The following is a 57039-nucleotide window of genomic DNA, read 5'->3' on the forward strand; positions in this document are numbered from 1 at the left end:
ATCGCTCAGGCGCAGGCGGCCTACTACCCGGTTGTGTCGGCCAGCAGCTCGGCCACACGGTCGAAGTCGCCCGGCTCCAGTAACAACGTGGCGGTACCCGGCCGTATCCTGAACAGCTTGAGCGCCTCGCTCAGCGCAAGTTGGGAGCTTGATCTATGGGGCAGGGTACGTTTGCAGGTACAAGCGGGCATGGCCAGCGCCGCGGCCAGCGCCGCGACACTGCAGTCCGTACTGCTTAGCCTGCAGGGCCAGCTCGCTGCCGCGTATCTGCAACTGCGCACCGTAGACGCGCAGACCCGCTTGGCGCAGGCTACCGTGGTCGCTTATCAGCGCGCCCTGCAACTCACCGAAAACCGTTACAAGGCGGGCGTGGATACCGCCGCCGACGTGGCGCTGGCGCGCACACAACTGCTGCAGGCGCAGGTCAGCCGCACGGACTTGGGCGTCACCCGTGTGCAACTCCAAGACGCTATCGCCGCGTTGGTGGGCAAGGCGCCCGCCGATTTTTCGCTGCTGGCCGTCGACGCGCTGCCCACGATGCCTGTTATCCCCCCTGGCATTCCGGCGCAACTGCTGCAGCGCCGGCCCGACCTAGCCGCGGCACAGTCCCAGGTGGAGGCGGCCAATGCGCAGATCGGCGTGGCGCAGAAGGCTTGGTTTCCCAACCTCACGCTTTCAGGCCAGGCGGGCAGGCAAGCGACCCGTTTGGCTGACCTGGTCTCGGCACCGGCGCTGTTCTGGTCAATCGGGCCGAGCCTTGCGGCTACGTTGTTCGACGGCGGCCTGCGCCGCGCGCAACTCGCATCCAGCGAGGCCGCTTACCGGCAAACGGTGGCCAACTATCGGCAGGTCGCGCTCAGCGCATTGCAGCAGGTGGAGGACAACCTCGCCGCCCAGCGCATCCTCACCGATGAGGCGCAGCAGCAGGCCGACGTGGTGCAGGCGGCCGAGGTATCGCTGCGCTTGGCCGAAAATCAATACAAGGCCGGTACCACGTCGTATCTCAACGTCGTGACTGCTCAGACCACGGCCAGTAATGCGCGCAATGCGGAACTGACCCTGCGCAACCGCCGCTACACCGCGGTGGTTGCGCTGATCCAGGCCCTGGGTGGTGGATGGGGGGAGACCCGGCGTCCGGCGCTCGGGGTCATGCCGGGGCGAAGGTCGACGTTGGCCGAACCCGCCCGGTAGTGCTCTGGAGTTGGCCGTCTAGCCCGCATGATTCGTGCGGGGTTGCGGCCGGGCCACTACCGTTCTCCGCGGGAATCCGCTACAAGGTAGCTATGTGGCGTGATCGACAACGGGTCGCGGCGTTTGCTGCCGGCCCCCTGTTCTGGCTTTTGCTGCTGGCGTGGGGCGCGCGGGTGGACGACCTGTCGTGGCCGTTGCGGTCGCCCGTGGCCTTCGCGTTGCCGGTGTTCGTGTTTCCGGCGCTGGAGGAGTTCGTGTTCCGCGGCGGCCTGCAGGAGTGGCTTCGCAGCCGTCTGGGCGGCGCCGGACTGGGGGGGCTCAGCGCGGCGAATCTGCTCACCAGTGTGGTGTTCGCCGCGCTGCACGGTTTCGCCCACCCGCCCCTGTGGGCGGCGCTGATCTTCTTTCCGTCCCTGGTGTTCGGCTATTTCATGGATCGCGACCGGCGTTTGGCGGTACCCATCGCCCTGCACGTGTTCTATAACCTGGGATACTACTGGTTGTTCGTAGGCCGCTGACCACAGACAAAAAAAATGCCGGCGAGAGGGTCGCCGGCAGAAATTTTTGGACTGGGTCCAAGAGGAGATTCTCGGTCCGAGCACATGGGGACCGAGAAGGTCTTTAGTATGATGGGCCCGTGACGGGTTTTTCTGTGGACCAGTCCACACTCAAAGTGTGACGCACGTCACAATTCGGGCCCATGGCCCCGGAGCAACGCGAAATGAGCGAACCCATTCTGCGCCTGTACCCGGGAGCGCCGGAGCCGGTGGCACTGGAAGGGGCGTATCTGGCCCACGGCTTGCACCGCGCCAGCGCCGCCGCGCCGATGGTGTACACCAACTTCATCGCCAGTCTGGACGGGCGCATCGCGCTGGTGGATCCCGGCACGCGCCGCCACCGGGTACCGGCCGCCATTGCCAACCCCAGGGATTGGCGCTTGTTCCAGGAACTCGCCGCCCAAGCCCATGTGCTGGTGACCACTGCCCGCTATTTTCGGGACCTGACCCAGGGCCAAGCCCAGGATTCCCTGCCGGTGAGTACCCGTTCACCCTACGCGGATCTGTTGACATGGCGCCGGAAAGAAGGCCTGGAACCCCAACCGGCGGTGGCGGTGGTGAGTGCCAGCCTGGATCTGCCTATCCCCCCGGAGCTGGATCTCCAGCAGCGCGCCTTCTACGTGTTGACCGGGGAGGATGCCGACCCAGATCGGGTGACGGCCCTGGAACAGTTGGGGTTGCGGGTCTTGTTCGCGGGTAACGGGCACCGCGTGGATGGTCGGCGCCTGGTTCAGGTGTTGGCGGAGCGCGGCTACCACAGCCTGTATGCCATCGCCGGTCCCCAACTTCTGCACACCCTGGTGAGCGCCGGCGTCCTTGACCGTTTGTACCTGACCCATGCCCATCGCCTGCTGGGCGGCGTCGGCTACGACACGATCCTGGAAGGCTCCACCCTGGATCCGGCAGTCGACCTGCGTCTGGAGGCCCTCTACTACGATTCCCACGCGCCCGCCGGCGCCGGCCAATCGTTCGGCGCCTACGCGTGTTGTCCGCGTCGTGGCCACCGGCCCGGCGCCGACTGAGGTCGGTTCACGGGCAGTGGGTTCGACTTGCCATGGATACGCCGGCTGACGGACCACGGGGCCCTATTAGCTTCGACGGTGATGCGGTGCGGCGATCGGGGTTGGCGAGCCCGGCATCCTCGGCTCAGGGTCCGTCCGACCGCGCCGTCAGGTGGCGCTTCGCCTCTTCCCAAAGGGAATCGAGTTCCTCGGGGGTGGTGTCCTCCGGGCGCCTGCTCCGTTCCCGGAGCCGGTCCTCGACATAGCGGAAGCGGGCCTCGAAACGACCATTGGCAGCGCGCAGCGCGGCTTCCGGGTCCGCACCGGTGTGGCGCGCCAGATTGACTCCGGTAAACAGCAGGTCACCGACTTCCTCGAACACCCGGGCCGCGGTGTCGGGAGCGCTGGCGGCTTCCCGCAGTTCGTCCAGTTCCTCTTCCATCTTCTCCAGCACCGGGTCCAGGCCGGGCCAGTCGAAGCCGGTTCGGGCCGCGCGATTCTGCAGCTTGAGGGCCCGCATCAAGGCTGGCAAGGCCCGTGCGATATCCGCCAGGGCACTGGGGTCCGTACCCGCCCCCGCCTTTCGTTCCTGGAGCTTGTGATCTTCCCAGGAACGTCTCTCGGCAGGCGCCACCGCGCCTGCGGCGGCGCCAAATATCTCGGGATGCCGGTGAGTCAGCTTGTCGCTGATCGACTGGGCGACATCCGCGAACGTGAATGCACCCGCCTCTTCCGCCATGCGCGCGTGGTAGACCACCTGATACAGCAGGTCGCCCAACTCGCTGCGCAAGGCGCCCAGGTCGCCACGCTCGACGGCGTCCGCTACCTCGTATGCCTCTTCGAGGGTATACGGGGCGATGGTGGCGAAGGTCTGGCGCCGATCCCAGGGACAGCCCGCGTCGGGATCCCGCAGCCGCGCCATGATGTGCAGCAGCCGCGCGAGCGGGTCGACCGGTTCGTGAGTGTCCATCGGATCCCCGTGGCGGGTCGCGGCCGGTTCAGCTGCGGCGCAGGTCCATACGCCGCACGAACTCCTCCAGCAGCGTACGGTAGAGCCGGTCTTTCAAAACGCCATCCTCTACTCCGGCATCGATGTTGGGGTTGTCGTTCACCTCGATGACACATACCCCCTTGTCGTCCTCCTTCAGGTCCACACCATACAACCCATCGCCGATGAGGTTGGCCGCGCGCAGCGCGGTTTCCACCACCGAGGACGGGGTGCCATCGACGCTCAGCGTGTTGGCGTCGCCGGGCACCGGGCGGCCGTTTTCCCGATGTTTGACGATCTGCCAGTGCTTACGCGACATGAAGTACTGACAGGCGTACACCGGCCGGCGGTTGAAGATGCCGATGCGCCAGTCGAAGGGCGTGTAGCGGAATTCCTGCGCCAAGAGCAGATCCGACTCTTTGAACAAACGGGTGGTAATCTCCTCGAGCTCCTTGCGGTTGGTCGCTTTGAACACGCCCCGGGAGAAGGAGCCGTCCGGGATCTTGAGAATCACGGGGTAGGGGATCTCGGCTTCCACGGTCTGCAGGGTGTCCTTCTTGTCGCGCTGCAGGATGATGGTCTTCGGGGTGGGGATACGGTTCGCCTTGAGCAATTCCGCGAGGTAGACCTTATTGGTGCATTTCAGTATCGAGTCCGGATCGTCCACAACCACCATGCCCTCGCTCTCCGCCTTCTTGGAGAAGCGGTAGGTGTAGTGGTCGATGGCGGTGGTCTCACGGATGAACAGGGCGTCGAATTCCGCGAGCCGCGTGTAGTCTTTTTTCTCGATCAATTCCACGTCCACGCCCAGACCCTTCCCCTCCTTGATGAAGGATTGCAGCGCGCGCTTGTTGGACGGGCAGAACTGTTCCTGAGGGTTGTGGAGGATCGCCAAGTCGTATTTCGACGTTTGGCGGGTTCTCGGCCCCTGCCAGCGGCGCGCCACGTAGCGGTTCAGGGCGTTAGTGAACAGCGCCTGTTGGTCGTCGCGCAGGTTGTGTATATAGGCTGGGCGGATGGTATCGATTTCCCACTTGCCCTGACGCTTGAATTCCACTTTCAGCAGCGGGCAGGGGAACAATTCGAAGATCTCCCGCGCCAGATCCTGAAGTTCATCGCTTTCGCACTGACCGAAGAAGACGTGGAATTCGAATTCGGTCCCATGTTCAGGCGGACGGTTGCGGAGGCTCTTCTGCACCAAGTCGTCGAGATCGCCGATCTCCAGGTTGTAGATCGACTTACGGCTCAGGTCGGAGATCGTCTTGACCGTCGGGATCACCTTGTGCCGGCGCGCCTCCGCCAGCAGCGAACAATAGTAGCCCGTGCTTAGGTAGCGGTAGCTGCGGCACAGATTGATGATGCGTACCCGGCCGGAGCCTGGAAATTGCTGGCGGCCAATATAGTCGGTGTCCGTGATCACAACGGCGTCCGGGTACTGCGCCTGCCAATCCTTGGAATTTTCCAGGACGATAATATCGGTCGTCATGAAACGGTTGAGCTCCTCTGTGCCGTCATGCTGCCGGACTGCCTGGGCGCGGCCGTAACAGCAGGACCGCCTTCTGGCCGGCCTTGCCGTAACGTGCCATGCGCTCGAAGTCCTTTTTCAGTATCGGCATATTGATGCAATCGGTGAGGGTCTTGTTGGCTTCGTAGTCGATGAACGGGTCGTGCACATAGATGAACCGTTCGTCGAAACCGGTGACCACGACCCAGTGGGGGAATTTTTCGCGGTAGATCCGGTAGGAGCTGATCAGGACAATGGGAATGGCACCCTCCCCGAATTTCTCCTCCAGCTGACCGACGGGAAGGGAGCCGTGGGTGAGTCGGATCGACGAGTGCTTGATTTCGTCCAGGAAGTCTTCCTGGACCAGGGCGATCACTTCCTTTTTCTCCGGGTTGCGCACCGAATCGATGAACAGGGCCCCGGTATCGTTGACGTGGAGTTCCACGTCGAAACCGCGGTGGTAGGCGGACAGGGCCAAGCCGTAGGGCCCGCACCCGCCATGCCCGGAGGTCATGAAGATGGTCGTGGATTCGCGCCACAGCCGCAGTTCCAGTTTGCGGTCCATCTCGATGCCCGGATCCAGCACCTTCATGGCCATGATAAGTGCGGCCGGGCCACAGGTGAAATCCAGCGTCTGTGCGTAGAACGGAACCCGGGCAAGTTCCGGGCGGAGGTGGGCCACCAGGGATTTTTCGTAGCGCAGCGCCCCCATGTGGTCCTGGTAATAGTCCTCATAGGCGCCGAAGCGCCGGTAACCGGCGCGTTCGAACAGCGCGATGGCCACCGCGTTGTCCTTGCGCACTTCCAGACGGAGCGCGACGCAATCGCCCTGCCGGGCTACCTCATCGCTGGCTTGGAGCATGCCAACGGCCACGCCGCGGCCCCGGAAGTCGGGGTCGACCGCGAAGGAGTACAGCCGCGCCAAAGATGTGCCGGCGTTGAACAGGACCGTGGTGTATCCGCGCACGACCTCGTCCTGCTCGTCCACCAGGGTGACCGCGTTGGCTTTGCACAGGATGTAGCGGAAGCTGCGCTTGGAGATGCGGTCGGTCTGGAAGCAGCGGTTCTCGATCCGCACCAGCGCGTCCAGATCCTGCAGGGTCGCTTTGCGGATCATGGGCGGGTGCTGTTCGGCCAGTGGCGCACGCTGCATTGGGCGGATGGAATCCCGGTTGCTGGGGAATGCCGGTGGGGGCCGGATCGGTGACTGACGCCTATGATACCCTCCACGCCCGGGTTTGGGCACGCGCCGTGGTCTGCCTTGACCGGGTTCGCGGCCCGCGGGTAAGCTGGCCCGATTCGTTTCGCGGGGCGTCCCGCGCCGGATGACAGGTGGCGGTTCGGTGGTACGCACGCCGGTGTACCAGGGCAAGGTGGTGGACCTGGGGATCGAGACCGCCCATCTTCCCGATGGTCGTTCCTTCCCGCTGGAGATCGTCCGACACCCTGGAGGTGCGGCAACGGTGGCCGTGGACCGGGACGGACGCGTCTGGCTCCTGCGCCAATATCGTCACGCGGCCGGCGGGTGGCTCTGGGAGATTCCCGCCGGCAAGATCGATCCTGGCGAGGCACCCGAGGCCACTGCCCGGCGCGAACTGGCCGAGGAGGCCGGGGTGGCGGCGGACCGGTGGATTTCCCTGGGCAGTATCCATACCACCCCGGGCTTTTGCGACGAGGTCATTCATCTGTACCTGGCGCGCGAGCTGCACGCGGTCGCGCCCCGCCCTGAGCCCCACGAATCGATCGAAGCCCACCGTATCCCCCTCGCGGAGGCCATGGAGTGGGCCCGCAGTGGGCACATCAGCGACGCGAAGACCTTGGTGGCGTTGTTCCGCGCTGCGCCGTGGGTGGGCCATGATGGGTGACGTGTGGCGCCCGCGCCGGAGTATGTCTTCTCAATCCTCGCCGTCGTGGTGATCCGTGTGCTCGGCTGGCCCCCCGCGCCGGAGATCCGCGCATGGCTCCGGCCGGTGCGCGACGGGGCCGGTTGACCCAGGGGTTGCCTCGGGCGCGGCGTGGATGATGCGTCTACGCAGCGTCTCCAGGGCGTCGTCGACCCCGAGCCGGAGCCGTTCGTTGCCGTACTCCAGCAAGGGCAGCAGCAGGCGAAGCAGGCGCGGCAGGTGCGGGTCGAGCCGCCGACCCTGGCCTTCGTGCAGGAGATGTGCGGCGGCCGCCAGGTCCGGGGCTGGTTCCGGTTCCGGGTGCCCGCCCGCCACGGGGGCGGGCACCCCACCGGGAGTAGGGGCGCCGACGGGATCCGCGGGGCGATGGGCGGCACGGCCCAGGTCCAGCCGGTTGCCGCCCGCGGCCCGGATCGCCAGAAGCTGCTCCAGCACCCGCCGCAACAGCTCGGGGAAGTTGGTGGCGTCATCCCGCCCCACGCTCACCTGAACCAGACTGATAGTGACCGCCAATTGCCCAGTGGGGCCCTGGAATGGGTCGTTGACGAGTCCGGCCTGGAGCCGTTTACAGAGTACGACGGCCTGCAGTCGGTTGGTGGATGGCGCCAGGATCACGAACTGCGCCCCCGTCAGCCGCGCCACGGTGTCTTCGGTGCGTACCCGGCCGCGCAGGATCCTGGCCGCCCAGTTCAGCAGGTCCTGCGCCACCTCCGCACCGTGTTGATCCTGAACATCCTCGTAGTTATCCAGTGCGAAGGCCACTAGGGAAACCGGCCGGTCATGGCGCCGGGCGAAGGACAGATCCTGGGTACCGCGCTGGACGAAGTAGCGGCGACTGCCCAGCCCGGTAACCGGATCCACGGCACCCTGGTCCTCCAGGGCCTCGGTGGTAGCGGCCAGGGCGCGGCGGGTGCGATCGAGCCGGGCGTGAGTGCGCACCCGTGCCAGCAGCTGGGTGGGGTCCAGGGGCTTGGTGATGAAATCCGTGGCGCCCACGTCCAGGGCGCGGGTGCGGGTGGCCGCGTCCTCCGCCCCGGTGACCATGATCACCGGCAGGTCGCGTATTCGCGGGTCGGTGGCCGCACGGATGCGGTGGATCAGCCCGTAGCCGTCGAGACGGGGCATATCCGCGTCGCTGATGACTGCTTGGATACCTTCCTCTTCGGTGAGCCGCTCCCAGCCTGCCTCCCCGTCGCGGGCCGTCACGAGGTCGAACTCCCCACCGAGGATCTTGTTGAAGGCGGCGTGCATAAGCCGGGAGTCATCCACCACCAGGACCCGGACCCGGGGGGTGTCATCGGTTGTGCTGGACATGGTGGACCCTGTGGTGGTGGGAGACCGCCCGCCGACCGGCGGGGCACTGCCTCCCCGTTGTATCGGTTGCCGCCGGTGGACTTTTAGCCCGGATTTCCCACTCGCCTCCGGCGGTGGCCACCGCGGCGCTCGTCAGGATGGGGTGTACGCTCTGCGCCCGCCTTGATCTGGTGTCGGCCCCATGTCAGCGCGCTGCGGCCCCAACCCACCGGTCGCGGCACCTGCGCGACGAACACGGGTGAGACATCCGGGCTAAGTCGGGCCGGGTTCCAGGGGGCTTTAACCAGCGTCCGGTTCCTTGAATAGGGCCAGGGCCGCGTCGATCCGCGCTACCGGAACGATCGGGCCGTGCCCGATGCCCTCGCAGCGGCGACGTTCCTTCTCCCAGGCAGTGGCGCCGCGGAGCAATTCCGGCCAGAACGGGTAGGTTTGACACTGCGTCGGCCGTGCATCATAGACTCGGCATCGGCCATCATCCTCCAGGAAAGTGCAGCGGCCATCGGAATGGGAGGCCAAAACCCGCTCACCGGACGCAGTCCTGGCAAGGTAGCGGCGCCGGAACCAGCTTTGTGACAGTCCCAGGTGGCGGTGGATCTGTTCCGCTTCGGCATCGTTCACAAAGACGTAATAGTCGCCGCCGCCCGTGCAGCAGCGTCCGCACTGGGTGCACTCGAAGCGCAGCGGTTGACGTCGATGGAGCATCCGGGGCCTCCTCTGGGGTGGGTCATGGGGGTCCGCGATCGCCCGCGGGCGATGCATAGACATTGTACCCGGGTACCCGGCCGTGGCGGCCTTGCCAGGGAGCGAATTCCAGACTAGACTACGTGGGATTTGACCGGGCTCGCCAATCGGGCGGTCGACGGCTCCCGCGGCAGATATCCTCCAACCCTTTGGATTGATAGGCTGGATACAGCGAGCGCTCCCGCTGTGTCAGCGGCGCCGCGCCTCCGCACCCGAGAAGATGTTGACGATATTACTCAAGTACTGCATACTGATCTCCTACTAAATCACTCAAGAATTCACGGCCGGACAATGCCGGCCACCTCCATAACAACGGGCGGTGCGCACGATGAAACTCTCAACCAAGGGACGCTACGCCGTGACGGCTATGCTGGATCTGGCGCTCCATGACCAGGCGGGCCCGGTGACCCTGACCGAAATCGCAAACGGGCAGGGGATCTCCCTGTCCTACCTCGAGCAGTTGTTCGCCCGGTTGCGCCGCGACGGTTTGGTGGAAGGGATGCGCGGACCCGGTGGTGGCTACCGCTTGGCCCGGCCCGCCTCCGTCATTTCGGTGGCGGACATCATCACCGCCGTGGACGAGAACGTGGATGTGACCCGCTGCGCGGGCCGCGAGAACTGCCAGGACGGCGAACGCTGCCTGACCCATGACCTGTGGAGCGAACTGAGCCAGCAGCTCTACCAGTTCCTTGACGGGATCACGCTGGCGCAGCTGGTGGACCGGCCCGCGGTGCGGGAGGTTGCCGGGCGCCAGGAAGTCCGTTCGCTGCAGGGCAGCGGCGCGGGCGCGAAGAAGACTGTGGCCTGAGCCCGCGGGACGAATGCGCCGCGGAACCACCCTGCAACCGACATCCGAGAGCGGATAATCATGGGTAGCACAAAACAGACCATCGACGAGCTGATCCGGAAGGACTACGAGCACGGCTTCGTTACCGACCTGGATACGGATACGGTAGCGCCGGGACTGAACGAAGACGTTATCCGGATGATCTCCGCCAAGAAGAACGAACCGGAATTCATGCTGGAGTGGCGCCTGCGTGCCTACCAGCATTGGACCGCCATGCAGGAGCCGGCGTGGGCCCACGTGCACTATCCGCCCATCGACTTCCAGGCGATCAGCTACTACTCCGCGCCCAAGGCGAAGGGGGAAGGCCCCAAGAGCCTGGACGAAGTGGATCCCAAGTTGCTGGAGACCTACAACAAGCTCGGTATTCCGCTCAAAGAGCAGGAGATGCTGGCCGGTGTGGCGGTGGACGCGGTATTCGACAGCGTCTCGGTGGCCACCACCTTCAAGGACAAGCTCGCCGAGGTGGGAATCATCTTCTGCTCGTTCTCGGAGGCGGTCCAGCATCACCCGGAGTTGATCCGGAAGTATCTCGGGTCAGTAGTTCCCTACACCGATAATTTCTACGCGACCTTGAACGCCGCGGCATTCACCGATGGGTCCTTTGTCTATGTCCCCAAGGGCGTGCGCTGTCCGATGGAATTGTCCACGTACTTCCGCATCAACGCCAAGAACACCGGGCAATTCGAGCGCACCCTGATCATTGCCGATGAAGGCGCCTACGTAAGCTATCTGGAAGGCTGCACGGCGCCGCAGCGCGACGAGAACCAGCTGCATGCGGCCGTGGTCGAGTTGGTGGCCCTGAAGGACGCCCAGATCAAATATTCCACCGTGCAGAACTGGTACCCAGGCGACGCGGAAGGGCGCGGCGGCATCTACAACTTCGTCACCAAGCGCGGCGCCTGCCGGGGACATAACGCGAAGATCTCCTGGACTCAGGTGGAGACCGGTTCGGCGATCACCTGGAAATATCCGAGCGTACTCCTGGAGGGCGACAATTCGGTTGGTGAATTCTATTCCGTCGCGCTGACCAACAATCGGCAGCAGGCAGATACCGGAACCAAGATGATCCACATCGGCAAGAATACCCGCAGCACCATCATCTCCAAGGGTATCTCCGCCGGGCGCGGGCAGAACGCCTACCGCGGGTTGGTAAAAATCCTCAAGGGCGCCGGCGACGCCCGCAATTACACACAATGTGACTCGTTGCTGATCGGCGACAAGTGCGGCGCGCATACCTTCCCGTATGTCGAAGTGAAGAACGCCAGCGCCCAGGTGGAGCATGAGGCCACCACCTCGAAGATTAGCGATGACCAGCTCTACTACTGTATGCAGCGCGGCATCTCCGCCGAAGATGCGGTATCCATGATCGTGAACGGCTTCTGCAAGGCGGTGTTCAAGGAACTACCCATGGAGTTCGCGGTGGAGGCGCAGAAGCTGCTCGGCGTCAGTCTTGAGGGCAGCGTGGGCTGAATTTTCACCTAACTTATCACCGGCCGCGCGTACCGGCGCCGCGGCCCCCACGGAATTCGAGTGCAAGAGGAACGGGGTAATGCTGAGCATCAAGAACCTGCAAGCCACGGTAAACGACAAGCCGATCCTTCGGGGTATAAACCTGGAGGTGAAGAAGGGCGAAGTGCACGCCATCATGGGCCCCAACGGCTCGGGTAAGAGCACGCTAGCCCATATTCTGGCCGGACGCGACGGTTATCAGGTAACCGGGGGCGAGGTAATTTATCAGGGCCGCAACTTGTTGGAGTTGCCCGCCGAGGAGCGGGCCCGCGACGGGGTGTTCCTGGCGTTTCAGTATCCGGTGGAGATCCCCGGCGTGAGCAACATCTACCTGCTGAAGGCGGCGCTGAACGCAGGGCGCAAGCACCGTGGCCTCGGCGAGCTGGACGCCATCGATTTTCTCAAGCTGGTGAGGGATAAGCTGAAGCTTGTGGAGATGGATGAGCAGCTCCTGTACCGTTCTGTTAACGAAGGATTCTCCGGCGGCGAGAAGAAACGCAACGAGATACTCCAGATGGCGGTCCTGGAGCCGAAACTCGGGATCCTGGACGAGACCGATTCGGGGTTGGACATCGACGCGCTGCGGATCGTGTCCAACGGCGTCAATGCCCTGCGTGGACCAGAACGTTCACTCATCCTGGTGACTCACTATCAGCGCTTGCTCAACTATATCGTCCCCGATCATGTCCATGTGCTCGCGGGCGGTCGTATCGTCAAATCCGGCGACCGCAGCCTGGCCCTGGACCTGGAACAGCGTGGCTACGGGTGGATCGAGGAAGAACAGCGCGCGGTGGGGGCCTGACTCCGATGAACGCAGTGGTGGAACCGAAAAGCCGCTATCTGTCGGATTTCGTGGAACGGCAACAGGAATTCCCCGGTAACCGGTCTGAGTGGGTTCGTGCGGCGCGCGCAGCGGCCCTGGCGCGATTTGAGCGGCTCGGCTTTCCCGGCGTCCGGGACGAGGAGTGGAAATACACCAACGTCGGTGTGATCGAACGCCATGCCTACACGCCGGCGCCGCGAGCGGCGGGCGGTATCGACGTCGCGGCGCTGCGTCCGCTGCTCTTCGATGGGCTGGAATGCGATCGCCTGGTGTTCGTGGACGGGCATTTTGCGCCGACGCTCTCGGCGGTGGGAAAGCTGCCGGCCGGTGTCACGGTGGGCAGCTTGGCCGCCGCGCTGGAGCAGGATCCGGACGCGGTTCGGGAGTTCCTGGGCGCGCAGACGCGCGTCGACAACAACGGGTTCGCTGCGCTCAACGCGGCCTTTATGAGCGACGGCGCGTACCTATATCTGCCTCCCGGCGCGGTCCTGGGTCGTCCCGTGCACGTTATCCACGTTTCCACCGCGGCGCAGGACGACGTCGTAACCCATGTGCGCAACCTGCTGGTCGCCCAGGCAGATAGCCAGGCAACCGTGTTGGAGACCTATGCTGGCCTGCACGACGCGGCCTATCTGTCCAACGTCCAAACGGAGGTTGTTCTGGGCGCGAACGCCGCGTTGGAGCACTACAAGCTGCAGCAGGAGAGCGACAAGGCGCGCCACGTGGCGGCGACCTGCATCCATCAGCACCGCGGTAGCCGCTATGCCAACTATTTCATATCGGCGGGCGGTCGCCTGGTTCGCAATGAAATCCGCCCCACTCTGGACGGGGAAGGCAGCGAGTGCACCCTCTACGGCCTGTGCGTTCTGGGTGGCCGCCAACACGTTGACAACCACACAGTGGTGGATCACGCCCGTCCCCAGACTACCAGCCGCGAGTACTACAAGAGCGTGCTGGAGGGCCATGCCCGTTCGGTGTTCAGTGGGAAGGTGATCGTGCATCCGGATGCACAGCACACAGACGCGCAGCAGACCAACCATAACCTGCTGCTCTCGGATGACGCGGAAGCGGACACGCGGCCGCAATTGGAAATCTACGCGGACGATGTGAAGTGCGCGCACGGTGCGACCGTAGGGCAGCTCGACGAGGAGGCTCTGTACTATCTGAAGGCGCGTGGCATCGACGACGCAGCCGCCCGCAACCTGCTGGTCTATGCCTTCGCCAACGATATCCTGAACCGCCTGAAGATTCAGCCGGTGCGGGAGCGGCTCGAACAGGTCCTGACCACGCGCCTGCTGCATGGCCGCCGGATCGAGGACTTCCTGTGAGCACGGTCAAGGAATCCGCGGCTGTGCATTCTGGTCGCGCGGCGCGGACCGCGCTGGACGTGGAACGGCTGCGGCAGGACTTCCCGATCCTGCACCAGCAGGTCTATGGCCACCCGCTGGTGTACCTGGATAATGCAGCCACCACCCAGAAGCCGCGGGCGGTGATCGACGCGGTGCGCCGTTACTATGAGCGGGACAACTCCAACGTGCACCGTGGGGTGCATGCCCTCAGCCAACGCGCCACGGAGGAGTACGAAGGCGCACGGGAAAAGGTGCGCGCCTTCCTGAACGCCGGGTCAGTGCGGGAACTGGTGTTCGTGCGCGGCACAACGGAGGCCATCAATTTGGTGGCGTCCACCTTTGGCCGCAGCCGGATCCGGGAAGGGGATGAGATCGTCCTGACCGAGATGGAACACCACTCGAACATCGTGCCCTGGCAGTTGTTGGCGGAACAGACGGGAGCGGTGTTGCGCGTGGTTCCGATCAACGAAGACGGCGAGTTGGTGATGGGGGAGTTCGAGAAGTTCCTCGGCCCCCGTACCCGGCTGGTCACCGTGGCCCATTTATCCAATGCGCTCGGGACCATCAACCCGGTGCGCCGAATCATCGAACTGGCCCACGCCCATGACGTGCCGGTGTTGTTGGATGGCGCCCAGGCGGCGCCCCACATCAAGGTTGATGTGCAGGAACTCGACTGTGATTTCTATGCGTTTTCTGGGCACAAGCTCTACGGTCCCACGGGCATTGGGGTCCTTTACGGCAAGGCAAAATGGCTGGAGTCCATGCCGCCCTATCAAGGCGGTGGAGAGATGATCCGGCAGGTGAGCTTCAAGGGCAGCACCTATGGCGATATTCCGTGCAAGTTCGAGGCGGGCACGCCAAACATCGCCGGCGCAGTGGGCCTGGGTGCCGCAATTGATTACGTGCGTGGGGTCGGCCTGGATGCCATCGCCGCCCATGAGCAGGACTTACTGGACTACGCGCTGACGGCGGCCGGCGAAGTTCCCGGGATGCGAGTCGTGGGGCGTGCGCGCGAGAAGGCCAGCATCCTGTCGTTTGTGCTCGAAAGCATCCATCCCCACGACATCGGAACCATACTGGACCGGTATGGACTTGCGGTACGAGCCGGCCACCACTGCGCCATGCCGGTGATGGAGCACTACTGTCTGCCGGCCACCGCCCGGGCTTCGTTCGCGCTCTATAACACCCGCGCGGAGGTGGATGCCCTGATCGCCGGAATCCGCAAGGTGCAGGAGGTATTCGGGCAATGAGTGACTTACGGGATCTCTACCAGGAAGTCATCTTCGATCACAATCGCAACCCCCGCAATTTTTACAAAATGGAGGGCGCCAACCGTACGGCGGATGGATTCAACCCTTTGTGCGGGGATCGGCTGACCTTATATCTGAAGGTTGATAACGGCGTGATTGCAGAGGCGAGCTTCCAGGGATCCGGCTGCGCCATCTCCACGGCGTCGGCCTCGCTCATGACCGAGACGCTCAAGGGCAAGTCCGTGGAGGAGGCCGAGCGGCTGTTCCACGGTTTTCACGGCCTGATTACCAAGGAGGGGGCCGGTGGCGCTGACGCGCCGGATCTGGGCAAGCTCGAGGTGCTGTCCGGTGTAAAGGAATTTCCCACCCGGGTGAAGTGCGCGACCCTGGCGTGGCATACCTTGAACGCGGCCCTCGACGAGAAGGATCAGCCGGTGACCACCGAGTGACCGGTGCCCGTGCCAGGTCCTGCGGATTTCATGAGCCGGTGGTGTCCACACGGCAGCAGGTGCTTGAGTGATGGATAACACAGCGGATGACGAAAAGAGCCTCCCCCAGCGGCTGCTGGAAGGGCAGGTAATCGAGGCCCTGCGCCAAGTCTACGATCCTGAGATCCCGGTTAATATCTATGACCTCGGCCTGATCTACCGGGTCGACACGGACCCCGATGCCGGCCGCGTGCATATCGAAATGACGCTGACCGCTCCGGGTTGCCCGGTCGCGCAGACCTTTCCGTGCACAGTAGAGTGCGCGGTCCGGGAGGTCCCCGGGGTGCAGGATGCCAAGGTGGAGCTGGTATGGGACCCCCCGTGGTCCCAGGACCGGATGTCGGAGGCCGCCCGTCTCCAACTCGGCCTGTTGTGAAGCATCGGCGTGCCCAGCCGGTGGCGCGGGCGCACGTTACCCGAACGAGGAGTGTGACCGGATGTCGGAGTGGGTGGATGTGGCGCCGGTGAGCGATTTTCCAGCTGGTAGCTGCAAGGTGGTGGACGTCGATGGAGTGATGGTCGCGGTCTTCAACGTCGCGGGCGAATTCTTCGCCATCGAGGATATCTGCACCCACGATGGCGGCGTGCTTACCGGCGGACGCTTCGAGGGGGAGGTCATCGAATGTCCCCGCCACGGCGCGCAGTTCAACGTCAAGACCGGTGAAGTCCTTGCCCCCCCCGCCTACGAACCGGTACCCACCCTGCCGGCGCGGGTGCAGGGTGGCGTGGTCCAGGTCCGGGACGAACGCTGGGACTGAGCCCGGCGCCGCGTTCTTTGCACGGCCCGGGCTTTGCTGCATAGTATGCCGAGCCCCCGCGGCGACGCCGCGGCCTGCGTCCGAAGGGCCCGGTATAACATGAGCAGACAGACGGACCGCCGTGTCCCGGTGATCGAGGACTTCAATTTCCAGCCAGGCCGCGTGCTGGCGCGCAAATACGAAGTGCTATCGCGTCTTGGCGCCGGCTGGGAGGGCGAGGTCTACATCCTGCGCGAGGTCAGCACCGGCATCGAACGCGCCGGAAAATTCTTCTTTCCGCACCGCAATCCCCGCAATCGCGCGGCGACCTTCTACGCCAAGAAGCTCCACAAGCTGCGCCAGTGTCCGATCGTCATTCAATACCATACGCAGGAGACCATCGTTTATCGCGGTGTCCCCATCAGTTTCCTGATATCCGACTACGTGGAAGGAGAACTGCTGAGCGAGTTCCTGAGCCGCCAGCGTAACCACCGGTTGAGCATGTTCCAGGGGTTGCATCTATTGCATGCCTTGGCCTCCGGCATCGAGTGCATACACCATATGCGGGAATACCACGGTGATCTGCATAGCGAGAACATCATTGTGCGGCGTTACGGTATCGGTTTCGATATAAAGCTGCTGGATATGTTCCACTGGGGCGCCCCGCGCCCGGAGAACATACACGACGACGTCTGCGATTTGATCCGTATCTTCTACGATGCCATCGGTGGCAGGAAACGCTATGCGGCCCAGTTGCCCGAAGTCAAGGGAATCATCCGTGGGCTCAAGCGTACCCTCATCCTCAAGCGGTTCCGCACCGCGGGGCAGCTGCGCGAGTACCTGGAGACTCTGCAGTGGGACGAGGGCCCGGTTCCGTAAATGCGGCAGGAACGCGGCGGTGGGATTGGGATAACGGGAAATAAGCACTGATGGAAATGCAGGAATGGCGAACTCGCGCATCGACGAAGCGGTAATCTACGTGGACCAGGATATGGGTAGGGGGCAGATCCATTCGATCGCCCACGGCGTGGCCGGGGTGTTTTCTGTGCGCGCTCCCGACAAGGATACTTCCAATGAAGACTCCGCGGGCCTGATTCCCTACGACGACGGCGCCGCGGTTCTAGTGGTGGCCGACGGTGTGGGCGGAATGCCCGCCGGTGAGCAGGCCTCGCGTCTGGCGGTGGAGGCTATTCGAGACGCCGTCCATCGTGCGCGCGCTCAGGGTGGCGAGCTGCGTGATGCGGTCATGAACGGGATTGAGGATGCCAACCAGGCGGTGTGCGCCATGGGAATCGGTGCGGCGACTACCCTGGCAGTAGTGGAGATCCAGGGATGCACTGTGCGGACGTACCATGTAGGGGACTCGATGATCCTGGTGGTGGGCCAGCGTGGCAGGATCAAGCTCCAGACGGTATCCCATTCCCCCGTGGGCTATGGAATTGAGGCAGGTTTGCTAAACGAAAGCGAGGCGATGCATCACGAAGAGCGGCATTTGGTGCTGAATACCATTGGCAGTCCGGATATGCGCATCGAGGTGGGTTCCACGGCCATCCTGGCGCCCCGCGATACCCTGCTGGTGGCCACCGACGGTGCCTTTGACAATTTGCAGACCGAGGAGATCGTGGAGTGCATCCGGATCGGTTCTATGCGCAAGGCCATCGGCCGGCTCGCTTCCGGGTGCCGCGCGCGCATGATGAATCCTGGCGCAGGGCGGCCATCCAAACCCGACGACCTGACGTTTATCGCGTTCCGATGTGGGCCGCTGGCCCGTTGACTTGGGTTTGAGGCCGTTACGCTGCGGGGCCTGCTTAGCCTGCGTTATCCATAAACGCCGGTTGACCGCTCCACGGACGTGGAATCCGTCCGGTCCACATGGCTGCGAACTCTGACCATCGCCCGTGACGCTGCATGAATAACGTGGACCCTAGACGGCCGGCCGGCGGTTCTTGGTCAGCGCCTGGATCAGGCGGTCTTCCAGTTCGATGCGTTCCGCCAACGCCTCCCCCAGGAGCGACAGGTCCGCGGTGAGTCGCTCCGGGTCATTGAGAGGTTGTGTGGGGTCGTAGCGGTCGTTGAAGTCCACGATGACCTCGGTGGTCCCTAGGACCCGTGGATAGATCTCGCCGGCGAGACGCAGAACCGGGGTTCGACGCTCGGTGTTCTCCTCGATCCGCCGGTAGAGTTGAAAGTGGGTGCTTGCTGTGTAGTCCATCAGGGCCTGGCAGAAATGGTCCAGTGTGGTCTTGACTGAGCCGCTGGACCGGAACGGACGCATCGAGGCCAAGTCGTTGTACAGGGAGAGGGTTTCAGTGCGGGACCGCACCAGATCCCGGATGATGTCGTGGGACTGAGCCCTGCGCTCCACGTGTTCCGCGCTGGTCGCCATGGAGGATTTCCTTATGACCTACACCGTTAATTTCCCAGGATTGTAGCACGGGATCCCCCGTTCCAGAACCTCGACACGGGCACGGGCAGACCCTGGTGCGATGATCCGCGGCGGGTATGCAAACGCCCTTGGTTCCCCTCGATGCGCCTGATCACGATCTGAGCCACCGGGTCGCGCCAGTCGTATCGGGCCGGACAACCCGTGCAGTTGACCGGCCTGGGTAACGGTGCGTTCGACTTGGCGGTCAGAATCAGGATCGGGATGTAGCCGGACCGGGCGCGCAATCTGCCGGCAAAGTTCCAGACCGTCCATGCCCGGCAGCATGAGATCGAGCACAATCAGGTCGAAATTGTTGCGGGTTGCCTGAGCCGATATTTCCAGGGATTGTAACAGGGGATCCGGCTGGGAGCCGCGGTGCGGACCGCGGCGGTCTGATGCCGGTCAGTCCCGCCGCAGGCGGGCGGAATTGGCGATGGGCGTGGGATAGCGCATTCCCACCCAATAGGAAGATACGAGGAAGGTGAGCAGAACGGTGAGTTGGATCAAATAGGACACCTCCGGGCGGACCACCCGGTAGGCCATGGCCATGTAGGCGATAAGCAGGGAGAACTCGCTGGTTTGGCCGAGCCGTGTGCCGACCTCCGCGGCCAGTGCCGGCTTCTCCCCCTCCCAGATCAGCAAAATCTTGAATATCAGCGGTTTCAGCAGCACCACGAGCAGGGCGAGCACGGTCGCCGGGATCGCCACGGAGCCCAGGGCCGGCAACTGGAAACCGGCGCCCACGGCGAAGAAGAAGATGACCAGGAAGAAGTCCCTGAGCGGCTTGAGACTCTCGGCGATGTAGCGGGCGATCGGGCTGGTGGCGAGGGCTACCCCCGCTACGAAGGCGCCGATTTCCTGGGACAGGCCCATGGCCGCAGCCAGTTCCGCGAGGCCCAGGCACCAGCCGATGGCCACCAGAAAGACGTATTCCTGTATCTCGTCGTAACGCCGTACCAGCCGGATCAGTAGATAGCGCTCTGCGAGGAAGGCGAACAACACCAAGCCCGGGAGAGACAACACCAGCAGCCCAATTTCAGTTGCCGGCAAGTTACCTTTGCCCAGGACCCGGAGCAGCAGCAGGATCAAGATCGCGATCAGGTCCTGGAGCAGCAGCACGCTGATGATGATCTCGCCCGTGTGCTGATGGTGCAGTGCGGTGCTGGGGAGCAGTTTCAGGCCGATGATGGTGCTGGAAAACATGGAAGCGGCGCCAACCACCAGGCTTTCCAATGGGGTGTAACCGAACGCGAATGCGACGCCGAACCCGATTGTCGCGAACAATGCCGAGCTGATTACTGTCACCAGCGTCGCTTCGCGCAGCATCAGCAACAGCTTCTGGGGATGCAGGTTGAGCCCCAGCAGGAAGAGCAGAAAAATGATGCCCACGTGGGCGATGTCCTGGATCAGCGCCGGCTCCGAGATCAGCCTCAAACCCCAGGGCCCGATCAGGATGCCGAGGACGATATAGGCCACCAGCAGGGATTGGCGTGCGTAGAGGGCCAGAGTGGCGAGTAGCGCGGCGCCTGCGAAGATCAGGAAGATGGAAAACACCAGGACGTCGCTAGTCTGCATTTCTCACCGTTCTCCCGCGGTGCGTGCCGTCGTGTGCGTCCGGGTGACGCGCACCCCCCGCACGCGCTTCGACGTGGTGCCGGCACCTCATTCGCCGGACACCGTGACGGTGACGTGCCTGCCGTGGGGCACGGTGCGATGTTCCCAACAGATCCCCGTGCGCACCCCTGAGTTCACCACGATCCGCTGCACGGCTCCGGTGCGTTCGTAGGTGCCGCGACCGCGGGTCATCTACGTTGACGGTTTCTTGCGCGATCATCGTGGGGTGGCCAGAGGTCCTCGGGGCACGCCGGGCAACGGCACCAGGGATAGATCGCGGATTAGCGATATGTGAGGATCCTGACCCGTTACAGGATATCACGGATGAACCGCGTCGCTGCGCCCGCGTTTTTTCCGGGAACCGGGCGACATCTGTCACAACGGACGTGGCGGTCGTAACGGCTCAACCATCCGGCGCCGGTGCGACGCCGGAGTCGCTTTTCCCCAGCATCCGAAGCCCACCGAGCATGCCCTCGATGCGCCGGCGTAGTTCGTCCCGCTCTGCGCGCATCCGATCCAGGACCACAGCCTCGTTCGCACCGGCGCGGGCACGCGGATCTTCCACCGGCCAGTGCTTTCGTCTGGGGTGCGAGGCCAACGCCGGGTCGTGCGCCGCCGCGGCTGGTCCCAGGGTTACGACCAGATCGGCCCAGTCCAACAGGTCCGGGTCCAGCACCATGACCGCCTGGGCGCGCAGATCCAACCGCGCCTCAGCCATGACCGCGATCGCTCGGGTGTCCTCGCCCGTAGCCCCCGGGGACGCACAGCGCGATTCCAGCCAGTCACTACCGAGGGCGTTCGCGTAGGCCGCTGCCATCGGCGCTGCCCACGGCAGCTCGGCTGCCACGAACAGGACACGGGCCTTACGTTTGTACATGGGCCTCGCACTCCTTGCCGGACCCGGCCACTGAGGCTTCCAAGGGATGCCGGATGTGCGCCGGGTCCGGATTCACGCGCCACCCTCCGTGGGCTTGGTTTCCAGCAGCAGCTCCGCGGCCTCGCGGGCGGCGTCGCGGAATGGGAGCAGTACGCGGTCGGCACCGGCGTGCCGCAGCTCCTCGGCCTGCCAGGCATGGTGGGCAGTCATGGCTACGCGCCCGGGGTAGCCGTGCTGACGCAGTCCGTGCAGCAGACTCAGATTGATGTGGGGGTCTGGGATGCTGCTCACGACCCAGCGTGCCTCCTGCAGGGGGAGCGCTGCCGGAAACTCCGGATCTTCCGCGTCGCCGTAGTGGGCTGGCATGCCCCGCGCGCGCCAGGCGCTGACCGTCTGGGGGTCGAAATCAACACCGTATACAGTCAGCCCGCGGGCACGCAACTCCTCCGCCAGATGGTTGCCATAGCGGCCCAGTCCGAACAGGATGACATCGATTCCCTGCGGTGCATTCCACCCGTCTCCCAGGTCCTGCTCGCGGTGAGGTATGCGGCGCTCAAACATTCGGAGTGCCGGCGCCAGCCACTTGTAGAGCGGGTGCGAATACGCAATCAGATAACTGGAAAGGCCGATGGTGATGAGGCCCACCAGGGTGATCAGTGCACGGCTCGCCGTGTCGATCTGCCCGAGTCCCACGCCCATGGCCGCCAGGATCAGCGAGAACTCGCTGACCTGTGCCAGGGATAGGCCGGTGAGGAAGAAGGTGCGTTTGCGGTAGCCCGACGCGCCCATGATCGCCATGACGATTACCGGTTTGCCCACCAGCACGAACAGCGCGAGCACCAGCGCCGGCGCGATCTGGTCTGCGAGCTGGTGCAGATGTAGCCCGGAACCGAGTTCGATGAAGAAGAACAGCAACAGGAAATCCCGCAGGCTGACCAGCCGCGCGCCGATGGCGGCACGGTAGTGGGTGGATGCCAGGGACACGCCAGCCAGGAACGCGCCCACCTCCAGGGTAAGCCCGAGGTAATCGCCGACGGAGGCGAGGGACACTGCCCAGGCAATGGCGAACAGCACCAGCAGTTCCCGTGAGCCCGCCAGCCGGTGCAACAAGGCCGGGAGCACGTAGCGCATCAGCAGGCCCAGCAGCCCCAGGAACGAAAGGCCTTTGGCCGCTGTCACCAGCATGGCGGCCCCGAATCCCCCGTGCCGGGAGGAGGCCGCGTAGGATGAGAGCAGGATCATCATCAGGATTACCACGATGTCCTGTACGATCAGCACGCCGACCGCGATGCGCCCGTGGAGTGCGTCGATCTCGCGGGTATCGGACAGGAGTTTGATCACGATGATGGTGCTGGAGAAGGTCATCGCACTGGCCGCGTACATGGCCGTGACCGGTGCGAACCCCAGGGCCGACGCGAGCCAATAACCCGCCAGCATGGTAAGCGCCACCTGTCCCAGCCCGGTGGTCAGCGCCACCGCGCCCATGTTGCGCACCACGCCCAAGTCCAGGCGCAGGCCCACGACGAACAACAATAACGCGACTCCGAGTTTGCCGAGCAGGGCCACCGGGTCCGCGGGCTGGACCCATCCCAGCGCGGCCGGGCCCACGAGTATCCCTACCGCGATGAACGTGATCACCAATGGTTGACGCAGGCGCAGGCCGATCGCGCCGAGCGCCGCCGCCAACAGCAGCAGCGCCGCCATCTCGTAGAACACGTTGCCGAAGACGACGGTACCCACCACGCAATGCCCCGCTCACCGATCGGTGTCCGTCCCCAGCATGGGGGACGCACCATCCTCCAGCCATGATATCGGTCAATGCGGTATCTGTCGCGGGGCGAGCTCCGGGTTGACGGATGTCATCCTGTGCTAGAGTGGGGTGCGGTCCGCGATCGTGCCGGTTCCCGAGTGCCGCTGGTCCGCGGTCCGCCCCGCGTTCACCGGGGCCGGTGCGGTGGTGCAAAGGGGGCCCGGTTTCGATGCAGGTGTCGAGCGATCTCCTGTTAGGCATGTGGCCCTATCTGGCCGCGGCATTTTCCGTTTTGGCCGCGGTGCTGGCCTCGGGCCACGCGATCCTGCACAAGCGCGATCCGCGCGCAGCGGTGCTCTGGGTGGGTTTCATCTGGCTCACCCCACTGCTGGGGCCAGCCACGTATTTGATCTTTGGCGTGAACCGAATCCGGCGCCGCGCCCGGTCGCTGCGCGGTGCCCGCGCCCGGTATCGTGGGCCTGGCGTGGCGGCAGTCTGCGGGCCCGAACAAGTGGCCGACACCCTCCCCGCCGAGGCACGGCACCTTGCCACCCTGGCGCGCTTCGTGGAGCGGGTGGTGGCGCGCCCGCTCGTGTCCGGCAACCGTATCGTGCCCTACGTGGATGGCGACCAGGCTTATCCAGCCATGGTGGAGGCCATCGACGGCGCTCAGCGTTCCCTCACGCTGGCCACCTACATTTTTGACAACGACCGCGTCGGGATCTGGTTCGCCGATGCCCTGGCCCGGGCGGTGGCACGTGGCGTCGCCGTGCGGGTCCTGATCGACGACGCCGGCGCACGTTATTCCTGGCCCACCGTCAATCACCGGCTGCGGCGTGCCGGGGTTCCGGCGGCGCGGTTTCTGCCCAGTCTGGTTCCGTGGCGTTTGAAGGCCATGAACCTGCGCAATCACCGCAAGATCCTGGTGGCGGATGGCCGCGTGGGGTTCACTGGCGGCATGAATCTGCGCGCCGGGCATCTACTGGGGGGGATGCCGCGTCACCCGGTCCGGGACCTGCACTTTGGCGTCGAGGGGCCGGTGGTGGCCCAGCTTCAGGAGGTGTTTGCCGACGATTGGATGTTCACCACCGGTGAGGAGTTGCGTGGCGAGGCATGGTTCCCGCGCCTGGAGGCGGCGGGTGACACACTGGTGCGCGGCATTGCCGAGGGGCCGGACGAGGATTTCGAGAAGCTGCGCTGGACCATCCTGGGTGCGTTGGCCACGGCGCGCCATTCGGTGCAGATCCTCACACCCTATTTCGTGCCCGACCTCCCGATCATCACCGCCTTGAATGTGGCCACCCTTCGGGGCGTGGAGGTGGACATCGTGCTCCCGGAGCGCAGCAATCTGCCGTTCGTGAACTGGGCGTCCATGGCCCTGTTGCCATTGCTGCTGGAGCACGGATGCCGTGCGTGGCTGACGCCGCCGCCCTTCGATCATTCCAAGCTGATGCTGGTGGATGGCCACTGGGCGATGCTGGGGTCGGCCAACTGGGATGCGCGCAGCCTGCGGCTGAATTTTGAGTTCAACCTGGAGTGTTATGGGGACGCGTTGACCGAATCGCTGACCGGTTTGGTGCGGGAACGCATGGCGCGGGCGCGACCGGTGCGCTTGGACGAACTCATGCGCCGCCCCCTAGCGGTAAGACTGCGGGACGGCATTGCGCGGCTGTGGTCGCCGTACCTTTAGTACGGGCGTAGGTTCTGCGCGGCGACCGTTTGACGCATGTCCACTGGCTTCTTGAGGGTGTAGAGGGTGGGTGTAGTGCCCTCTACGGCGCCACGGTATAATGCCGCCTGAGTGCGCGCCCCCGGGGGGCGCACCCAGCGGGGACTACAGAAGCGCCGCGGGCGTTTGCCTGGCGGGACGAGCACCCAATTGGTTTGATTCCGGCCGGAGCCAGGTGGGCTCCGGGTTTGCTAACGAAGTACAGTTAACTCTAGAGAGGAGTAGTGTCCATGAATACTGCTAGGAAACTGACCGGTATTGCCATCGCCGGCGCGGCTGCCGCCCTGTTTGCCGCAGCGCCGATCTCCAGTGCCTATGCCGCCAGCGCGGGCAAGGTGCAGTGCTTCGGTGTGAATTCGTGCAAAGGCAAGGGCGCCTGCAAGACGGCCCACAATGCCTGCAAGCACCTGAACAGCTGCAAAGGTCAGGGCTTCCTGATGATGAGCAAGAAGGCCTGCGAGAAGGATCATGGCAAGATGGGCGCCGCTGGATGGCCGGCAAAAGGTCATTGAAGCAAGAAGGCCGGTGGCAAAATCGCCGCAAGTAAGGCGATGTAGTATTCGGTAGTGTTACAGGTGCCCCCGCCGTGCGGGGGCACCTTCTCCCTCAACAGTTGCACTTCGGTTGTTGTCCCCATGGCTGCTGATTGTCCCTACCTGGGGTTTGGGCTGGGTTTGCGCCCCGACCACTACGAGGCGGTACTCGCCGAGTCGCCCCCGGTCGACTGGTTCGAAATCCTGAGCGAGAACTATCTCGTCCCGGGCGGCAAACCCCTGCATTACCTGGACCGTATCCGCGCACGCTATCCGGTGGTGATGCACGGCGTATCCCTGTCCATTGGGAGTACGGATGCGTTGGATCGTGAGTACCTGCATCAACTCAAGGCCCTTGCGGCGCGCATCGAGCCGGAGTGGATCTCCGACCATCTGTGCTGGACCGGCATAAAAGGCACGAATCTGCACGACCTGATGCCGCTGCCCTATACCGAAGAGGCGGCCCGTCATGTGGCGGACCGGGTTGTTCAGGTGCAGGAGTTCCTGGGGCGCCGCATCCTGCTGGAGAACGTCTCCAGCTACGTGACGTACCAGGATTCGGAACTCACCGAATGGGAGTTCCTGTGCGAGGTGGCGCAGCGCGCCGATTGCCGGATCCTGCTGGACATCAACAACATCTATGTGAGCGCCTTCAACCACGACTTCGATCCCCTCGCCTACCTGGACGCGGTTCCCAAGGAGCGGGTCTGGCAGTTCCATCTCGCGGGCCACACCCATCATGGCGATTACATCGTGGACACCCACGATCATCCCGTGATCGATCCGGTCTGGGAGCTCTATCAACACGCTGTACGCCGTTTCGGTCCGGTATCCACCATGATCGAGCGTGACGACAACATCCCGCCCCTGGAAGAGCTGGTGGCGGAGCTGGAGCGCGCGCGCCGGATCGCCGCTGCGACGCGGGCCGATAGCCACGCGGCGGTCCCATGAATGGCCTACGGGATCTTCAGGAAGTCTTTCAGGCCTATGTCCTGAGCGGGGATGCCGCGGCCATCGAGGCGCGCGTCACCGGCAGCCGCCGCGCTACTGCGTTGACCCGCCTTGGTGTCTATGGAGAGGCGTATGCGTTGCGCATGCTGGAAGCCCTGGAGTCGGACTATCCGGTGTTGCGGGCAGTGGTGGGTGAGGGCGGTTTCGAGGCACTAGGCCGCCGTTACATCGTGGGCCATCCGTCCCACCATTTTTCCATCCGCTGGTTCGGCGGGGATCTGGCCCGGCTGCTGCGTGATGCCGGTCTTGGAGAGCGCCCCTGGCTTGCGGAACTCGCGGCCTTCGAATGGGCCATGACCGAGGTGTTTGACGCCGCTGATGCACCAACACTGGTGGTCGAAGAAATGGCGGCAGTGCCACCGGAGCAGTGGCCCGGGATGCGGCTGATAGTGCATCCCTCGCTACGACGGCTGGATCTGCGTTGGGATGTGACGCGGGTTTGGAAGGCGGTGAAGGCCGATGAGCCGCCGCCGGTGCCCGTGCGCACCACCAAGCCGGTGGCCTGGGTACTTTGGCGCCGCGACCTGACCAACTATTTCCGTTCCCTTCCCGAGGATGCCGCGTGGGCGCTGGACGCGGTGCGCGACGGCGCGACCTTTTCCGATCTATGCCAAGGCGTATGCGAATGGGTGGCAGAGGCGGATGCGCCGCTGCAGGCCGCGGGCCTGCTGAAGGGGTGGGTTACCGACGGGCTTATCAGCCGTGTGGAGCCCGGGTCTTAACCGCTGGTCCGCATTTCCCACGGGTCTTCTTCTGCTCCCGCTGTGGAGTCCGCACGATAAACTCCGGTGCGAAATCCCGGGCCCGCGGCATCAGCCGCCGCGCCGCGCGTCCACCAGCATCGGGAATATCATCAGGTTCGCACCCATCAGGTGCAGACGCCGCTGCAGCGTTTGGGCGGTGTAGTTGTGCAGCAGCCGTGTCAACCAATTCTCGTTCTTGAATACCAGGGTTCCGGCGAAGAATACGCTGCCCGGGAATTTCTCCAGGATCTCCCGCGCCAGCTCCACGGCGCCCTCCACCGCCTCGGTGGCGACGCTGGCGTAGCTGGCCGCAGCAAGGCCGTGTGCGTGGCAGAAATCCACATATTTCCGCAGATTCTCCTGGACCCGGTCCTGCAGGTTGGTGACGCCTTCACCCCCGCGCATGGCACTGCTGTCCACTTCACCGACGCTCACGAAGAGGAAGTTGTGGAAATGTCCCGGGAACAGCCGCTGCACATTGAGCAGGGTGTGCATACCGACACCCCGGTAGCGCGATACGAAAAACACCGCTGCGGGCTCGCCTTCTCGTGTGGAAGGGATCTCGGAGATCGCTGGAGTTGGCAGTTGGGTCAGGATTTCGTCCAAGGTGTTCAGCTGTTGTCCGACCCGCTGATAGTGGCGATAGATCAGCAGGCATAGCGCGACCAATGAACCGGTTACCACCGCGGTCACCCAGCCGCCCTCGTCGAACTTCTCCAGCACCACGGCAATCAGGATCCCGGCTGCGGTAAACAGACCGACCGCCGAGAGCAGCAGGCGAAACAGCCAGCCGGGTTCCACGCCGCGGTTGCGCCACCAGTACACGCACATCCCGAGCAACGACAACGAGAAAGTCAGGAACACGTTCATGCTGTAGAGGACCACCAGCGTGTCCACCGCGCCGTCGGTCCACAACAGGATGACGAACGCCGCCACCGCCATGAGTAGAATACCGTTCTTGGTGACCAGCCGCTCGGACAGGTAGGAGAAGCGCCGTGGTAGCCAGCTATCCACCGCCATGTTGGCGAGCACCATGGGCCCGGCCAGGAATCCTGTGTTGGCGGCCACCAGTAGCAGGCCGGCTTCCAGCATCATCACCAGCGTGACGAAGCTCGTACCGAAGTCCCAGCCGTTCCACTCCCAATGCGAGGTGATGGTGCTGAATACCACCGCATTCAAGGTTTTGCCAGCCACCGGTTCCGCGTTCCACAGCAGGTACAGGAGGATGACCCCGCCGGCGATGAAGGACAGCGACAGCGCCATGTAGAACATCGTCCACTTGCCGGTGGTGACGCGCGGTTCCTTGAGCAGGTGCACGCTGTTGGATACCGCCTCGATCCCGGTATAGGTGCCACCGCCCATGGCGTAGGCACGTAGAAACAGCGCGATCACGCCGTAGAGCCCGATGGAATGGGACAACTTGACCACATCGGCGGTGCTGGAGGGGTAGAGGGTGCCCAGGTGGTGCCAGTGCAGGCCGATGCCGTAGAAAATCAGGAATGCGTGGGTGACCACAAAGCCCAGGAAGACTGGCATGAGGATCTTGATGGATTCCTTCATGCCGCGCAGGTTGAGCAGCGTCAGGATCAACAGCAGGGCGAGGATGGAGGCAACCCGCAGCTCACGGGAGGCGGTGGGCAGGAAGCTGAACAGTGCGTCCACCGCCGCGGAAATGGAGATCGCGATGGTCAGCACATAGTCGACGACCAGCGCCGCTCCGGAGACCAGGCCCGCGTAGCGGCCTAACAGCCTGGAGGCGACCTTATAGCCGCCACCACCGCTAGGAAACAACTCGATGACCTGATTGTAGCCCACCGCGATCACGAACACCGTGACTGCGGTGGCCAGGGCAAGATAGATCCCCAGGGCGGTGTTGTTCCCGAGCGCCTTGAAGGCTTCCTCCGGGCCGTAACAGGCCGAGGACAAGCCGTCCGCGCCCAGGCCCACCCAGGCAAGGAATGCGATCAGGGTAATGTGGCGCCGGGTATCCGGGGAGGTGGGATCCCGCGGGGGACCGAAGACGCGCCGACGTATGCGGTCCCACGCGCCCACGCTCGGGGACTGCACTGGGGCTGCTACGGGGAGATCCGGGTTGAGGTCCGGCATGGATTTCAGCAGTGACCACAGACCGAGAGGCATCGGGCTGTCACGGCGTCGAACGCCGATGAAGATTCCGCTGCAATAGGTGGGGTTCGGGTGCCCATGGCTCGAATTCTTAAAAGGCCGCCCGGGGATCGGACCGGCCACCGATGATCGGGGACGGGGCCGGGTGCCGCGGCTGGGGCCGGAGAAACGGGCCCGATTGTGCCACAAGCTCCGGCGTCACGCACCGGTATCCGCTGCGTCGCTTCGGCCGGGGGGTGCCACGCCCCCCGACTGAGCAGCCGTCGCCAAACCGGGACACGAGGAACAACTGGATTTTCAGAGAATTACCGAAATCCCCCGCATCCACTGTCCGCCTCCGGCGACAGATTAGCCCCGCGACCCGCCGCACTATTCAAGTAAAATATTGATTTAAAATGATTTTAATGAGTCGGCACGAGGCTTGCTAAGGGTTGCTAAAGCTTAAACCCAAGTGCTCCTCCGGACCCCTAGGTTGGCTGAAGGGGCGCCTGACGGGCACGGCACGGGGAGAATCCAGTGAACCGGAGTCGTGGCCCAACCCGACCGGCATCCATAGCGGACCTAGTAGCGGTCGCGGCGGTCGGCGTAGGCGGCCTCGGGTTCCGACGCGGGACGTCTCATGGAAGCGGGTGGCGGGCACCCGTAACGATCCACCGAAGTGGCCGGCCGGGCCGGTCGTCGTGGCAGGCCGCTTCCTCCTCACTCCGTCAGCCCTTCTGACGGATTTGGCGCGGCGGCCCTCCCGCCGCGTTTTTTTTATTGTGTCGCGGGCGTGCGACGCAATTGTTGGATGTATTGCGGCTATCAGCCACGCGAATTATTTATATAATTGATTTTAAATATTTTTCGAGACTTGGCACGGCGCATGCTACTACATGTTACTAACGGAAGGACGCCGTCCGGCACTTTGGTGCGTTGATGTGCTCTAACCCAGAGGGCGAAGGACCGCTGGCGGTTGAGCGGATCCGGCACCCGGGCCAGGGCGGCTGTACCCCGCGGTGGGCGCGCTTCCCGCATACGTTCAGGAGCCGAGGGTCGATGCGATGACGCTGCCAATGGATCGGTTCCGGCCACGCCCACTCATGTGGCTGGCGGCTTCGGGAACGGCGGACGTCACCGCACGTCGGCTGGTGCCTATGGATACGCCCCAACCGGTGCCCACGGTCGCGTGGCGCGCGGCGCGCGCCGGCTTGGTGGTTCACGATCGCTTCATGCCTTGGGATGCGGTGGTTTCCCTGCATTTGGAGTTGGGCTCCGTCGGTTTCGCGGGGCTGCGGCGTGCCGGCGGTTGCATACTCGGGGCCGCCGATGGGACCCGCTACCGGCTGGAGGGTTCCGCTGAGGATTGGGCGACCCTGTGCGCCCAGATTTCAAACCAAGCAGTGGACCGCCTCGAAAGGCGCGCGTCCCCGCACGCCCTTCCGATTCCCGGCATGTCCCCGTTGCCGACGCCCGTCTCCCAGGCCCCTGCACCGCAGGCGGTGCCCGAGCACCGGTCCACCGCCACCCGTGCCTGGGCTTGGTATCAATTCACCGCGGCGTTGGGGACCCTGGCGGCAATCCTGCTGTTGAGCCTGGCCATGTTGTTGTTCCCGGTCCGCTCGCTACTGCTGGGCCACGTGGTGTTCGCGGACTTCGTCTGGGTAGTGCCGATGGTGCTGGCCCTGGAGGTCGCCCGTCTGGGCTGGGTGCGCCGCCGGCGTACCCGCCATGGGAGTGCAGTCGAGTAGTTCGATCCGGTGTCCGTCAAGTTGGTCGCGCGCCCGCCGCAAACCTGGGCGGGCCCGATCTGCCAGCTGCCGGAGCCGCGCCATGTCCAAGACCTTCGACGATGCCCTGGTCCGCCTCGAAGAGGTGTTCCGCCATACCCCACTGGTGGACGATGTCCGCGAGCGCCTATCGCACCCCAAGCTGTCCCTGATGGTGAGCATCCCGGTGCGGATGGATGACGGCTCGTTGCGGGTGTTTACCGGTTTCCGCGTGCAATACGACGATACCCGTGGCCCCACCAAGGGTGGTATCCGTTACCACCCCGACGTCAATCTCGACGAAGTCACTTCCCTCAGCTTCTGGATGACTATTAAATGCGCTGTGGTGGGGCTGCCCTTCGGCGGCGCCAAGGGTGGTGTGCGGGTCAATCCCAAGGAACTCTCGCCGATGGAGCTGGAGCGCCTCTCTCGGGGCTACGTGCGCGCCATTGCGGACATCATCGGCCCGGACCGCGACATCCCGGCACCCGACATGTACACCAACGCCACAGTCATGGGCTGGATGTGTGACGAATACGCCCACATCGTGCGCCGCCAGGAACCCGCGGTCATCACCGGCAAGCCGGTGCACTTGTGCGGGGCGTTGGGGCGGGAGGCGGCCACTGGCCGCGGTGCCGTGTACGTGCTCGAACAATGGGCACGCCGGTGCGGGATGATTCCCGCCGAGACCACCATCGCCGTGCAAGGCTTCGGTAACGCCGGCTATCACTTCGCGCGGCTTGCAGACCAGGCGGGCTTCCGGGTGGTGGCGGTGTCCGACTCCCAGGGCGCGATACACGCGGCCCAGGGCTTGAATCCTGATACCGTCATGGATCACAAACGGCGGCGCAGCGAGCTGCGTGCATTCTATTGCAATGCGTCGGTCTGCGAAGAGGTGCCCTACGAGCGGATCAGCAATCAGGAATTGTTGGAATTGGACGTGGCCGTCCTGGCCCCGGCGGCCCTGGAGAACCAGATCGACGAGCATAACGCGGGGCGCATCCGTGCTCGGCACATCTTGGAGGTGGCCAACGGCCCGGTGACTTCCCGAGCCGATCGCATCCTGGCCGAGCGCGGTATCGCGGTCCTTCCGGATGTGTTGTGCAACGCCGGTGGCGTGTCGGTCAGCTACTTCGAATGGGTCCAGAACCGCGGCGGCTATTATTGGGACGAGGATGAGGTGAATCAGCGCCTCAAGGTGCTGATCGACCGGGAGGCGGCTGCGTGTTTCGATCTTGCCGAGGCAAAGGCCGTCACTTTGCGCACCGCTGCCTACGTGCGTGCCATCGAACGTATTTCCGGCGCCATCAGTGCGCGCGGTACCCGGGAGTACTTCAACCACCACCCCGCTAGGTCATGACATTCGGCGGGTATTTGCTGCCAGCACGCGTTTTAGTACCACCGCGCTGTTGTGTTCTTCGTCACGTGCCGCGTAGACCAGGGTGACCGTGGCGCGGCGCGCCAGTGCGCGCAGCTCCTGGAGTTGCTCCTGATGGGCCTTGAGTTCAGCCCGGTAGCGGCGCTGAAATTCCGGCCACCGCTCCGGGTCGTGGCCGAACCATTGGCGTAATTCGGTGCGCGGCGCGATCTCTTTCATCCAACGATCCACACGCGCATCTTCTTTCTTCAGACCGCGCGGCCAGAGTCGCTCCACCAGGATCCGCATCCCGTCGCCTGGGGCCGGTTTTTCGTACACCCGCTTGAGCCGAATCATAGCGCTAGCCCCGTGCCCCGGGCGGCCCGCGCCAACCGGTCCAGGGGTGCATCCCACCACACGTCGGGGGCAACGGCGTGGTCCTGGGAGGCCAGCTCCAGCCGCGCGGCGGCCAAGTCCAGGGACAAGGTAAGCCGCCCCGCCCCCGTGTGACACGCGGCGCTGTAGAGCGCCCGATCCGGTTGTCGGTCCAACAGCTGCAGCAGGGCCTGAGCCAAGCGGGTGACCGCGGCATCGGGATCCGCGATCCGTCCCAGATCGGTTTCCACCAAGCAGTGCATCATATGGATCCCGCGCGTGGTCCCTGGGGCCACCGGCATTTTTCACCGAACTGAATTATTGTAGTGCATCTGGAACCCTGGCGGGACCCGTCCAGACGGGGCCGCCCGTGGTACCGGCACCGTGCGGGTGGGGACGCTATACTGAAGTCCTATCCGAGTCCGGCGCGCACGGAGCGGGCCGCGGACACCCAGCAGCCCGCTCCGTGCGCGGGACGTCACCGGCCCGGCGGGTCTCCAGTTCATCGAGGCTGGGGCGTGGCTGGCTGCCGATATAGCCGCCGCCGGTCGCCTGGCAGGTGTTGGAGTGGAGTCCTGGCCTGATTCACGCGGGAGGCGCGCCATGAGTATCTCATCGACAGTGGAGCAGTATTTGATCCGGCACGGCGTCGATTACGATTTGGTGGCACATTCCCATACCGGATCCAGCATGGAGACCGCAGCGGCCGCCCACATTCCGGGCGACCGTATCGCCAAGGGCGTCATTCTGGAGGACGACGGTGGTTATCTGATGGTGGTGTTGCCGGCGACGCGCCATGTGCGGATCGGTGCACTGCGTACTTTGCTGCGCCGCAATGTAATCCTGGCGGAGGAGCCGGAGATCGCCGCCCTGTTTCGGGACTGCGCGCCCGGAGCGGTTCCGGCCTTGGGTCCCGCCTATGGCATGGAGACGGTGATCGACGACATCCTCGCGCAGCAGCCGGAGTTGTATTTCGAGGCCGGCGACCACGAGGAGCTGGTACACGTGCCGACCGAGCGGTTCTTTGAATTGCTCGGAACCGAGCGCCACGGGGAGATCAGCCAGCACACCTGAGCGGCGCTTCGTGCTGGGAGCGTTCGTTGCCCTCCGGCCTCGCTTGGCGCCCATTGGGTGGGGTATCATGACTCTGGTCCCGGCACGTCCCCCGGGCCCTGCTCCCCGTCGCCCTGAACCCGGTCTCTGATCTCCCTTGAACGACGTGCTCCGCAGCCTTGAGGCGCAGCTCCCCGGCTGCATGAGCGCCGAGCGCGCCGCCCTGGCGGGCCGGATCGCGCGGCTGCGCAGCGCGGTGGCGCCGCTGCGTCCGGGAGAGCTGGAGGCCCTGTGCTCCGCGCTGGATACCTCGTGCGCGCGCCGCGAGCAACGACGGCGTCAACTTCCGGTTCCCAGCTATCCGGACGCCCTGCCGGTGACCCGGCATCGGGACGAACTGCTCCGCGTGATCGACGCCCACCCGGTGGTGGTCGTGGCCGGGGCAACCGGCTCCGGCAAGACCACGCAGCTTCCCAAGCTCTGTCTGGAGCTGGGCCGCGGGGTGGCGGGCATGATCGGCCATACCCAGCCGCGCCGCATCGCGGCGCGTAGTGTGGCGGCGCGCATCGCTGCGGAACTCCACGGCGAAGTCGGCCACGCGGTTGGGTTCCAGGTGCGTTTTTCAGATCGGCTCGGCCCCGATACCTATATCAAGCTGATGACCGACGGCATCCTGCTGGCGGAGACCCAACAGGATCCGTTGCTGGCCCGCTACGACACCTTGATCATCGACGAGGCCCACGAGCGCAGCCTGAATGTGGACTTTCTGCTGGGATATGTTCAGCGCTTGTTGCAACGCCGCAACGACCTGAAGGTGATCATCACCTCGGCCACCATCGATACTGAGCGTTTCGCGCGGCACTTCGGCGGCGCACCGGTGGTAGAGGTTTCCGGGCGCAACCATCCGGTCGAGATCCGCTACCGGCCCCTGGCCACTGAAGACCCGGACACCGAGGACCGGGATCTGACGCAGGGGATCCTGGAGGCGGTCGATGAGCTATGCCGCGTCGGACCCGGGGACGTGCTGGTATTCCTGCCCGGGGAGCGCGAGATCCGAGCGGCCGCCGAGGCGCTGCGCAAACATCATCCGCCGCAAACCGAGATCCTGCCCCTCTATGCGCGGCTCTCCGTTGCCGATCAGAACCGGGTGTTCGAAACCCACCCGCGGCGGCGCATCGTACTGGCCACCAACGTGGCGGAGACCTCGCTCACGGTACCCGGAATTGGTTTCGTGGTGGACCCGGGCCTGGTCCGGATCAGCCGTTACAGCCACCACGCCCGCATCCAGCGTCTGCCGGTGGAGAAGGTCTCCCGGGCCTCTGCGGACCAGCGCGCCGGACGCTGCGGACGTACCGGGCCCGGCGTGTGCGTGCGGCTCTACGATGAGGCGGACTATTGCGCGCGCCCTGAATTCACCGATCCGGAGATCCGACGCACCAATCTGGCGGCGGTGGTGTTGCGCATGAAGGCCCTGGGCCTTGGGGATCCGCAGCGCTTCCCGTTTCTGGATCCCCCGGAGCCGCGGCGCATCCGCGACGGGGTGGGCCAGTTGCGCGAGCTCGGTGCCCTGGACGAACGCGACCGTCTTACCGAGATCGGGCGGGCCCTGGCACGCCTGCCAGTGGACCCACGCATCGGGCGCATGGTCCTGGCGGCACACGAGCGGCAGTGTGTGGAGGAGGTGCTGATCATCGCCAGTGCCCTGGCGGTCCAGGACCCCCGCGAGCGCCCCCTGGACCGCCAGCAGGCCGCCGACGAGGCGCATCGCGTCTTCCAGGATCCGCGCTCCGATTTCCTGGCGTTTCTGAATCTGTGGCGCGCCTATCACCAGCAGGCCCGGCTCCTGTCGCAGAACCGGCTGCGCCGTTGGTGCGTCGCACGCTACGTCTCCTATCTGCGGATGCGCGAGTGGCACGATATTCATCGGCAACTCGCGGTGCTGGTCAAGGACATGCGGTTTACTCCCAACGTCACGCCGGCGGACTACGAGGCGATCCATCGCGCCCTGTTGGCGGGGCTCCTGAGTCACATCGGTTTTCAGGACGACCCACCCACCTATGCAGGGGCCCGCAATACGCGCTTTACGCTGTTTCCCGGTTCCGCGCTGTTCCGCAAGCCGCCCAAGTGGGTGATGGCTGCGGAGCGGGTGGAGACCCGCCGGCTGTATGCCCGCACCGTGGCCGTTATCGACCCGGCGTGGGCCGAACCCCTGGCCGCGCACCTGGTAAAGCGTCACTACGCCGATCCCCACTGGGAGGCGCGCGCCGGCCGCGTCATCGCCTACGAACGGGTGACGCTGTACGGATTACCCATCGTGGCACGGCGCAAGGTGGATTATGGAACGGTGGATCCTGCAGAGGCCCGCGCCGTGTTCATCCGCGAGGCGCTGGTGCGGGGGGACTACCGGGGCGGCGCCCCGTTCCTGGAACACAACCGCGGCCTGGTGGCGGAACTGGAGGCCCTGGAGGCCAAGGTGCGGCGTCGGGACGTGCTGGCGGAGGAAGACACGGTATTTGAATTCTACGCGGCGCGTATCCCGGACACCGTCAACGCCGCCGTGGCCTTCGAGCGTTGGCGCCGTGATGTGGAGCGGGACGACCCGCGGGGCCTGTTTCTGACCCGCGCGGTGCTTACGCAGTCCGGCGCGGAACCGGCGACCGGGGAACGTTTTCCGGACCTGCTGGAGGTAGGGGCGCTGCGCATCCCCTTACGTTACCGGTTCGAGCCTGGTGCCGAAGACGATGGGATTACCGCGCGCGTTCCGGCCGCGGCCCTCAATCAGTTGGACCCGGCGCGCTTGGAATGGCTGGTGCCCGGGCTGCTGCACGAGAAATTGGTGCAGTTGATCAAGACCCTGCCCAAGTCCTTGCGCCGCCACTTCGTCCCGGCGCCGGATTTCGCCCGCGCGTGCGCGCAAGCCATGGCCTTCGGATCGGGTGGACTGATCGATGCCCTGACGGCCCACCTACACCGGATGACCGGGGTAGCGGTGGCGCCGAATGCGTGGCGTCCCGATGCGTTGCCCGCGCACCTGCGTATGCGCGTGGTGGTCGTGGACGAGCATGGCACACCTCTTGCGGACGACCGCGACGTGGCCGAATTGCAGGGCCGCCTGGGGGGCGAGGCGGCACGGCGCTTCGCGCGCCTGCCCACCACCGGCCTCGAACGCGACGCGCTCACCACCTGGGACGTCGGCGACCTGCCCGAGCAGGTCGAGGTGTGCCACGGGGGTGTTGCGTTCCACGGGTACCCGGCGCTGGTGGATGAAGGTGGGCAGGTGGCGTTGCGGGTGTTGGACAGCGCGGAGCGCGCCGCGCCGGCCCACCGTGGGGGTGTGCGTCGGCTGCTGCGCAACGAACTGCACCGCGAGCTGCGGACATTGACTCGCCAGCTCCCCGGCTTCGAACCCCTACGCCTGCGCTACACGGCGTTAGGGGATCTCGCCGAGGAACTGGTGACCGCGTTGCTGGATCGCCTGTTGTTCGCGGACGGCGATCCGATGCGCCAAGCCGCGGTGTACGGACAACGCCGGGATGCGGCCCGCGCCGGCCTGTACCCGGCCGCACTGGAGCTATGCGCGATGCTCAAGCCGGTGTTCGAGGCCCACGCCGCCGTCCTGGCGCGGCTCTCCTCCGCGGTACCTCCCGCGCACCTGGGGGTATACCGGGACGTGCGCGAACAGATCGACGCCTTGGTATATCCGGGGTTCGTGTCCCGCACGCCCGCCGACCGCCTGTCCGAACTGCCGCGCTATCTGCGGGCGGCGGAGCTTCGGTTGGAGAAGCTGCACCAAGCCCCGCAACGCGATCGGCAGCGCGCCGCGCAACTCGCGCCTCACTGGGGACGTTATCGGGAGCGGGTCGAGCGCCAAGGTGGTGCCGGCCGGGACGATCCGCAACTCAGCGCGTTACGCTGGCTCTTGGAGGAGTACCGGGTGTCGTTGTTCGCGCAGGAGCTCGGCACCGCGCAACCGGTTTCTGAAAAACGGTTGGCGGAACAATGGTCAAAACTTCCGCCGTGATCGAGGTGGAATAAGCAGTCCGCGTATTGCAGCTACTGGAGGCAGGATGGGGGCGGCACGCAGGCGTACCCCCTCGTCGCCGCCGAGGAAGCGGGCCAGGCCTTGAAGCACGGAGGCGGTGCGTCGCGATGGTCGCGGTGTTACACGCCGGGGGTGCAACATAGTCCCCGCTGCCGGTCTTCAGGTCCGTCGGCGTCCGCGCACGAACAAGGGGGATGCGTGGTCTGCGGTAGTGGTGTAGAGGCGGGCGCCAACGGCACCCGCCTTTTTTTTTGGTCCGCAGGGCACGCCTCTTGCCACGCGATAGAAACGCCGGTGCCAGGGGTCGGCAGACGGCTCTTGTACGCTTCGACTGCTTGATCATCATCAAGGACCGTGGCTGGCCGGTAACCTAAGGTCGCTGGTCATGGGTCTGCGCACTCGCCGCCGCTTGGCCGGCGAACGACCCTGCGGGCTGTGGTGTGTCATCCAGTGGCACTGGGGAGGTGAATATGTCCGTGATCAATGCCGACGCCGGCTCGATGGGGACGGCAGACCCGGTTTCCGGGGCGCTCAAATGGCTGCTTTTCATCGTGGCTGTGGGGACGTTCACGGCGCTGGCGTGGGGGACCTATCGCACCTACCAGGGGGCTCCGCCGATTCCGGAACAATTTGTCACACACGACGGCACGGTGGTAATGACCGCCGCGGATATCGTTGCCGGCAAGGGTGGTTTCCAGCGCGCGGACCTCATGGATTACGGGAGCCTCTACGGGATGGGCTCGTACTACGGGGAAGATTACACCGCGGAGTACCTGGTGCAACTGGGAAAGCGCACCGAGGCGGCGATCGCCGAGGCGCGGTTCGGCAAGTCGCTAAGCGCCCTGACGCCGGGACAGGAATACCAGGCCCGCAAGGAGATGCAGGCGCAGCTGCAGCATATCCGCCTGGATACCAGGGTCGCGGAGTTGCCCAACCCAGTCGCTGGAGCCATCCGCGATCTGCGCCGCGAGATCGCGCAAAACCTGCTTGCGAACAACTTCGCCAAGGGCTGGACGGAGGCCTATAGCCTCAACCCGAAGAGTGCCGCGCAGACTGCGGATTTTCTGATTTATTCGTCGCTTACCACCGTCGCACGCCGCCCGGACGGGGATTCTTCCTACACGAACAACTGGCCCTATGAGCCGCTTGTCGGCAACACGCCCACGACCAGCACATTCATCTGGACCTGGGCCTCGTTCATGTTCGTCTTCTTAGGGTTCGGGGCCGTGATCTTCATTTACAACCGGTATCTCAGTGGTGGCAGTGGAGTGCATGCAGAACCGGAGGCGGCGTTATTCCGCGGATTCCATGCCCTGACGGAGAGTCAGCGCAAGACGGGAAAATTCTTCCTGATTGTCGCACTCGTGTTTCTGGCGCAGATCGCCGCCGGCACCCTGATGGCGCACGACTATGCGGATCGGACGAGTTTCTACGGCATCAATATAAATTACCTGCTGCCGTTTGCCTTCCTGCGAGACGTCCACATCCAGACCCCGCTCGTGTGGATCGGGGTGTCATGGATCGGCGCGGCGCTGTTCCTGGCCCCGTTGATCAGCGGCCGCGAGCCGGCCGGACAGGGCCGTTTGGTCGACCTGCTGTTCTGGGCCACTTTAGTGGTGGTCGGAGGGGGGCTGATCGGCGACTACGCCGGCATCATGGGCTGGGTTGGACGCAGCTGGTTCTGGATCGGCAACCAGGGCCTGTCCTACCTGCAGCTCGGCCGCTTGTGGCAGATCGGCTTTTTTGCCGGGCTCGTGATCTGGAGTGTGCTTGTATTCCGCGCGATGTGGCCCGGGAAAGAGCAGCGTGGAAAGGCCTTGCATGACTTCCGCACGGGTCGTATCCGTATCGAGCACCTGTTCTGGGTAAGCACCGCGAACGTCGCGCTGCTCTACGCCTTCGGCATGATCCCGCTGACCGGGATCGACAAGTCATTCACGATCACGGATTTCTGGCGCTGGTGGGTGGTTCACTTGTGGGTGGAACAGTCCTTCGAATTCTTTGCCGCGTGCGTGAGCGCCTACCTGCTGATGGCGACTGGCTTGGTCTCGCGCATCGTCGCCGAGCGCACCGTGCTATTCGAACTGGTCCTGGTGTTTCTGGGCGGCGTCCTTGGTACCGGGCATCACTGGTACTGGGCCGGTGCGCCGAAGATGTGGGTCCCGCTCGGCAGCATGTTTTCGTTTATCGAGGTTTTACCGCTGTTGCTGATGGTGATCGAGGCCGTCGAACAACGGCGCGTCATCCGCCTCCAGCATGGCCGATTCCCCTATTCATTGGCCTACACCTACATCATCGGGGCGGCATTCTGGAATTTCGTCGGCGCCGGCGTGTTCGGGGGCGGCACGCTCAACGCGCCGCTGGTCAACTATTATGAACATGCAACCTTCCTTACACTGAATCATGCGCACACCGCGCTGTTCGGTGCGTTCGGACTTCTTGGAATCGGGCTGGTGTATTTCTGCCTGCGCTATGCGTCTGGGGATCGGGCGGAGTGGAGCGATCGGATGGGCCTGTGGGCGTTCTGGCTCTACAATCTTGGCCTCTTGCTGTGGATAGTCCTGAACTTCTTCCCGATCGGCTGGGCGCAGCTCGCCGCGGTTTATGAGCACGGGCTCGCGTATGCGCGCAGCGTGAAGTTCTACGACACCACGCTGTTGTGGCAATGGCTGCGCTTCCCCGGCGACGTGGTGTTCGCCGCCGGTGCCCTGCTGATGGCCTGGGACATCCTCGGCAAGCTACGTCCATTCGCGCAGAGATTCGCGCCGCTCGGCCGGGGGGCCGCCGCCGATACGGACCGGGCGTCAGCCGGCGGCGAATCGGTAATGAGCGGACCGGCCGCGCGGGTGGCGGATTGATCCGCCCGCGTGTGTCGAGACCGGGCGGCGCGGTGGCTCGCAAACGGGATGCGCCGGCTGCGCATGCCGGAGGCCTGACTTAGGCGCGGGACTGCAACAGGTCGACGGAGTCGCTGGCGGCCATGCGGGCGTCGCAGCGGGCCTATGTGCTGGCCCGCATTTCCCCCGCTGATAACGGGCCGTTCCGGCGGTGGACTGAGGATCACGCGGTGGAATCCGTCCAGACCACTGTGGGCACCTCACGCCAGTGGCGCGTAGCGCGGCCGGTCGCAGTGCTGGTGGGTTCGCGTTTGCCCTGCGCTCCAACCACAACCACCGCTATGGGGTGCGCTCCACGGCGGCGCGATCCTGGCCGCGAACCTCACCATCCTCCGCGACCCGGCACGCACATGCGGGCGAGGCGACGGTCTTCAGGGGCTGCAGGCCGTTGGTTTCGGTAGCCGTGATTTCAACATGGCATCGCCAACCCAGGGCGCGCGCCGCGTCTCCCGGCGTCGGATGGACAACCTTCATATCGACGGCCCTGGATCGCGTGCGGCCCCGCGACTTGCGTTGGCCGCGCTGTTCTGTAAGGCTAGAGTTCGGCGCGCCGGATTGCCGCCACGGTCCGACGGGATGGCGATGGCGCCCGGTGGTCCGCCGGGATCTGGCTCTTTACACCCACGATATCCCAGCAGGGGCCTCCCGCAATTCGATGCGTAGCTTGGATGCACATGTTCCCGATGGCGTTACGCCGGAATTGACGCGGATCGTCGCCCTGGTGCGGGAAGGCGCGCGCCGGGAACTGTTACCGCGCTTCGGCTCCATTGCGAGCGTGCGTAAGGCGGACGGCAGCGTAGTGACCGAGGCGGACCGGGCGATCCAGTCCTGGATCGAGGGCGAGCTGGTACGGCGTTGGCCGGCGATTCCGGTGTTGGCGGAAGAAATGGGCCCGGCTCGGCAACGCGCCGTGCTGGCCGGCGGCCACGCCGCCCTCTGGTGTATGGATCCCCTCGACGGTACCAGCAACTTTGCTGCTGGGACCCCCTTCTTCTGCGTTTCCCTGGCCTTGATCGAAGGCAACCGGGTGACCCGGGCCGTGGTGTATGATCCAGTAAGGGATGAGTGCTTCGCCGCCGCGGCCGGGCACGGGGCTTGGTGCAACGGTGCCGACCTCGCCCCCGGAAGCGCCGCGCCGGAACTCGCCGAGTGCATTGCAGGCGTGGATTTCAAGCGGCTGGCGTCGCCCCTGGCGTCGCGACTTGCCGCGGATCCGCCCTTCCGGTCCCAGCGCAACTTCGGAGCGGCGGCGCTGGACTGGTGCTGGGTGGCGATGGGGCGCTATGGGGTGTACCTGCATGGCGGCCAGCAATTGTGGGATTTTGCGGCCGGGAGCCTGATCCTTGCAGAAGCGGGCGGTGGCTCCTGTACCCTGGATGGCGCGACGGTATTCCGCCCGGAGTTGGGGGCGCGCTCGGTGGTGGCGGCGCGGGACGCGTGCTTACTGCGCGAGTGGCGCGCCTGGCTGGGGGTCCCGGGCGACCCCTGAGGAGACCGTGCCCGCAACTCTTATCGACCACGGTGGTTGCGGAGGGACGATATGGATACCGGTGTGGCGGCGAAATTGCGCAGGCTCATGGCCAATCCCGACCAGGGGTCCATGTTGGCCCGGGGCGCGCTGGAGATCGCGCGTCTCGAGTACCCGGACCTGGAACTCGACGGTTACCTGCGTCGCCTGGACGAATACGCGCAGCGGGCTCGCATCGCCGCCGGCGAGAACGCGACCCTGACGGACCGGGTGCTGATACTGAACCGGGTACTGTTCCAGGAAGAAGGCTACGCCGGTAATCTGCAGGAGTACTACGACCCGCGCAACAGCTTCCTCAACGAGGTGATGGATCGCAAGCTGGGGTTGCCCATCACGCTGTCCATCGTCTATCTCGAGGTTGGCCAGCGTTTGGCGCTGCCGGTGCATGGCGTATCGTTCCCGGGCCATTTTTTGGTCAAGATCCCGGTCCAAGGCGGCGCCCTGGTACTGGATCCCTTCGATTCCGGGCGATCCCTGGACGAGGATGATCTGGAGGAGCAATTGGATCAGGTGTACGGCGAAGAGCCCGCGCCGCCCGTGACCCACCTGCTGGACGCCGCGGGGCCGAGGGAAATCCTGGTACGCATCCTGCGTAACCTCAAGGGGCTCTACCTGCAACGCAACCAGTTGGAGAAGGGGCTGGCGGTGATGAACTGCGTGCTTGCGGTGGCGCCGGACTTGGCGTCGGAGTTGCGGGACCGCGGCAAGGTGCTGGAGCGCCTGGAGTGTCTGCGCCCGGCCCTGGAGGATTACCATCGCTATCTTGAGCTGGTCCCCGACGCCCCGGATTCCGACGCAGTGCGCCAGGACATGATTCGCCTCCAGCACGACGCCATGCGTATCCACTGAGTCGCGCGCACGCCATGTCGGTTTCCAACGAGGGGTTGCTTCTGGATTTGCTGTCCACCCCCACCGCGCCGTTCCGCGAGGATCAGGTCGTAGTGGTGGCGCAGCGTTGGCTGGAGCGGGCCGGGATCGCCCATTTCACCGATCCCGCCGGCAACTTGGTAGTGGGCGCGGCATCCCCACGCGCATACCGGGCACTGATCGCGGCGCGCAGTACCGAGCCCGTGCGTCTGTTTGTCGCGCATATGGACCACCCAGGGTTTCACGGCCAACGCTGGCGTGCCGACGGATGCCTGGAGGTGGTTTGGCACGGAGGCTCGCCGGTCCGCCACCTGCGTGGTGCCCGGGTGTGGATCGCCGGTCCTGAGGGTAATGTGGCGGAAGGACGTCTGGTGGCCACCACCCTGCACGTGTCGGGCCGGTTCATGGCGGCCGGGGAGGTGCGGATTACCGCATGGCGGCACGACGGCCGGCGCCCGGCGGCACGGCGTCTGTTTGGCGGCTTTGCCTTCCGCGCCCCGGTATGGCGGGCCGGTGGTCGGATCTATACCAAGGCCGCCGACGATCTGGTGGGGGTGTTCGCGGTGTTGTCCACCGCCAAGCGTGTTCTGCGTCAAGGCGCGGTGCCTTTTCTCGGGCTTCTGACCCGCGGGGAAGAGGTGGGTTTCGTAGGCGCGGTGCGGCACTTCGAGCTGGGGTGGCTGCGCAACCCGCATCGCCCGTTGGTATGTGTGAGCCTGGAGACCTCCCGCACCTTGCCGGGGGCGCGCATCGGTTCTGGGCCGGTGGTGCGGTTGGGGGACCGGCGCACCGTGTTCGACCCCAATGCCCTGCGGGTGCTCGCTGGCGTGGCGGAGCGCACCCTGCCCGGGCGCCATCAGCGGCGTATCATGGACGGCGGGGCGTGCGAGGCGACGGCGGCCACGGCTTGGGGCGTGCCCGCCGTGGGCATCTCCGTGCCGCTGGGGAATTATCACAACCAGGGTTTCGAAGGTGGGCCGGACTGCCGCGGCGTAGAGGGCCCTGCGCCGGAGTTCGTTCATCAGGACGACATCACCGGGCTGCTGACGCTATGCCGCGGTTTGATGACCCGGGGACTGGCGTGGGCGTCGCCCTGGGACCGGGATCGCGCCCGCTTGTCGCGTAACGCCGCGCGCTACCGGACGCTGCTGCCCGCCGCTGCCGCGGGGCGGCGCTAGCCCGCATTTCCCACAGTGCTCTGACCCGGCTGCAACGCCCGGAGCATCAACAAGCACCATTCGGATCAGCGCCTCAATCCGCCCCGTCGAAAGGACCGCCGCGCCGCAATGCATCCGCACCGAAGCGCTCCTGGATCCGATCCGCCACCGCGTCCAGGCGACTGTGACGTGCCTGCACGGCGTCATGAAACAGCTCACCCTGGGCGGCGTCGCGCGGTTCCAGGGCGCTGACGCCCATCCCCAGCAGGCGTATCGGCGGGCACCGCTCCGGGAGGCGCTGCGTCAGCAGGCCGCGCGCGGCGTCCCACAGTTCCTGGGTGATGTCGGTCGGCCGCGCCAGGCTATGGGCGCGGGTGAGGGTGCGGAAGTCCGCGAACCGCACCTTGATCTGGACGGTGCGCCCGCGCAGGCCACAGCGGCGCAGGCGTTGACCCACCTGCTCGGTAAGAGATTGCAGCCAAGCCCGCAGCACCTGGGGATCATCCACGTCCACCGCGAAGGTGGTCTCGTGGGACACGGACCGGGCGTCGCGTTCCGGCACGACCGCCCGCGGGTCGATCCCCTGGGCAAGCCGCCAGAGGTGTTCCGCCGCGTTCCCGAACTGCCGCCGCAGCCGGTCCAAGGGCCGGCGCCGCAGGTCTCCGATGGTGTAGATCCCGTGTTCCTCGAAGCGGCGTCCGGCAACCTTGCCCACGCCCCACAGGCGTCCCACGGGCAGTGGGTCCAGGAACGCCTGTACCTCACCGGGATGCACGACCACCAGGGCATCGGGTTTCTTCAGATCGCTGGCCACCTTGGCCACGAATTTGTTGGGGGCCACGCCTACCGAAGCCACCAGCTGCACTTCCCGGGCGAGGTCGTCCTTGATGCGCCGTGCCACCTCCGGGGCAGGGCCGAACAGGCGCTCGCATCCGCTGAGATCAAGGAACGCCTCGTCCAGGGACAGAGGCTCCACCAACGGGGTGTAGCGATAGAAGACGTTGCGGATCTGTCGCGCGACTTCCGCGTAATGGTCCAGGCGCACCGGTAACAGCACCGCGTGTGGGCACAGGTGCAAGGCGGTTGCCGTGGGCATTGCGCTGTGCACCCCGAAACGGCGTGCCGCGTAGTTGGCCGCTGCTACCACCCCGCGGCCCTCCGGCGTGCCCCCCACGATTACCGGCCGACCCACCAGTCCCGGCCGGTCGCGTTCCTCCACGGAGGCATAGAAGGCGTCCATGTCTACATGGAGGATGGCCGGCGGCCGTTGCTGGCCGCTGGCTGACGCGGAATCGGGGATCACCGCGTCACGACGTCGGCAAGTACTGCTGCGCCATCCGATTCAACGCTTCCCGATATTGATCGAACAATAGGGCGAGGCGCAGGAATACCTCACCGAGCCGGTATTCCCGGGCCAGCGGGTGGGATGCCGCCCGCTCGAAGTAGACGCGGCCGAAGTCCAGATAGTAGGCCGTGTCTACCGGGCGGCGTTTGAACCGGTGCCGGTGCTCGATCCAACGCGGGAACACCCCGGTCAGATACAGCGCGTAGTTGCCGATATGGGCGTAGATCAGAAACTGGCGCCGCGGCTCGGCGCGCGCCGCCTCATCGATCATCCCTACCAGGTACTCGTGGTGCCGTGGGTCGTGGGCCTGGATCCGATGCACGCGGTCGTTGTTTACGAACAGGCTCAGCAGGTTCGCGATATAGTGAATGACACGCCGGTCCACCGGGCTGCGTTGACGGCCGAGCACTTGGCGCAATAGCACGTTGAACAGCAGGAAGGGAGAGATGTCCAACAGCAGCTCGCGGGATTCCAGGATCTCCCGGGATACGAACTCGCTGTCCAGCATGGACTCCAGGGTCGTGGGGAACTCCCCGATCAATACGGCGATTTCCTCGTAGCTGTGGCCGGGTTCCGGGAAGTGTTCCAGCAGGAAACGCAGGTCGCGGTGTTGAAGGGTGTGGACATCAGTAACGGCGAAGTCGGGGTGCGTCATGTTCAACCCTCGCTGCACGTACCAAGCCCGTTGGATATAGCCGCCCGGTGGTCTTGCTTCAGCCGCGCGGCCCCGGCGGCGGTCTGCCCAGTGGCGCATGCGGCTTGACCATACCCACCGTGGGCGTGTTCCAGGCGGCGTCCGGTCTACATCCCTAGAATAGAATTTCCCCGGTCCAGATGCCAGGAGCCGGCCAAGCCGGGGGCGGGGGGCTGTACCCGGGCTCCCGCCCGCCGCAACTCCAGGGTGCGCGCCAGGATGTTCTCGTAATCCCGGATCCGGTTTACGTACTGGACCGGCTCGTTGCCGCGGGCGTAGCCGTGGGGCAGGGTCCGGTAGTAGCGCTGACGCGCCAGCAGGGGCAGCACTTGGCTCAGGCCGCTCCACCGGTTCGCCGGGTGTCCGAGCCGGCGTGCCAGCGCGCGCGCGTCCTGAATGTGGCCGAATCCAATGTTGTAGGCCGCGAGGGCGAACCAGGTGCGGTCCGGTTCGCGGATGTTCTTCGGCAGGCGCGCGCGCAGTTCGGCCAGATAACGGGCGCCGCCGCGGATGCTTTGCTGCGGGTTGAGCCGGTTGGTAACACCCACCGCGCGCGCGGTGTGGCGGGTCAGCATCATCATGCCCCGAACCCCGGTGGGGCTGATGGCGCGTGCGTTCCAACGCGACTCCTGATAGGACTGGACGGCGAGCAGCACCCAATTCAACCGAGTGCTCCGCGCGGCCTGCTGGAACAGGCCGCGGAAGCGGGGAAGGCGGCTATGGATGCGGCGCAGAAACGTCCGGGTGCCCACATAGTCGAATAGCTTGACGTATCCGTAGTACTTGTTCATGACCGGGCGTAGCGCGCCGCTGCTCTGGTATCCGGAAAACCACTTGGTCACCGCCGTTTGCAAGCCGCGGGCGTCCCGCGGCAGGGCCCAGGCCAGGTCCTGGGGCTTGCTGAGGTCAAAGGCGACTACCAGCTCCGGAAAGTAGCGACGGTTGATGGCGACGATATTGGAGTCGGCCACGGTACAGGGCAGTTTGCGCTGCCAGACCTGTTCCAGCAGATCTTCGCTGCTCAGTTCCAGGTCGGTGTGCCAGTGTAGCTTGGGGTATGTGCGTTGCAGGGTCGCGAGACGTTCCACGTAGCTGCTGTCCGCCGCCACCGTCAACGGCACCTCGGTGAGGTCCGTGACGGAGGTCGGGTGTGCACCGCCGCGGCGGCAGACCACCTGCTGGCGCACGGTCTGGTAGGTGGGCCCGAACCGGAAGTCGTCGTGGCGTTGGCGGGTGCGGGTAAGCCCCGCTGCCGCGAGGTCGCCGCGGCCGTCCCGCAGGGCCTGGAGTACTTCCGCAGTGCTGTCCAGCACCACGAACTTCGCCTTTACTCCTAGATATCGCGCGAAGGCGCGGGCCATGTCGTACTCGGGCCCGGTAGGCGTGTCGTGTGCATCGTAATAGGTGGTGGGGGCGTTGCGGGTGAGGACGATGAGTTCCCCCCGTGCCTGGATCGCCTGGGGGGAATGGGCCGAGTGGTCGGTGCTGCAGGCAGTAAGGCCTGCAATCGTGGCGGCCCAGCCCACGAGTGTGAGATACCGGAGGGCGCGGCACGCGGCGGTGCGTGGCTCCGCGGGGGGTTCCAGGGGCACATAGGACGCGCTGGCCAGTGTCCACCTCCCCGACGTGACGGGACTCGGGGGCATGATAACAAAGGCCGCCGGGACGTGGGCCTGCGTCCCGGCGGTGTGGCGTTTATTCGGCCAGCGGTCGACTGCTCGCGACCTGCGATGGCACGTCCTCGCGCAGATCGCTGCCCGCCGGGTCTGTGAGGGTCGCCAGGAATCCCATCAGATCCGCCATCTGCCGGTCGCTGAGGTCGCTGGGAACATGGTTTGGGCCACCAGCACGTTGGTCAGCCCCGGAGGAGATCGCTGCCCGCCGGGCTGCGGAAACCCGTGGGCTGGGAGCGGTCCACCGCTACGCGACCATCCAGGAACGTACTGCGGAACTCGCTGGCCCCGAGGTTGAGGACCGGCGAGGCATTGCGCGGTACCCGCACGTGGATGGCGTTCGCGCCCCTGCCCGTATCGCGGGTGACCCCGAGCCCCGGCTGCCTTCCCCCACCGGCAGGGACCACCCGTCGCCGGTGTCGGTTAGCGCGTGATGGCAGCTCGCGCAGGATATGTTGCCGTTTCCACTGGGGAGTTTGTCAAAAAAAGAGTCACTTTATGTCCGATTTATCCCCAGGCGCGGCTACGCGGGGTTCGGATTGAGCCACGGATGCACCGCGCCGATGGTCCGACATGCTGCGGGCCCGGTATGGGCTATTGTCGCAACCGGCTCGGAGATCCATGATGGGTCAGCGTCAACGCGGTGTTATACACGGCCGGGGTCGTGGGCCAGGACCGACGGGAGGTGTTTGCGGATGGTGGCCGTGCCCAGCTTTGCGTCGGTGGTGAGCGCGTGGATCCCGCGCGGGACCACGGTGCGCCGGCGGCGGATGGCCGCGGCTATCCTCGTGGCGATGGTTTTCCCCGCCGCCGGTGTAGCCGGGGGCCGGGATACCGACACCGGAGGGCGGCCGATGGGCCTGCGCATCGTCTCTACAGCATTTGCGTCGGGAGGCGCGATCCCCGCCCGCTACACCTGTGACGGTGCGGACATCTCGCCGGAACTCGCCTGGTCGGGGGTGCCCAAGGGCGCCAAGAGCCTGGTGCTAGTCGTGGACGACCCGGACGCACCGGACCCAAGCGCGCCGCGCATGATCTGGGTCCATTGGGTCCTGTACAACCTGCCACCCGGCAGCCGCGGGCTGGCCGCGGCGATCACGCCCGATGCACTTCCACCCGGAACGCTACCGGGGACCAACGACTGGAAGCGTGCCGGCTACGGCGGGCCGTGCCCGCCGGTGGGGCGCCACCGCTATTTTTACAAACTCTACGCCCTGGACGTGGTCCTGCCGGACCTGCACCAGCCCACCAAGGCACAGCTCGAAGCCGCTATGCACCGCCACATCCTGGCCCAGGCGGAACTTCTCGGGACCTACCAGCGCGAGCGCTGACCCCCGATTCAGGACAGCCGGGCGCCGAGCGCCCACAGCAGGCCCGCGACGCAGAGGCCGAATCCCGCCAGCGCGAGTTGCGAACGCACGCGGTAACGGTGTGCCGCGGCCCGTTCCGTGCCCGCCACCAGCAGGTAGGGCTGGCGCGCAACCGGCGGCCGCACCAGGGTGTTGGTCTCGGGTTCCGCGGCGCGTTCGGCCCGTTCCTTCATCACCTGTTGCAACGCCGCCTCCCGCACCCGCGCCCATTCCTCGACATCGATCTGCCCGTCGGCGTTGCGGTCGAAGCGCGTGAGCAGCGCGGCGCGGTCGCCTTTCCACTGGCGCAGCAGCGCCGCGACGTCCGCGTCGAGGCTGTCGTCGGCGTCGCCCACGGTCTTGAACCAGCCCAGGGCGCACAGGGGTCCGGGCATGAGCCGTTCCTCCGTGTAGCGGTATTCGGCGAACGACGGCCGGCCCCCGGAGTGGGTGCCGAGTACCAGCGCGGGTGCGTCGGATCCGCCATACCACACGCGCCGCAGGCTCGGTATCACCTCGGCACGGTCCGGGTCCACGATGCACGCGCCCGTGCTGTCCTCAAGCCTGAACAACCCGTCGCTGACGCCTTTCTGCACGGTGTGCCACCAGCCGCGTCCGCGCAGGTCGGTGATACTTCGGCGGCGTTCGATCCGGTAGCGGTACCACAGGCAGGCGATCCCGCTCAGCGGCGCGACGATGGGCAGGCCCCCCATGAGCGCCCCATGGCCTTCCAGTTCCACGTAACCCTGAGCCGCTGAGCGTAGGCGGGAGGTGGGCGTGTCCTCAATGATCCGGGAGCGGCGCAGGGCGCGCCAGATTTCGTAGAATGCAGTGCCAGCGAGCGCCAGCAACACCGTGAGTAGCAGCGCGAACGCCCCGGTGGACAGGCCGCGGCACCAAAGGGTGATGGATTCCAGCATGACCGGGTGGTGGTGGCGATCGGGTTCGGTGCGGTTCGCCGTGCCGTGCAGGCGTGCTCAGGTGGCGAACAGCGCGCCCATGTCCACGTCCGCCCGCTCCTGTGCACTGAATTCCAGCAGATGGAAGGGTTCGAAGCCGTAGCGGCGGGCGATGATCACATCGGGGAACTGCTCGATGCGGATGTTGTTCAGATTTACACTCTCATTGTAGTACTCGCGGCGATCCGCGATGGTGCTTTCGAGCGATGTGATGCGGTCCTGCAGGTGCACAAAAGTGGTATTGGCTTTCAGGTCTGGATAGTTTTCCACTACTGCGTACAGGCTGCCCAGCCCGGAGCGCAGTTGTGCCTCCGCCGGCCCCAGGGCGCGGACATCGTGCTGTTCCCGCGCGTTGGCCACCCGGGCCCGGGCATCCATGACCCGTTCCAGGGTTTCCTGCTCGTAGCCCATGTACTGCTTGCAGACGGCCACCAGCTTGGGCAGCTCGTCGTGGCGTTGGGTTAGGAGCACGTCTATATTGGACCAGGCCTTGGAAACGCAATGTTTCAGGGATACCAGCCGGTTGTAGAGCACCACGGCATAGACTGCCACGGTGATGGTTCCCAGGCCTAGGGTGGCCCCGATCACGGTAGATGTGTCCATCGCCTCCCCCGAATTTTCCCGGTCGCCGGGTCCCAGGCCCCCGCACCGTCTCTGCACAGCCCATAGCGACATTTCCCCGGGCCCGCTTTAGGGCCGTCCGCAACGCGGGCGATACGGTCTGGAGGGATGCTATAGTGGCCGCCAGATCCAGTGGAGTCGGAGGTGTACAGCGTGAAGACCGGTAACCGTGCCAACCACCTGCGGACCGCCGCCGTCGGCCTGTTATGGTTGCTCAGCGGCGTCGTGGCCGGGGTGGTGGTGGATCGACAGATCCTCGCCGGCGTGGTGCCGCCAGATCGGATCCCTGCCACCGCCGTGCCGGATTTCCGGCTCATCGACCAGGCCTGGAATCTGATCGACGCGCACTACGTGGACCGCTCCGCCGTGAATCCCCGCAAGATGACCTACGGAGCCATTAGTGGGATGGTGGATGCACTGGGGGACACCGGCCACAGCACCTTTCTGACTCCGGAGATGGTGTCCGAGGCGCGTGACGCGGTGCAGGGTCATTTCCCCGGCATCGGTGCCGAGGTGCGGATGCAGGACAAGCGGGTGATCATCGTCACCCCCCTGGACGGTTCGCCGGCCCAGAAGGCCGGGCTCAAACCCGGGGATATCATCTTCAAGGTGGATGGCAAGGACACAGCCGGGGAATCCCTGGAGCAGGTGGTGCGCCGGATCCGTGGACCGGCGGGCAGTACCGTGATCCTGTCGATCCGTGATCCCAAGACCTACAAGGCCCGTGAGGTCCACGTGGTGCGTGCCGAAATCAAGCTGCGCAGCGTCACTTGGCACATGCTTCCCGGCACCCGGGTCGCGGACGTGCGCATCGCCTCCTTCAGTGAGGGGACATCCCGGGCACTGGAGAGCGCCATGGACCAGGCCCGTTCCCAAGGTGCCGCTGGGGTAATTCTGGATCTGCGCAACAACCCCGGAGGCCTGCTGTCCCAGGCCATAGGCGTGGCCAGTCAGTTTCTTCCGGACGGCAATAATGTATTGCTGGAGAAGAACGTGGAAGGGAAGCTGCGCCGCGTGCCGGTACGCAGTTCCGGGCCGAAATATGCCATGCCCATGGTAGTACTGATCAACGCCGGCACCGCCAGCGCCTCGGAGATCGTGGCCGGCGCACTGAAGGATGCCCACCGCGCGACGCTGCTGGGGGAAAAGACCTTCGGTACGGGCACCGTGCTGCAGGAATTCCCCCTTTCCGACGGCTCGGCCTTGATGCTCGCCGTGGAAGAGTGGTTGACCCCCAGTGGCAAGACCATCTGGCACCGGGGAATCAAACCCGATACCACGGTGAGTCTGGCGGAGAACGTGCTGCCGCTGCGTCCCCAGGAGGAGAAATCCATGACCGCGGCTCAGCTGCGCGCCAGCAAGGACAAGCAGTTGATGGATGCGTTGAAAAAGGTGGAGGCGGAAGTCCGGCAGCAAGGGATATAAAGGAGCGCGGCCCGACAGACTGTTCCCCGGGTTTCAGCCCGGGAGTAGTCCGTCGGGGGGGCTGGCGCGATGCGTGGTCCGGGCGTCGGAGTGCGCCGGGGGGTAAATCCGGGAGAGACCATCCCCTGTGGGCGTTACGCCGGCCAGCGGCGGCCCATCGGTAAGCGGAGTCAGCCGGCCTGTCGGGTCCGGCTGGCGAAACCCGGTCCGGCCTACTTCGGAACCGGTTCAGCAGACGGGCGTGGAGCCCGCAGCCTCTTTTTCTGCAATTCCTGGATCCGCTGCTGTTCCCTGAACTCACGTCGAACGCTGAACAGGGTGTATGCCTTGGTCAGTTCCCTTTTAAAAAAGCGCATTGGCGATCCCTCCTCGGCCACCACGCACAGCGACACCTTATACAAAACCCTGCGGAAAGCAAGTTCTGTGACGTGGTTCACACTTTGCCCCGGGCCTACTCCACGCCCTCAGGCAAGCGGATTTCCGTTCCTCGGACAGGTGGTATCCGCGCAGTCCGCACGCCGGAAACCCGCACAGGCTAGGTGTCATTGCGTACTTGCCATGACTCGTTAGAACGGTAGACAAGGCAGGAGTTCCAGCGCTTGGTTCCCCGCACCCCACAGGGACTGGAACGGCCCACGAACCGCGCCCCAGGGGAATATGGTCGGTAGGGATAACCGGTCCAGTTTTCATCGGCCGCGGCGCGGTTTTGTCACCGACACAAATACACCGGGCCTGGCCCGCTGCCGAACCTGACCGGGCCGGAGTGCTTGCCAGGGGAGGCCTCCCCGGGTCATTGTGACGCCGTGGTGCGGCGAGAAGTTAGCCCTTAACGCCCATGTTTTCGTCGCATACCGCCAACGATGCGCATCGCCGATTGAAAAGCCTTCGTCGCGTGTTCATGCCCATCGCTACCAGACGATCATTCAGACCCGATGTTAGGGCCCGAGCGGGTCAACCGGGTCCGCCTAGGCCCAAGGCTGGGGCGTCATCGGTAATGACCGCGGCCACTAACCGAGTACTGGTTTGCGCTGTACGGTGAGTGCGAGCCACAACGCGGTGGTATAACCCCAGACCAGATTCAAGGCCAGGATCAGCAGAGGTGTCATCGTACCCAGCTCAAGACCCCAATAGCCCTTTTTCAGCTTCAACGGAAAGACGATCAGAAGCTGCACTGCACAGGGGATCAGGCTCAAGAACGTCGCACGGATATAAAGAGGCTGGAGCCGGAACAGCGGCAACAGAAACAGCAGTCCCCAAATCCCACCCCAGACGACCCGTAAATAGAGCCACCCCGGGGTGAACGCCGGTGTCAGGGAAATCCCCAGCAGCGTGTTGACCCCGGTTACGCCGAAGAACCACGCGGCGAAACTGTTGGCGGCGCCGCCGATACCCCCAGCGGCGAAATACAGGCTGGCACGCGTCAGAAAATCAGGTTCCTGTGTCATGACCTTTCCCCTCGGCGCTGGTTGGGTTTCTCGATGGGCGCCTCTTGGCGAGCCCGCTTCGGATATGAGTCCAGGTCAACAGCGTGTCCTCCTCCTTTAACAGAAATAGTGTCACGCAGGCGGCGAGCATCGGCCAGGACGCGAAATAGAGGAGATTCTTATCGTGGAACGGTGTCAGGTAGGCGTGGTATGCCGATGCCGTAGAAATCAGATGCAGTACCAGAACGACCCCGTAACTGAACAGTTTCAGTACACCGAATAGAAAAAGCACGATCACCACCAATTCCAGGGCGCCAATCACCGGCGTCCAGGCAGCGCCGAATTGCGGCAGAAAATCCTTGTGACGCATCGGCCGGACAAACTTGTCCAGCGTCCACAGGAAGAAGACGATAAAGACGCCCAGGCGTAGCAGCAACAGGGCGGCGGCCACCTTCCGGCCGTCGCATTCCTGGAAGCGGGATCGCCCCGGCCGGCGCGGGTTTTCGGAGTCGGCCATGACCGTAGTCGTGCCCCGGGGTGGAGTGCGGTATTGAATAGGGTGTTGGATGAACAGTGCTAAGACGTAGGCCGTAACGCGGATATTCCCGTACCCACTACGGAACGCTGAGCGCAGCGGCCTTGAGAGTGCTCACCACGGTGTGGGCAGCCCTCATACGCCTTAACGCCACACGTAGCCGACAAAAAAACAGTAAACATGAATCTGTACCCATTCGCCACGACAAACGCTTAGTAGCGACCAGTCGCTGTGCGATGCCGTCCGCGTCTAGGTTGATTTCTACAACCGCGTGCAACTACATTCATTGCTGGGATATCGGTCACCATTGGAGTTCGAGCGGATGCGCAGCTACCCGCCGGATGTCCACTTCGTCGAAGGAACCCGCATCTACGAACTGATAGCACTATGCCGCCCTCTGGAGCGGCCGTTCTTTCGCTCCTGGCTTTTAAGGCCCGCCCCGTTCCCCGCCGCCGGGCGGGCGACGATGGTCTACAACATCCGCTGGATGGTCTCCGGACTCGGCGATTCGCCCGTCCGCGAACTGAATCACGCGGTCGACTTCCCCGATCAGGCGATGGTCATGGGTAACGACGAGAACGGCGGTATTGTTCTCGTCGGAGACCCGTCGAAGCAACCGCATGACGTTCAGGGCCCGGTCGGTGTCGAGGCTTGCAGTCGGTTCGTCGGCCAGTATGATCTTCGGGTTGTTGGCCAGCGCCCTGGCCACCGCGACGCGCTGCTGCTCGCCGCCGGAAAGCTGATTCGGGTATAGCGAGGTTCGGTCGGCAACTTCGAGATAGCTAAGCAACTCGCGTGCCCGTGCTTCCGCCGGTTTGCCGCCCACTCCCGCCAGGTTCAGCGGTAATAGGACGTTCTCCTTGGCGGTCAGGAACGGAATCAGATTGGGGGCCTGGAAGATAAAGCCGATCTTTTCGCGCCGGAGGCGCGCCAAGTCGGGGGGACGCCCACCATAGATATCTTCGTTTTCGATCAACAGTTGTCCACCGGTCGGAGGGGTTACCAGCCCTAGAATAGTGAGCAGAGTGGTCTTTCCTGAACCGCTCGGGCCCATAATTGCGAACAACTCACCAGGCCGCACGTCAAGATCAATTCCCCTGAGAGCTTCGACCCGGGTGCGGCCCTGCCCATAGACCTTGGTGAGCCCTTTGACTTGAATCGCATGGCTGGTTTTTTCGGGCTGGGTCATGCTCAACCGACTCCGAGTACGCTGCGAGGGTCCACGCGCATCGCCTTGCGAACTGCGAGCACGCTCGCCAGGATTGCCACGAGTGTCATGGCGACGAGCATCTGCGCAATGTCGCCGGGGGTCGCAACGACGCGGCGCGGAAAATACGGTTCAATAAGCAGTTCCAGTGCACTCCCCACCAGGGTGCCGACAATCCCCATGAAAAGCGCTTCCTGGAGTATCATCCGGTACACCACCGCGCCGGGTGCGCCGAGTAGCTTGAGCATGGCGATCTCGTGCAGTTTATCCAGAGTGAAGTTATAGATGATTAGACCGATCACGAGCCCCGCGATCAGAACCAGGATGTCGCGGAACAACGCCAGCTGGAACAGAATCAACCGGTTCGATCCCATGAGCTGCATATTGACGGCTTGGGCGGCCGTATAGACCTGTAGGTGCTGCCAGCGGCGGATGCGTTTCGCCACGGCGCGAGCGGATACGCCGGGCTGCACTTTGACCGCGATCGCGTTGATGAACCGTGTGTTTCCCGCCAGTTTAACCGCCTTGGCCGCCAATGGCCTGGCTAGTCGCGGTCGAGTGGCCGAGAGCCCAAAAAAATCTTGCTCCACATGGGATCGGACGCTGCGAAAGAGATCGGGGTCGAGCTGAAAAATGATATTCTGCGCATCCAGCAGGGTGGTGTAGATCACCGGGTCGGCGGTAAAGGCAACCACGTTCTTCGTTAGACCGACCACCGTGTAGTCAAAGTTTCCTAGGCGAAGGTGTTGCCCGACGTGAAATCCGGTCTTAACGTCGGCCACGATTTCATAGTGGCTCGCCTCGATTCCACGCCCGGCTACGATGACAGGCGGCCCGCCGATTCTTCCGGGCTCGTAGCCGATGACGACGAACCGCTGGACCTTGGGGATCGCCATCCACCCGGGTTTTACCATCGTGGCGGTGTTCAGCAGTGTGTTCATATACATGAACTTCATCAGTCGCGTGGGATGTGGCATGACCGCAACGTGTTCCCACGCGGTTACGATCGGGCTCGCCTGGGCGACGCCGGGCATCGCGGCAATGGAGTGATAGATGTATTCAGGGAGCCGGGAGATCTCCACGAAGGGCCCCAGGGTCCGTTTCTGAACCACCCAGAGATTGGCCCCCGTTTTATCGATAATCGTTGCGGAGTCGAGAATAACCCCACGGATGATTCCACCGATTGCAACGACTACCATGATCAGCAATGACACGCCGATAGTGGAGCTGTAAAACTTCAGGCCATGGTAACGGACGTCCTTGATCGCGAGGTTCATGAATTCGATCCCGCCGCCTTCGACATGCTGCGGAGGAAAGGACGCACGGTTTCCCCCGGCCTCAGCCCCGCCGGGTGCAGTGCCACCCGTTCGTTCGGTTGGAGCCGACCTGCGATGGCGACCATGGGGTTCCGTGGACTGCGAGCCAGGACCGTAACTTGCTGCCTGCGGATCTTGTGGTTCGGGCCGACGCTCAGTACGAAGACGTGGTTTCCTATGGTGAGCAGCGCGGTGTCCGGGACCACCAGCGCATCTTTCGCCTCCCCAACCTTGATATAGACGTTGGCCCATTGTCCGAGTTGGAACCGGTCGGAGGGAATCCGGAAGGTGACCTCCGCGACCATTTCCTCGGTGGCTTGGTCGGCCTGCGGATCGATCCGCAGGACACGGCCTGCAAGAGGCGCGTTTTCACGCCCGCGAAGGATGACGGTCGCCGGCTGGTCCGGCCGGATCTTTCCGGTGAAGTTTTGATCGATGAAGGTATCGACGTAGATCAG

At 64.7% G+C, this 57039-nt stretch carries 51 protein-coding genes and 1 pseudogene (1 of these 52 only partly in view); 28 read left to right on the forward strand and 24 right to left on the reverse strand.

The genetic code is table 11. The annotated features are described in order from the left end of the window. The 3 genes from B7Z66_06135 (at position 1) to B7Z66_06145 (ending at position 2770) form a co-directional block, all read left to right on the forward strand. Positions 1–1191 (forward strand): RND transporter, encoded by a 1191-nt coding sequence (locus B7Z66_06135; GenBank protein ID OYV76982.1) that lies wholly within the window; start codon positions 1–3, stop codon positions 1189–1191. Then, complete coding sequence (locus tag B7Z66_06140) at positions 1116–1709, forward strand: hypothetical protein (protein ID OYV76983.1); 594 nt, start codon at positions 1116–1118, stop codon at positions 1707–1709. The genes B7Z66_06135 and B7Z66_06140 overlap by 76 nt, the downstream gene beginning before the upstream one ends. Before the next feature lie 203 nt (positions 1710–1912). Further along, positions 1913–2770 (forward strand): hypothetical protein, encoded by an 858-nt coding sequence (locus tag B7Z66_06145; GenBank protein OYV76984.1) that lies wholly within the window; start codon positions 1913–1915, stop codon positions 2768–2770. 124 nt (positions 2771–2894) lie between these two features. On the opposite strand, the gene B7Z66_06150 is transcribed toward B7Z66_06145, so the two are convergent. Genes B7Z66_06150 through B7Z66_06160 form a run of 3 tightly spaced genes read right to left on the reverse strand, consistent with a single transcriptional unit; the run spans position 2895 to position 6358 of the window. Further along, complete coding sequence (locus tag B7Z66_06150) at positions 2895–3719, reverse strand: nucleoside triphosphate pyrophosphohydrolase (GenBank protein ID OYV76985.1); 825 nt, start codon at positions 3717–3719, stop codon at positions 2895–2897. 28 nt (positions 3720–3747) lie between these two features. Then, positions 3748–5223, reverse strand: coding sequence for a carboxylate--amine ligase (locus tag B7Z66_06155; GenBank protein ID OYV76986.1), 1476 nt, complete (start codon positions 5221–5223; stop codon positions 3748–3750). Between the two features lie 25 nt (positions 5224–5248). Further along, a complete protein-coding gene (locus B7Z66_06160; protein OYV77042.1) occupies positions 5249–6358 on the reverse strand; it encodes a ribosomal-protein-alanine acetyltransferase in 1110 nt (369 codons plus the stop codon). A gap of 208 nt (positions 6359–6566) precedes the next feature. Between B7Z66_06160 and B7Z66_06165 the strand changes: the two genes are divergently transcribed. Then, positions 6567–7106, forward strand: a complete 540-nt coding sequence (locus B7Z66_06165) for an NUDIX hydrolase (GenBank protein OYV76987.1) — start codon at positions 6567–6569, stop codon at positions 7104–7106. Positions 7107–7136: 30 nt separating this feature from the next. Here the strand turns inward: B7Z66_06165 and B7Z66_06170 are convergent, their stop codons facing one another. Together B7Z66_06170 and B7Z66_06175 are read right to left on the reverse strand one after the other, a co-directional pair. Then, positions 7137–8459 (reverse strand): hypothetical protein, encoded by a 1323-nt coding sequence (locus B7Z66_06170; GenBank protein OYV76988.1) that lies wholly within the window; start codon positions 8457–8459, stop codon positions 7137–7139. 279 nt (positions 8460–8738) lie between these two features. After that, a complete protein-coding gene (locus B7Z66_06175; GenBank protein OYV76989.1) occupies positions 8739–9224 on the reverse strand; it encodes a hypothetical protein in 486 nt (161 codons plus the stop codon). Positions 9225–9528: 304 nt separating this feature from the next. On the opposite strand from B7Z66_06175, the gene B7Z66_06180 reads away from it, so the two are divergent. The 10 genes from B7Z66_06180 to B7Z66_06225 all read left to right on the forward strand — a co-directional run bounded on the left by B7Z66_06180 (position 9529) and on the right by B7Z66_06225 (position 17977). Beyond that, positions 9529–10008: a hypothetical protein gene (locus tag B7Z66_06180; GenBank protein ID OYV76990.1), complete on the forward strand. Its 480-nt coding sequence runs from the start codon at positions 9529–9531 to the stop codon at positions 10006–10008. 60 nt (positions 10009–10068) lie between these two features. Then, positions 10069–11517, forward strand: a complete 1449-nt coding sequence (locus B7Z66_06185; GenBank protein OYV76991.1) for a Fe-S cluster assembly protein SufB — start codon at positions 10069–10071, stop codon at positions 11515–11517. A gap of 79 nt (positions 11518–11596) precedes the next feature. After that, a complete protein-coding gene (locus B7Z66_06190) occupies positions 11597–12358 on the forward strand; it encodes a Fe-S cluster assembly ATPase SufC (protein OYV76992.1) in 762 nt (253 codons plus the stop codon). A 5-nt stretch (positions 12359–12363) separates the two neighbouring features. Continuing rightward, positions 12364–13707: a Fe-S cluster assembly protein SufD gene (locus tag B7Z66_06195; GenBank protein ID OYV76993.1), complete on the forward strand. Its 1344-nt coding sequence runs from the start codon at positions 12364–12366 to the stop codon at positions 13705–13707. A 23-nt stretch (positions 13708–13730) separates the two neighbouring features. Beyond that, positions 13731–14978 carry a cysteine sulfinate desulfinase gene (locus tag B7Z66_06200; protein ID OYV77043.1) on the forward strand — a complete coding sequence of 416 codons (1248 nt, stop codon included), beginning with the start codon at positions 13731–13733 and terminating at the stop codon, positions 14976–14978. After that, on the forward strand, positions 14975–15427 hold the full coding sequence (locus B7Z66_06205; GenBank protein OYV76994.1) for an SUF system NifU family Fe-S cluster assembly protein: 453 nt from the start codon (positions 14975–14977) through the stop codon (positions 15425–15427). The genes B7Z66_06200 and B7Z66_06205 overlap by 4 nt, the downstream gene beginning before the upstream one ends. 70 nt (positions 15428–15497) lie before the next feature. Further along, on the forward strand, positions 15498–15842 hold the full coding sequence (locus B7Z66_06210; GenBank protein OYV76995.1) for an SUF system Fe-S cluster assembly protein: 345 nt from the start codon (positions 15498–15500) through the stop codon (positions 15840–15842). Between the two features lie 61 nt (positions 15843–15903). Beyond that, positions 15904–16224 (forward strand): ferredoxin, encoded by a 321-nt coding sequence (locus tag B7Z66_06215; GenBank protein ID OYV76996.1) that lies wholly within the window; start codon positions 15904–15906, stop codon positions 16222–16224. 99 nt (positions 16225–16323) lie between these two features. Beyond that, positions 16324–17082: a serine/threonine protein kinase gene (locus tag B7Z66_06220; GenBank protein ID OYV76997.1), complete on the forward strand. Its 759-nt coding sequence runs from the start codon at positions 16324–16326 to the stop codon at positions 17080–17082. 64 nt (positions 17083–17146) lie between these two features. Then, positions 17147–17977 carry a hypothetical protein gene (locus B7Z66_06225; GenBank protein OYV76998.1) on the forward strand — a complete coding sequence of 277 codons (831 nt, stop codon included), beginning with the start codon at positions 17147–17149 and terminating at the stop codon, positions 17975–17977. Between the two features lie 150 nt (positions 17978–18127). On the opposite strand, the gene B7Z66_06230 is transcribed toward B7Z66_06225, so the two are convergent. From B7Z66_06230 to B7Z66_06250, 5 genes are all read right to left on the reverse strand, one after another. After that, positions 18128–18589, reverse strand: a complete 462-nt coding sequence (locus tag B7Z66_06230; GenBank protein ID OYV76999.1) for a hypothetical protein — start codon at positions 18587–18589, stop codon at positions 18128–18130. 18 nt (positions 18590–18607) lie between these two features. After that, positions 18608–18982 carry a hypothetical protein gene (locus B7Z66_06235; GenBank protein OYV77000.1) on the reverse strand — a complete coding sequence of 125 codons (375 nt, stop codon included), beginning with the start codon at positions 18980–18982 and terminating at the stop codon, positions 18608–18610. Between the two features lie 48 nt (positions 18983–19030). Continuing rightward, a complete protein-coding gene (locus B7Z66_06240; protein ID OYV77001.1) occupies positions 19031–20203 on the reverse strand; it encodes a sodium:proton antiporter in 1173 nt (390 codons plus the stop codon). A 442-nt stretch (positions 20204–20645) separates the two neighbouring features. Next, positions 20646–21119 carry a hypothetical protein gene (locus B7Z66_06245; protein ID OYV77002.1) on the reverse strand — a complete coding sequence of 158 codons (474 nt, stop codon included), beginning with the start codon at positions 21117–21119 and terminating at the stop codon, positions 20646–20648. A 72-nt stretch (positions 21120–21191) separates the two neighbouring features. Then, positions 21192–22823, reverse strand: a complete 1632-nt coding sequence (locus B7Z66_06250; GenBank protein ID OYV77044.1) for a sodium:proton exchanger — start codon at positions 22821–22823, stop codon at positions 21192–21194. A gap of 275 nt (positions 22824–23098) precedes the next feature. On the opposite strand from B7Z66_06250, the gene B7Z66_06255 reads away from it, so the two are divergent. The 4 genes from B7Z66_06255 to B7Z66_06270 all read left to right on the forward strand — a co-directional run bounded on the left by B7Z66_06255 (position 23099) and on the right by B7Z66_06270 (position 26864). Next, positions 23099–24559 carry a cardiolipin synthase gene (locus B7Z66_06255; GenBank protein ID OYV77003.1) on the forward strand — a complete coding sequence of 487 codons (1461 nt, stop codon included), beginning with the start codon at positions 23099–23101 and terminating at the stop codon, positions 24557–24559. A gap of 269 nt (positions 24560–24828) precedes the next feature. Next, positions 24829–25110, forward strand: coding sequence for a hypothetical protein (locus tag B7Z66_06260; protein ID OYV77004.1), 282 nt, complete (start codon positions 24829–24831; stop codon positions 25108–25110). Between the two features lie 123 nt (positions 25111–25233). Continuing rightward, complete coding sequence (locus B7Z66_06265; GenBank protein OYV77005.1) at positions 25234–26082, forward strand: hypothetical protein; 849 nt, start codon at positions 25234–25236, stop codon at positions 26080–26082. After that, positions 26079–26864, forward strand: coding sequence for a hypothetical protein (locus B7Z66_06270; GenBank protein ID OYV77006.1), 786 nt, complete (start codon positions 26079–26081; stop codon positions 26862–26864). The genes B7Z66_06265 and B7Z66_06270 overlap by 4 nt, the downstream gene beginning before the upstream one ends. 90 nt (positions 26865–26954) lie before the next feature. On the opposite strand, the gene B7Z66_06275 is transcribed toward B7Z66_06270, so the two are convergent. Beyond that, on the reverse strand, positions 26955–28991 hold the full coding sequence (locus B7Z66_06275; protein OYV77045.1) for an amino acid transporter: 2037 nt from the start codon (positions 28989–28991) through the stop codon (positions 26955–26957). A gap of 1073 nt (positions 28992–30064) precedes the next feature. Between B7Z66_06275 and B7Z66_06280 the strand changes: the two genes are divergently transcribed. Beyond that, positions 30065–30739 (forward strand): hypothetical protein, encoded by a 675-nt coding sequence (locus tag B7Z66_06280; protein OYV77007.1) that lies wholly within the window; start codon positions 30065–30067, stop codon positions 30737–30739. A gap of 82 nt (positions 30740–30821) precedes the next feature. Then, the gene (locus tag B7Z66_06285) at positions 30822–32117 is read left to right on the forward strand and encodes a glutamate dehydrogenase (protein ID OYV77008.1); all 1296 of its coding nucleotides are present in this window, start codon (positions 30822–30824) and stop codon (positions 32115–32117) included. Here the strand turns inward: B7Z66_06285 and B7Z66_06290 are convergent. Continuing rightward, complete coding sequence (locus tag B7Z66_06290; protein OYV77009.1) at positions 32112–32471, reverse strand: hypothetical protein; 360 nt, start codon at positions 32469–32471, stop codon at positions 32112–32114. The two genes, B7Z66_06285 and B7Z66_06290, sit on opposite strands and share 6 nt — an antisense overlap. Then, positions 32468–32752: a hypothetical protein gene (locus tag B7Z66_06295; protein OYV77010.1), complete on the reverse strand. Its 285-nt coding sequence runs from the start codon at positions 32750–32752 to the stop codon at positions 32468–32470. The genes B7Z66_06290 and B7Z66_06295 overlap by 4 nt, the downstream gene beginning before the upstream one ends. Positions 32753–33092: 340 nt before the next feature. Here B7Z66_06295 and B7Z66_06300 point away from each other — a divergent pair, with 340 nt between their 5' ends. The 6 genes from B7Z66_06300 to B7Z66_06325 all read left to right on the forward strand — a co-directional run bounded on the left by B7Z66_06300 (position 33093) and on the right by B7Z66_06325 (position 44054). Next, a complete protein-coding gene (locus tag B7Z66_06300; protein OYV77011.1) occupies positions 33093–33563 on the forward strand; it encodes a hypothetical protein in 471 nt (156 codons plus the stop codon). Between the two features lie 136 nt (positions 33564–33699). After that, positions 33700–37563 (forward strand): ATP-dependent RNA helicase HrpA, encoded by a 3864-nt coding sequence (locus tag B7Z66_06305; GenBank protein ID OYV77012.1) that lies wholly within the window; start codon positions 33700–33702, stop codon positions 37561–37563. Positions 37564–38054: 491 nt separating this feature from the next. After that, the gene (locus B7Z66_06310; GenBank protein OYV77013.1) at positions 38055–40442 is read left to right on the forward strand and encodes a nitric oxide reductase; all 2388 of its coding nucleotides are present in this window, start codon (positions 38055–38057) and stop codon (positions 40440–40442) included. Positions 40443–41136: 694 nt separating this feature from the next. Continuing rightward, positions 41137–41970 carry a hypothetical protein gene (locus B7Z66_06315; protein OYV77046.1) on the forward strand — a complete coding sequence of 278 codons (834 nt, stop codon included), beginning with the start codon at positions 41137–41139 and terminating at the stop codon, positions 41968–41970. A 51-nt stretch (positions 41971–42021) separates the two neighbouring features. Next, the gene (locus B7Z66_06320; GenBank protein ID OYV77014.1) at positions 42022–42858 is read left to right on the forward strand and encodes a hypothetical protein; all 837 of its coding nucleotides are present in this window, start codon (positions 42022–42024) and stop codon (positions 42856–42858) included. Positions 42859–42872: 14 nt separating this feature from the next. Then, complete coding sequence (locus B7Z66_06325; GenBank protein ID OYV77015.1) at positions 42873–44054, forward strand: hypothetical protein; 1182 nt, start codon at positions 42873–42875, stop codon at positions 44052–44054. Between the two features lie 73 nt (positions 44055–44127). On the opposite strand, the gene B7Z66_06330 is transcribed toward B7Z66_06325, so the two are convergent. The 4 genes from B7Z66_06330 to B7Z66_06345 form a co-directional block, all read right to left on the reverse strand. Beyond that, positions 44128–45273 (reverse strand): DNA polymerase IV, encoded by a 1146-nt coding sequence (locus B7Z66_06330; GenBank protein ID OYV77047.1) that lies wholly within the window; start codon positions 45271–45273, stop codon positions 44128–44130. Positions 45274–45340: 67 nt separating this feature from the next. After that, positions 45341–46033: a hypothetical protein gene (locus B7Z66_06335; protein OYV77016.1), complete on the reverse strand. Its 693-nt coding sequence runs from the start codon at positions 46031–46033 to the stop codon at positions 45341–45343. Between the two features lie 146 nt (positions 46034–46179). Beyond that, positions 46180–47718, reverse strand: coding sequence for a lytic transglycosylase F (locus tag B7Z66_06340; protein ID OYV77017.1), 1539 nt, complete (start codon positions 47716–47718; stop codon positions 46180–46182). A 274-nt stretch (positions 47719–47992) separates the two neighbouring features. Beyond that, complete coding sequence (locus tag B7Z66_06345) at positions 47993–48199, reverse strand: hypothetical protein (protein ID OYV77018.1); 207 nt, start codon at positions 48197–48199, stop codon at positions 47993–47995. 400 nt (positions 48200–48599) lie between these two features. On the opposite strand from B7Z66_06345, the gene B7Z66_06350 reads away from it, so the two are divergent. Continuing rightward, on the forward strand, positions 48600–49076 hold the full coding sequence (locus B7Z66_06350; GenBank protein ID OYV77048.1) for a hypothetical protein: 477 nt from the start codon (positions 48600–48602) through the stop codon (positions 49074–49076). 8 nt (positions 49077–49084) lie between these two features. On the opposite strand, the gene B7Z66_06355 is transcribed toward B7Z66_06350, so the two are convergent. Then, entirely contained in the window at positions 49085–50014 is a 930-nt protein-coding gene (locus tag B7Z66_06355) for a hypothetical protein (GenBank protein OYV77019.1), read from the reverse strand. Between the two features lie 57 nt (positions 50015–50071). Beyond that, positions 50072–50656 (reverse strand): LemA family protein, encoded by a 585-nt coding sequence (locus B7Z66_06360; GenBank protein ID OYV77020.1) that lies wholly within the window; start codon positions 50654–50656, stop codon positions 50072–50074. A 150-nt stretch (positions 50657–50806) separates the two neighbouring features. On the opposite strand from B7Z66_06360, the gene B7Z66_06365 reads away from it, so the two are divergent. Then, on the forward strand, positions 50807–52099 hold the full coding sequence (locus B7Z66_06365; GenBank protein OYV77021.1) for a hypothetical protein: 1293 nt from the start codon (positions 50807–50809) through the stop codon (positions 52097–52099). Positions 52100–53106: 1007 nt separating this feature from the next. Here the strand turns inward: B7Z66_06365 and B7Z66_06370 are convergent. The 5 genes and pseudogenes from B7Z66_06370 to B7Z66_06390 all read right to left on the reverse strand — a co-directional run. Then, complete coding sequence (locus B7Z66_06370) at positions 53107–53544, reverse strand: hypothetical protein (GenBank protein ID OYV77022.1); 438 nt, start codon at positions 53542–53544, stop codon at positions 53107–53109. Positions 53545–53623: 79 nt separating this feature from the next. Then, positions 53624–54040 (reverse strand): annotated as a pseudogene (locus B7Z66_06375) (hypothetical protein). Between the two features lie 445 nt (positions 54041–54485). Further along, positions 54486–55247 carry a hypothetical protein gene (locus B7Z66_06380; protein ID OYV77023.1) on the reverse strand — a complete coding sequence of 254 codons (762 nt, stop codon included), beginning with the start codon at positions 55245–55247 and terminating at the stop codon, positions 54486–54488. Between the two features lie 2 nt (positions 55248–55249). Next, positions 55250–56542, reverse strand: coding sequence for a hypothetical protein (locus tag B7Z66_06385; protein ID OYV77024.1), 1293 nt, complete (start codon positions 56540–56542; stop codon positions 55250–55252). Beyond that, positions 56539–57039, reverse strand: partial view of a hypothetical protein gene (locus B7Z66_06390; GenBank protein ID OYV77025.1) — the 3' end only. The gene runs 675 nt beyond the window's last position; only the last 501 of its 1176 coding nucleotides appear in the window; the start codon falls outside the window, past its right edge; its stop codon occupies positions 56539–56541. Before B7Z66_06390 ends, B7Z66_06385 begins: the two co-directional genes overlap by 4 nt.

This window comes from Chromatiales bacterium 21-64-14 (genome assembly GCA_002255365.1).
In the GTDB taxonomy this organism is placed as follows: domain Bacteria; phylum Pseudomonadota; class Gammaproteobacteria; order 21-64-14; family 21-64-14; genus 21-64-14.

What these genes read in the sequence shown, in the direction of transcription:
- B7Z66_06140 (OYV76983.1), top strand. Translation starts at nt 1,116, where the DNA reads ATGGGGGGAGACCCGGCGTCCGGCGCTCGGGGTCATGCCGGGGCGAAG.
- B7Z66_06145 (OYV76984.1), top strand. Translation starts at nt 1,913, where the DNA reads ATGAGCGAACCCATTCTGCGCCTGTACCCGGGAGCGCCGGAGCCGGTG.
- B7Z66_06150 (OYV76985.1), bottom strand. Translation starts at nt 3,719, where the DNA reads ATGGACACTCACGAACCGGTCGACCCGCTCGCGCGGCTGCTGCACATC.
- B7Z66_06155 (OYV76986.1), bottom strand. Translation starts at nt 5,223, where the DNA reads ATGACGACCGATATTATCGTCCTGGAAAATTCCAAGGATTGGCAGGCG.
- B7Z66_06160 (OYV77042.1), bottom strand. Translation starts at nt 6,358, where the DNA reads ATGATCCGCAAAGCGACCCTGCAGGATCTGGACGCGCTGGTGCGGATC.
- B7Z66_06165 (OYV76987.1), top strand. Translation starts at nt 6,567, where the DNA reads ATGACAGGTGGCGGTTCGGTGGTACGCACGCCGGTGTACCAGGGCAAG.
- B7Z66_06170 (OYV76988.1), bottom strand. Translation starts at nt 8,459, where the DNA reads ATGTCCAGCACAACCGATGACACCCCCCGGGTCCGGGTCCTGGTGGTG.
- B7Z66_06175 (OYV76989.1), bottom strand. Translation starts at nt 9,224, where the DNA reads ATGTCTATGCATCGCCCGCGGGCGATCGCGGACCCCCATGACCCACCC.
- B7Z66_06180 (OYV76990.1), top strand. Translation starts at nt 9,529, where the DNA reads ATGAAACTCTCAACCAAGGGACGCTACGCCGTGACGGCTATGCTGGAT.
- B7Z66_06185 (OYV76991.1), top strand. Translation starts at nt 10,069, where the DNA reads ATGGGTAGCACAAAACAGACCATCGACGAGCTGATCCGGAAGGACTAC.
- B7Z66_06190 (OYV76992.1), top strand. Translation starts at nt 11,597, where the DNA reads ATGCTGAGCATCAAGAACCTGCAAGCCACGGTAAACGACAAGCCGATC.
- B7Z66_06195 (OYV76993.1), top strand. Translation starts at nt 12,364, where the DNA reads ATGAACGCAGTGGTGGAACCGAAAAGCCGCTATCTGTCGGATTTCGTG.
- B7Z66_06205 (OYV76994.1), top strand. Translation starts at nt 14,975, where the DNA reads ATGAGTGACTTACGGGATCTCTACCAGGAAGTCATCTTCGATCACAAT.
- B7Z66_06210 (OYV76995.1), top strand. Translation starts at nt 15,498, where the DNA reads ATGGATAACACAGCGGATGACGAAAAGAGCCTCCCCCAGCGGCTGCTG.
- B7Z66_06215 (OYV76996.1), top strand. Translation starts at nt 15,904, where the DNA reads ATGTCGGAGTGGGTGGATGTGGCGCCGGTGAGCGATTTTCCAGCTGGT.
- B7Z66_06220 (OYV76997.1), top strand. Translation starts at nt 16,324, where the DNA reads ATGAGCAGACAGACGGACCGCCGTGTCCCGGTGATCGAGGACTTCAAT.
- B7Z66_06225 (OYV76998.1), top strand. Translation starts at nt 17,147, where the DNA reads ATGGCGAACTCGCGCATCGACGAAGCGGTAATCTACGTGGACCAGGAT.
- B7Z66_06230 (OYV76999.1), bottom strand. Translation starts at nt 18,589, where the DNA reads ATGGCGACCAGCGCGGAACACGTGGAGCGCAGGGCTCAGTCCCACGAC.
- B7Z66_06240 (OYV77001.1), bottom strand. Translation starts at nt 20,203, where the DNA reads ATGCAGACTAGCGACGTCCTGGTGTTTTCCATCTTCCTGATCTTCGCA.
- B7Z66_06245 (OYV77002.1), bottom strand. Translation starts at nt 21,119, where the DNA reads ATGTACAAACGTAAGGCCCGTGTCCTGTTCGTGGCAGCCGAGCTGCCG.
- B7Z66_06250 (OYV77044.1), bottom strand. Translation starts at nt 22,823, where the DNA reads ATGGCGGCGCTGCTGCTGTTGGCGGCGGCGCTCGGCGCGATCGGCCTG.
- B7Z66_06255 (OYV77003.1), top strand. Translation starts at nt 23,099, where the DNA reads ATGCAGGTGTCGAGCGATCTCCTGTTAGGCATGTGGCCCTATCTGGCC.
- B7Z66_06260 (OYV77004.1), top strand. Translation starts at nt 24,829, where the DNA reads ATGAATACTGCTAGGAAACTGACCGGTATTGCCATCGCCGGCGCGGCT.
- B7Z66_06265 (OYV77005.1), top strand. Translation starts at nt 25,234, where the DNA reads ATGGCTGCTGATTGTCCCTACCTGGGGTTTGGGCTGGGTTTGCGCCCC.
- B7Z66_06270 (OYV77006.1), top strand. Translation starts at nt 26,079, where the DNA reads ATGAATGGCCTACGGGATCTTCAGGAAGTCTTTCAGGCCTATGTCCTG.
- B7Z66_06275 (OYV77045.1), bottom strand. Translation starts at nt 28,991, where the DNA reads ATGCCGGACCTCAACCCGGATCTCCCCGTAGCAGCCCCAGTGCAGTCC.
- B7Z66_06280 (OYV77007.1), top strand. Translation starts at nt 30,065, where the DNA reads ATGGATCGGTTCCGGCCACGCCCACTCATGTGGCTGGCGGCTTCGGGA.
- B7Z66_06285 (OYV77008.1), top strand. Translation starts at nt 30,822, where the DNA reads ATGTCCAAGACCTTCGACGATGCCCTGGTCCGCCTCGAAGAGGTGTTC.
- B7Z66_06290 (OYV77009.1), bottom strand. Translation starts at nt 32,471, where the DNA reads ATGATTCGGCTCAAGCGGGTGTACGAAAAACCGGCCCCAGGCGACGGG.
- B7Z66_06295 (OYV77010.1), bottom strand. Translation starts at nt 32,752, where the DNA reads ATGCACTGCTTGGTGGAAACCGATCTGGGACGGATCGCGGATCCCGAT.
- B7Z66_06300 (OYV77011.1), top strand. Translation starts at nt 33,093, where the DNA reads ATGAGTATCTCATCGACAGTGGAGCAGTATTTGATCCGGCACGGCGTC.
- B7Z66_06310 (OYV77013.1), top strand. Translation starts at nt 38,055, where the DNA reads ATGTCCGTGATCAATGCCGACGCCGGCTCGATGGGGACGGCAGACCCG.
- B7Z66_06315 (OYV77046.1), top strand. Translation starts at nt 41,137, where the DNA reads ATGCGTAGCTTGGATGCACATGTTCCCGATGGCGTTACGCCGGAATTG.
- B7Z66_06320 (OYV77014.1), top strand. Translation starts at nt 42,022, where the DNA reads ATGGATACCGGTGTGGCGGCGAAATTGCGCAGGCTCATGGCCAATCCC.
- B7Z66_06325 (OYV77015.1), top strand. Translation starts at nt 42,873, where the DNA reads ATGTCGGTTTCCAACGAGGGGTTGCTTCTGGATTTGCTGTCCACCCCC.
- B7Z66_06330 (OYV77047.1), bottom strand. Translation starts at nt 45,273, where the DNA reads ATGGACGCCTTCTATGCCTCCGTGGAGGAACGCGACCGGCCGGGACTG.
- B7Z66_06335 (OYV77016.1), bottom strand. Translation starts at nt 46,033, where the DNA reads ATGACGCACCCCGACTTCGCCGTTACTGATGTCCACACCCTTCAACAC.
- B7Z66_06340 (OYV77017.1), bottom strand. Translation starts at nt 47,718, where the DNA reads ATGCCCCCGAGTCCCGTCACGTCGGGGAGGTGGACACTGGCCAGCGCG.
- B7Z66_06350 (OYV77048.1), top strand. Translation starts at nt 48,600, where the DNA reads ATGGGCCTGCGCATCGTCTCTACAGCATTTGCGTCGGGAGGCGCGATC.
- B7Z66_06355 (OYV77019.1), bottom strand. Translation starts at nt 50,014, where the DNA reads ATGCTGGAATCCATCACCCTTTGGTGCCGCGGCCTGTCCACCGGGGCG.
- B7Z66_06360 (OYV77020.1), bottom strand. Translation starts at nt 50,656, where the DNA reads ATGGACACATCTACCGTGATCGGGGCCACCCTAGGCCTGGGAACCATC.
- B7Z66_06370 (OYV77022.1), bottom strand. Translation starts at nt 53,544, where the DNA reads ATGACACAGGAACCTGATTTTCTGACGCGTGCCAGCCTGTATTTCGCC.
- B7Z66_06380 (OYV77023.1), bottom strand. Translation starts at nt 55,247, where the DNA reads ATGACCCAGCCCGAAAAAACCAGCCATGCGATTCAAGTCAAAGGGCTC.
- B7Z66_06385 (OYV77024.1), bottom strand. Translation starts at nt 56,542, where the DNA reads ATGAACCTCGCGATCAAGGACGTCCGTTACCATGGCCTGAAGTTTTAC.